Below are 57,671 nucleotides of genomic sequence, written 5' to 3'. Positions count from 1 at the left end.
ATTCGGCGGTTACACCTAATAACACTAGTAAAAATCGCCCAACAAATCCCGCAGTTAATGGGGTTCCAGCTAAAGATAAAAGCCCAACCCCCATGGCTAATGCAAGAATTGGTCTTCGCCAAAAAAGTCCTGATAGATCAATTTCATTTTCATGATCTTGAAGTTCATCAGAGTGTGAATCTAAACTGATCGCGCCTAAAATACAGATATTAGCTAAAATATATCCAATTAGATACACACCAATAGTTTCTAATGCTAATACTTGATATTGCACAGCTATTAATGCCGTTAATAAATACCCAAAATGTGCTATCGATGAATAAGCTAATAATCGCTTTAAACTACTTTGCATTAGCGCCAATAAGTTACCCCAAAAAATAGAGCAAAACGCCATAATAACTAAAATAATACGGATAGTTTCATTATTAACAATAGGTGCCAATAAAAATAGCCTTGCGATAGCGCAAAAAATCGCAACTTTTCCGACTGTCGATAATAATAAGGCAACTATTGTTGGAGCACCTTGATAAACATCTGGTAACCAAAGTTGAAATGGTACTAAAGATAATTTAAAACCAATGCCGACTAGCATTAAGCACACACCTATCAGTAATAATAGACTTGGATAAGACATTGTTGAGAGTTGATAACTTAAACCACTAAAAGTGAGTTCTCCGGTAGTTGCATAATAAAAAGCAATCCCCATTAATAAAAACACGCTGGCGATAGCAGATAAAATCATGTATTTAACTGCTGCTTCCAATGAATGAGTCTGCGTATATTGATAACCAATTAATCCAACAAATGGAATAGATAACAGTTCGATCCCAATAAAAAATGCAATTAAATGGCTTGAGTAAACAAGTGTTACACCACCTAATGCCATGAAAAGTAAAATTAAATAAAATAATCCATGATGATTCTGTTCTTGTTTAAACCAGCGATAAGCAAAACATGCAACGGAAATAGATATCATTAAAATCAAACTGGTGTAAAGTAGCCCATAACCATCACAAGTAAAAAGAGCTGTGATATGGTGTGCTTTCCACTCATCTGTTGATGAGTCATCAATATTCGAATTATTCCCAACATTAGAATTAGTATCGATATTTTTATTGTCAATGCTATTATCTTCGGTATTACTATCAATATTTATAGTTTCATCTTCATTAGATGATTGGGTCGTTTCTGTAGACACCGTATCAATTGCAATAGTTTCTTCACTCGATCGGGTTTGTTCTTTAGCTGGCTCCGAAATCGATGCTGATATTTGCATATTATCACTGCTGATATCAGTAATAACTTGAGTACTAAAAGAAATTTTATATCCAACCATCACAGAGCAAATTAAAGCACAGGTTAATCCGCATACCGTTAAAATAGCACATCCTTTAGTGCTTAATTTAAAAGCAAATAGTAAAAATAAAAAAACGATGATGGCTAGACTTAATACAAGAATGGGTGATAAAGCTATCATAGGTTATTACTCCCCTACCCGCTCTGTGGTTATGTATTGTTGTGTTTGATTCACTACAGAATAAGACATATCTAAAACCACTTGAGGATATAAACCGATAAAAATAAGTACACTTAAAATACTTGATAATAATAAAAGATCTTTCTTACTAAGCCGACATTTTGTTGCAGCTCCTTTATCAACTACACCATAAAAAATTGGCTGTATACGTACAATAAATGAAATGGACAGCAATAATAAACCAATTACTAGCAAAATTGTATAATAGGAAAAAGCATTATAACTACCAAGCAACATCATATAATTCCCAATAAAATTAGCCGTACCGGGAATGCCTAACACTGCCAATATAAAAAACAGAGTAAACGAAGATAAATAAGGCACTCTTTCTTTAAGCCCAACAAATTGATTTATGTTTCGCGTTGAATAACATTCAACTAATAATCCACTAATTATAAACATGCCGACGATTGCTAAATTGATGGCTATTATTTGAATAACCACACCTTGATAAGCAAGAACAGAACCACTATAGATTATTGCAGTTACAAATCCCATTAAAGCAATATGAATATAAGCTATTAGCTTTTTAATATCAGTTTGGTTAAAAGCAAGTAAAGCAGCATAAACAACCGTAAGTAGTGCAAATGCTAACATTAACGGCATAATAATGATTGATGCATTAGGAAATAACGGTATAACAAAACGCAATAAACCAAATGCAGCTGTGTTAAGTAATAATCCACTAATCATCATTGAGCCAGTTGTTGAAGATTCGATATGGGCTTCAATAAACCAACCATGAAATGGAACAAATGGTATGCGAACGATAAAAGCAGCTAAAAATCCTAGCATAATTAAAAATTCGGTATAACTTGAAATTGGCGTTTTGGTTAATTCTTGATAATCAAACGTCCAATGTCCTGTTAAATTCCAGTTAATCAAAGCTAATGAAACTATCGAAATTAGCATAAGTAAACTACTCACTTGAGTATAAATCAGGAATTTACTTGCACCATTAAAACGCAATTGCGAACTAGAATCTCGTCGCCCCCATAAGGAGATTAAAAAATAGATGGGAATTGCTACAGCTTCCCAAAAGAAAAACATTAAAAATAAGTCAGTGATTACAAATAACATCATAATAGCCGATGTCATAAATAATAGACATAAATAAAATAGACCAAGGTTGTTTAGGCTTTCTTTACTAGAATAGATAATAGTCAATAACACAATAAATAAGGTTGAAGTAATAACAACCATTGATAAACCATCTAAGACAAGATGAAAATGAATGCCTAATAAAGGGATCCATTCTAGATTAACTTCTTTTACCCAATTTCCCCCTTGATTTAATATATTTATAGCATCTATCCATAATAATATCGACATCAATAATGTAAGAAAAATAGTAATAAAAGCTACAATTATTGGTAATTTTGACCAACGCATTTGTACATTGACAGAAACAACGCCTCTTTGTAAACATACATGGCATAACCAACCAATAAATCCGCCTATTACAGGTAAAAAAACGAGCCATAATAACATGAATGATTACACCTTTATTAAATAAAAATCAGTAGCATTAATATGAAAATACTACCTATAACCATCGAAACCATATACCACCGAATTTGCCCATTTTCTAGATCAACGGTGAACGCGTTTACTTTTTTGATTCCCCTCATTATCCAATTATCCCAAAAAGCTAGTGGATCTTTTTTCAAAAAACGGGCTAAATAGATATAAGGTTTAACAAATAAAGTATGTAATAAATAATCATAATGCCAATCACTATTACATAAACGTAAAAGGAATTTAACCATTGGCGTATTTAGAATTTCTTGTACTTCGCTATTTGGATGAGCATATAAAATATAAGCAATCAAAAAACTCAAGCTAGTCACTGCTGCTAGCAATAGCTGAAAAGGTAACTGCCCATTAGTATCTAACTCAGCTATCGGAATAATACCTTGAGTTGGTAATGGGAAATAGATAAATAAAGCTGTAGTAAATATCAATAAGATGAAAATTGGTAAATAACTTAACCACTTGGTTTTGGTAAAATTATACTGTTTTTGTTTACGATAAAAAACCATTAAAATTAAACGCCAAATACCTAAACTAGAAAGTAAAATACCGAACAAACCAATGGTTCCTAATATCAATTTATTTTGAGTCATTAGACCCAATATGATATCCCCTTTGATATAAAATGATGATGAAACCCAAGGCATAGCACTAAGTGATAGCATGATAAACAAAAATATCGCATATAACATCGGAAACGTTTTAATTAAACCACCTAGTTTACTGATATCTCGTTCACCTTGACATTTCTTAATTAAAATAGATGAAGCTAAAATTAGCAATGTGCTTGTTACAACATAATTAATTAAGCAATTAAGAGACAAACTCCAACTTTTTGTTGAAAAAGCATAAAACAAATAGCTAATTTGCGTTAAATTGATATATGTAATAATTCGTTTAATATCATACTGCACTAATGCAATAGTGCTAGCAAATAATATAGTCAATGATGAAATCATTGCTATAATAGCAAGAACATCGCTCGACATCATAAACAAATCACTAAGTCTTAAAACTAAATACACACCAGCTAAAATTACTGTTGAAGATTGCAATAAAGCCATCGCAGGCATTGGAGCTAATGTTGTTTCAGCAAACCATGAATGCATAGGAAATAGTGCCGACTTGCCCATTGCCCCAAGGAATAACATTAGAGTAATCCAGAATATGATATCAGAATCAACAGCCAAATTATCATGTGCTTGCGTCAAAACGTCACGAATATTTAATGTTTCTAAAGTTTGATACAATAAAAATATACCAATAATTAGAAAAATATCAGTTAAATGCATAATCACAAATGCTTTAACTGCTGCATAACCATTACGAGGCTGTTTATAATAAATACCAATGAGCAAGTATGCACTTATACTCAAACCTTCCCAACCCATTAGCATAACAAACAAATTATCAACCAATATTATAGTTAATATGCTAGCAATTAATAAATTACTGTAAGCATAAAAGGTATAAATATCTTTTTTGGAAGTTAAATCACAGGCTGCAAAAAAATAAACCCAAAAACCAAAAAATGAAATCAGTGCTAAAAAAGTTAATGATAATCCATCCAAGGTTAAGGAAATAGGTACTGAAAAGTCACCTACCGAAAACCAATTCCACAATGGTCGAGTATAAACTAAGGTCATATCAGGTACTGTATTTAAACTAAAATCGATACAAGAAAATACAGTAATTAATGCTATTATCAGCATAGTAGTAATACCGATAATTATCACATTAATTGATCTAATATGTCTCCCTAAGCTCACCAATACTAAAAAAGAAAATAAGGGAACAATAATAGTTAAATAAAGTAAATTCATCCTTTCATTTCACTCAATGAGTCAATATTAAATGTTTTTCGACGGTAAAATAGTTTTATCATCAATGCAAGACCGACACAAGCTTCAGCTAAGGAAGTTATTACTGCTAATATAGCGAGTACTTGCCCATCAGATTGTTGCCAATAGCTACTTGCTGCAAACAACGCAACTATTACCCCATTATTCATAATAATAAGACTAAGTAATAAAAAATAGAAATGGCGTCGAATCATTATTCCTAACAAACCAATCACAAATAAAATAGAAGCAAGAATAAGACTATGTATGAGTGGAATCATATTATTTCTCCAACATAAGCCGATGCATAAAATGATAAGCAATCACAACTGCGCCCAATAATAAAAATAGTGCCAATTCAGCTATCAAAATGTATGCATATTTAGACATTTCATGCATTAATTCATGAGACTCTTTCAGCTCTGAATAGTCAGTACTTACTACACTATAAATTAGAGCAACTAATAATACAAACGCTAATACAAGTGGACCTAACCAAATTTTAGGGCTAATTCCCTGTTTGTGCTTTTCAACATTATCAACTTTAATTTTCAAAATTGAAGCGACAAGTAAAAAAATAGTTACCGACCCACCAATAAACAGTAAAATATATAAAATAGCTGAATAATATGTATTAAGTAGAATAAATATTAATGCTGAAGCAAAAAGTGAAATAACAAGATATAAAATTGCTTTATCAACACGTAAACTACTAATTACTTTTATACTAGCAACGACAGCAATAATCGACGCGATATAAAAAACAGCAATCATTAAATAATCCAATGTGTATTTATAATATAGCTAGTATATACCCAAATGATATCAAGATACAGTTTACCACTGTATTCATAAAAAATAATCCTGTTAAATAAGTTTTCTGATGAATATTTCAAAATCGAGTAAAGCATTTTAATGTTTAATTTTTCATGCTAGATATAATTAAAACAATTAAAAAAAATAAAAATCATAAAATTTTATTATTTAAATTCAAAAATAAATTGTAATAAAGTATAACTTAAGCACATTAATCAACATTTTTCCTATCCCATTAAATTGTTATTTTGATTCATACAGCTTAAAGGTGATTAGGCATAATAAAATCGAAGACGAGAAAATCATGAATAACCAATACTCATCAATGAGAAGTAATGTCAATATGTTAGGTACTTTACTAGGCAATGCGATCAAACGTGCTACCGGTAATGAAACATTTGATCTAGTTGAAATAATAAGACAATTATCAAAATCAGCTCAACAAGGAGATACTCAAGCTCATAATGAGTTACTTAAATTAATAGAAAACCTTAATGATGACGATTTATTACACGTTGCACGTGCATTCAATCAGTTTTTGAATTTGGTCAATACAGCTGCTGAGTATTATGGTATTTCACCCCATGGGGAAGCGTCTAGTAGCCCTAAAAAAATGACCGAATTATTTAGCACACTAAAAAACCTTAATTTTTCAAATCAAACTATTACAAAAGCAATTAATGATTTATCAATTGAATTAGTGTTAACCGCACATCCGACCGAAATTAATCGCCGAACGATGATTAATACTTATACAGCTATAAATAACTGTTTATCACAACTGGACCATGATGATTTAGCTGATTATGAAATTGAGCGAATTATGCGCCGTTTAAAGCAATTAGTTTGTCAGGCTTGGTATACTGATGAAATACGCAAAAAACGCCCTACTCCTATTGATGAAGCTAAATGGGGATTTTCAGTCATTGAAGATAGCTTATGGAATGGCGTACCGCTATTTCTACGTGAACTTAATGACCAATTAGTTGATGCGTTTGATGAACAATTATTGGTTGATCATGTTCCTATTAAATTTACCTCATGGATGGGGGGAGATCGTGATGGTAACCCAAATGTCACGGCAAAAGTAACAGAAAAAGTTATGCTACAAGCCAGATTAAAGGCAATTGAGTTATTTTTATCTGACATTCAAATACTTGTTCGTGAGCTTTCAATGACGGAATGCAGTGATTCGGTCATTGAACTGTTAGATGAAAAAAACAAAAACGTTTCAGAGCCATACCGAGCTGTAATGAAGCAGTTACGAACACGTTTAATTAAAACTCACAACTATATTGAAGCTTTATTGAATAATGAGCCTATATTAGCCCCTTGTGATATTCTGGTTAAAAATGAGCAGTTGTGGCATCCGCTTTATGTATGTTATGAATCATTAATCGATAATGGAATGTCAACAATTGCTCATGGACCATTGTTAGATACACTGCGTCGTATAAAAAGCTTTGGTTTACAATTAGTCAAATTAGATATCCGTCAAGACAGCTCATTACATACAGAAGCGCTCGATGCATTAACCAAAGAACTTAATTTAGGTAGTTATGCCCAATGGTCTGAAGAAGAAAAACAAGCTTTTTTATTAACAGAGTTACAATCAAATCGACCATTATTGCCTTACAGCTGGCAACCAGATCAAATGGTTCAAGAAGTATTAGATACTTGTCGTGTAATAAAAAAAGCGGGCAAAGAATCAATTGCTTCTTACGTAATTTCAATGGCTAAAGCCCCTTCTGATATTTTAGCGGTTTATTTATTATTAAAAATCGTTGACTGCCACAAACATATTCCCATAGTACCGTTATTTGAAACTTTAGAAGACTTAAATAATGCTAAATCTGTCATGCAAAAACTACTGGATATCCCTTGGTATTACAATAAAATTCAAGGTAAACAGATGGTGATGATAGGTTATTCTGATTCGGCTAAAGATGCAGGTACTCTTGCTGCGTCTTGGGCACAATATCGGTCACAAGAGGAATTAGTTAATTTATTTGAAAAATATAATATTAATTTGGTGTTATTTCATGGACGAGGAGGATCAATTGGTCGAGGGGGCGCACCAGCTCATGCCGCACTGCTTTCGCAACCACCAGGATCATTAAAAGGAGGACTTAGAGTTACTGAACAAGGTGAAATGATCCGCTTTAAACTCGGTCTGCCAGAGGTGGCTCTCAGCAGTCTCATGCTTTATACCTCAGCTATTTTACAAGCCAACTTATTACCACCACCTGCACCTAAACAGGAATGGCGTAATATCATGGACGAAATGTCAGAAATTTCATGCAATTGTTATCGTAGTTATGTACGAGAACGAGCTGAATTTGTTGATTATTTCAGAGCTGTAACACCAGAGGTTGAATTAGCCAGATTACCACTAGGCTCAAGACCACAAAAACGCCGAACAGGTGGAGGGATTGAAAGTTTACGTGCTATTCCTTGGATTTTTGCTTGGACACAAAATCGTTTAATGGCGCCATCTTGGCTCGGAGCAGGTAGTGCACTTAGAGCTGTTATTGGAGAGGGCAGACAAAACATTCTTAAAGAGATGTACCACAATTGGCCTTTCTTTAATGCCCGATTAGGTATGCTTGAAATGGTTTACGCAAAATCTGCGCCAAATATTCACCAATATTACGAACAACGCTTAGTCGATCCTACATTATGGCCATTAGGTGAAGAATTAAGAAATTTGCTAACCCAAGATATAAATACAGTATTAACTATTACTGATGATATTAGCCTAATGGCTGATTTACCTTGGATAGCGCAGTCGGTGGCCTTACGTAATACTTATATTGAGCCATTAAACTTGTTACAAGTAGAGTTACTGAGTCGCTCACGAAAAAACAGTGATAGTGATAGTGGAAACATCATAGTTGAACAAGGGTTAATGATCACCATCTCAGGAATCGCAGCAGGTATGAGAAACTCTGGATAAATTAAAAAAGGCATTAGCCTTTTTTAATTTTCTGGTAATAATTGTTCTAAATAAGCTTTAGCGTCTTGATCTCCTTGCTCGCTAGCTTTAGTAAACCAATAAATAGCACGCTCTTGATCTTTACCCGTGCCTTCGCCTTCTAGATATTTAACACCTAAATTATATTGAGCATCGACACTGCCCTGCTCTGCAGCTTTTAAATACCATTCAACAGCTTTTTTCTCGTCTTTAGACACACCACCACCTACGTCATACATCACACCAATATTATATTGAGCATCAGCATTACCAGCTTCAGCGGCTTTAGTGAACCAATATGCCGCTTGCGTATTGTCCGGTTTAGTTCCTGTACCTGTTACATACATAATAGCTAAATTATACATCGCTAATACATGGCCACGCTCTGCCGCTTGTGTATAAAAATAGCTAGCTGCCACATAATCTTGGGTTAAAACATCGCCATTTTCAGACATTACCCCCAAATAATATTGTGCTTCTGGAATATTATCTTTAGCTGCTTTACTAAACCAATCAGCTGCCGTCATGCGATCTTCTTTTACGCCATCACCAAAAAAATACATAATACCAAGATTTAGATAAGCGTCATAAATACCTTCATCACCAGACTGTGTAAAATAATCAATCGCAGTCGGTATGTTTTTTTCTACTCCATTGCCTTCTTTATACATTAAAGCTAAATTATATTTAGCTAATGCATAATTTTGATCTGCCGCTAATTTAAAATATTTAAACGCTTCATGTAAATCAAGTTTAGTACCTAAGCCACTTTGGTACATAAATGCTACATTATTTTGTGCTTTGGCAAGCCCTTGTTCAGCCGCTTTTTTATACCAGAAAAAAGCCCGAACATCACTCACCTCAACACCTAATCCTTGTTTATAAATATTTCCTAATGAGTACTGAGCTTCTGAGTTCCCTTTTTCTGCAGACAAAAGTAAAGAAGGGAGCAATGAATCTGACGCTTTAAGCTTTAATTGAGTATCTTCTGGTTGCGTTTTATAATTTGTAGCCATTGCACTATAAGAAATAGATAACAATAGTACTAATAATATTTGAATTTTTTTCATATTTTTTAATTATTATAGCAATTTTAATAATTATACATAAATGCAATATAAGGGAATAGTTTTTGTTTAATTCTTATTTGGGCTATTTTATTTATATAATTAATATTGATTAAAGATAATTCTATAAACCTAACTCATCCCAAATTTCATCAATATGGGCAATGACTTTTGGATCTTTTTTAATTATTTTTCCCCATTCACGATTTGTTTCACCAGGCCATTTATTGGTAGCATCTAAACCCATTTTAGATCCTAATCCTGATACAGATGAAGCAAAGTCTAAATAATCGATCGGTGTATTATCAATAAAAGTCGTATCTCTATGAGGATCCATACGCGTCGAAATAGCCCACATTACATCTTTCCAATCACGAGCATTAATATCATCATCACAGACAATTACAAATTTGGTATACATAAATTGTCGCAAATAAGACCAAATTCCCATCATAACTCGTTTAGCATGACCCGGATATTGCTTTTTAATAGTAACAATCGCAATACGGTATGAACATCCTTCTGGCGGTAAATAAAAATCAACAATTTCAGGGAACTGCTTTTGTAAAATTGGAATAAAAACTTCATTCAAAGCAAGTCCCATGACTGAGGGTTCATCTGGTGGCCTACCTGTATAAGTTGAGTGATAAATCGCATCTTTCCGGCGAGTTAAGTGCGTTACGGTAAATACGGAAAATTGCTCAACTTCATTATAATAACCCGTGTGATCACCATACGGACCTTCTGATGCTAACTCATTAGGATCAATATAACCTTCAAGAATTATCTCTGCACTAGCTGGAACCTCTAAATCATTTGATAATGATTTGACTACCTCTGTTCGGCTACCACGTAATAATCCAGAAAAAGCATATTCAGGTAGAGTATCTGGTACAGGTGTCACTGCACCTAAAATGGTTGCTGGATCAGCACCAATAGCAATACTAACTGGAAATCTTTCATTTGGATATGCTTGTTGCCATTCGGCAAAATCAAGTGCACCACCACGATGTGAAAGCCAGCGCATGATCAATTTATTTTTTCCTAAAAGTTGCAGGCGATAAATGCCCACATTTTGTCGATCTTTATAAGGACCCTTAGTAATAGTCAGTCCCCAAGATAACAGAGGTGCTACATCATCGGGCCAGCAATGCATAATAGGTAAACGAGTCAAATCCACCTCATCATCCTTAAAAATTATCTCTTGGCATGGTGCTGAAGAACGATGTTTGACTGGCATATTTAGTACTTGTTTATACTTAGGTAATACATTAAAAAATTGCCGTATGCCCTTAGGCGGTTCTGGTTCACGTAAAAATGCCAATAACTCACCAATTTCACGCAAAGCTGAAGTATCTTCACGCCCCATTCCCATTGCAACACGTTTAGCGGTACCAAACAAATTACATAAAACAGGCATATCATAACCAATCGGATTTTCAAATAATAAAGCAGGGCCTCCATTACGTAAAACACGATCAGCAATTTCAGTCATTTCGAGATAAGGATTAACAGGAAAAGTAATTTTTTTTAATTCACCTTGTTGTTCAAGATAATCTAAAAAATCTCTAAAATTTGAAAAATTCATTTATTACTACTCCCTTTTACTTAATAGTCTTAAGTTAACCAAATCCTAAAATCATTTTTAATACTTAATACTAGTGTAGCTTTGATATTAACTAGTCTGCATCAAAGTTTTCACTATATATAGGTACTTGTTTATTTTGATTACACTCAACAATTTTAGATAATAAGGCATCAAATTGTTTTTTATCGATTTCAATGAATTTATCTTGATCAGCTTGATAAAATAAAAATTGTTCAGATTGATCATCAAATAGAAACGAGGCTATCCAGTCATTTCGATCATCACTATTTTCATTAGCAAATATCTGAATAACACTATTTTCACGTTTTTCAGGTTGATCATGTAATTTATAATCGATTATCTTCTCTGATATTTTAACGTCATATTCATCGAAAATAATATAATCATTTTGATTGGGCTGGCACTTTTTTATATTTATATCGGCATTACTAGTTGGTACAAAAAAACATAAGCAGGACAACGCAACGGCATATAGGCTTAATTTCATTTTCAAACCTCTTAATTAGATTTAATCAAACTGTGAATATTACCAATAGCTTCACTGTTATTTGGAGATAAAGTAAGATTGATTGCTTCATCAATTGTTAACCACTGATAATCTAAATGCTCAGTAAGTACTGGTATTATCTCATTAATAATAGGCAGATAAAACCAATGTTCTTTATTTAGTTTAACTTCTGGTGCATATTTATGTCTAAATTTCGGGAAAATCTCAAATTCAACGGAATACTTTGCATCAATTAACTCAAGATTTTGCCCTATAATATCAATGCCTGTTTCTTCAAAAACCTCACGAATTGCTGTTTCTCGTGGTAGCTCATTATTTTCCATACTACCTGTTACTGATTGCCAAAAACAAGGGTCGTCTTGGCGCTGTAACATAAGGCAACGGTTTGTTGTCTGGCAGAAAATCACCACCAGAACAGATTCAGGTTTTTTGAATTTTCGCATCAAATATCACTATTTTTTACTTACTTCAATACCAAGTTCAGTCAATGCTGCAATATTGGCTGGGCTTGGAGCATCAGTAAGTAAACAAGTTGCTGCTGTAGTTTTAGGAAACGCTATCACATCGCGAATATTATCCGTTCCAGTTAATAACATACTTAATCGATCTAATCCAAATGCCAATCCGGCATGAGGAGGGGTGCCATATTTTAATGCATCAAGTAAAAAGCCAAATTTCTCACGTTGATCATGTTCATTAATACCTAAAATTGAAAAGACGGCTTGTTGCATTTCGCTACGGTGAATACGAACCGATCCACCACCAACCTCATAACCATTGATTACCATATCATAAGCATTTGCAACAGCATTTTCAGGATTATTCAGAAGTTCTTCTGGTGTATAATCTTTTGGTGACGTAAATGGATGATGCATAGCACTTAAACCTTCATCTGTTTCTTCAAACATCGGGAAATCAATAACCCAAAGTACCGCCCATTTACTTTCATCGGTTAAACCTAAATCTTTACCAACTTTTAAACGTAATGCCCCTAACGCATCACTCACTACTTTATAGCTATCGGCACCAAATAATAAAATATCACCATCTTTAGCATTGGCACGATTAAGCAGTGCTTCCATTTGCAATTCATTAAAGAATTTAGCAACTGGGCTTTGTATACCTTCTAACCCTTTGCAACGTTCATTAACTTTAATCCAAGCCATACCTTTTGCGCCATAAACTGAAATGAATTGCGTATATTCATCAAGTTGTTTACGTGTTAATTGTGCACCGTTTGGAACACAAAGCAATGCAACGCGTCCTTTCGGATCGTTAGCTGGTGTTGAAAACACTTTAAAATCAACATCTTTAACCAAATCAGCCACATCAATAATTTCAAGCGGATTACGCAGATCAGGCTTATCACTTCCAAAGCGACGCATCGCTTCAGCAAAAGTCATAATAGGAAACTTACCTAAATCCACATTTTTCACATGTAACCAAAGCTCACGAATCATCTTCTCCATAACATCACGCACTTGCTCTGCTGTCATAAATGAAGTTTCAACATCGATTTGCGTAAACTCAGGCTGACGATCGGCTCGTAAATCTTCATCGCGAAAACATTTTACAATTTGATAATAACGGTCGAATCCTGACATCATTAGCAATTGTTTAAATAATTGTGGCGATTGTGGCAGCGCATAAAACTCACCTTTATGGATTCGACTTGGAACCAAGTAATCTCGTGCACCCTCTGGAGTTGCTTTGGTTAACATTGGCGTCTCGATATCTAAAAAACCATGTTCGTTCATAAACGAACGAACAAATGCGGTAATTTTAGCTCGCGTTTTAAAGATCGTTGCCATTTCAGGGCGGCGCAAGTCAATATAACGATATTTTAGACGTTGCTCTTCACTGTTGTTTTGATTGAAATCAAGAGGCAATACATCGCTACGGTTAAATATTGTCAATTCAGTTGCCAAAATTTCAACCTCTCCAGTTGCCATATCTTTATTGATTTGACCCTCCGGACGAGCTCTTACTTTACCTTTAATTTGGATACAAAATTCATTACGAAGTTCACCAGCAAGTTGATATGCTTGTTGATAATCAGGATCAAAAAAAACTTGCACAATACCTTCACGATCACGCATATCGATAAAAATCATACCGCCTAAGTCTCGGCGTTTATTGACCCAACCACATAATGTTACTTCTTGATTAATATGAGTTGCCGTTAACTGACCACAATAAATCGAACGCATAAAATATCCTGTTTAAATATCAATCTATAAAAAATAAGAAATATTATAAATCAAATAGAGCCCTTATAAAGGCATTTATTTAGATTTATTCTTCAATTGCTTAATTATATCTAGTCAACAATGCCATATTGCCCACAAACAATTAATTGATAATACTCGTTTGTTGACGTAAGTAATCTAGGTTATGTATATTAACTGCACAATAATAGATTATGATTTTAGTTATCATGGCTAAGTTTTATTAACAATAATATATTTTATGAGGCCCATAAGGATGGATATTTTAAAAGACTATAAAGTGCATTTACTTGCACTAGTCGTTGTTTTGGCATGTGAGTTTATCGGTAAGCAGTCTATTTGGATTATCGCAGTGTATCCGATGTTATACGCCATGATCATTGGTGGAGTAATAAGTGTTCCCAAATTAAAAATATTAAAACTAAAAAATATGAATAATGCCAGCGCCATCATGATTGTAACTTTGATGTTACTTATTGCTAAGCTAGGCGTTTCTGTCGGTCCTAAGATTGATATGATTCTAAAAGATGCTAAGTTAGCATTAATTTTTCAAGAATTAGGTCATTTTGCTGGTACGATTTTATTAGGTTTACCATTAGCAATGATATTAGGCATGAAACGTGAAGCTGTTGGTGCAACTTATTCTGTTGCTCGCGAACCGAATATCGCCATTGTTGCAGATAAATATGGATTGGATTCCTCTGAAGGTCGAGGCGTTATGGCAATGTATGTTTGTGGCACACTTTATGGTGCTATTTGGATGAGCATACTTGCTAGTATAATGGCAAAATTAGATATCCTACACCCTTACGCATTAGCCATGGGCGCAGGGGTTGGAAGTGGCAGTATGATGGCAGCATCACTCGCACCAATCAGCGACCTTTATCCTGAAATGACGAGTGAAATCAAAGCCTATGCAACCACCGCAAACTTAATGTCAAGTATTGTTGGCATTTATATTTACACGCTATTTTCACTACCTTTTGCCTCTTTCTTATATAACCTTTTTGCTCGCTTACGACGTAATAAAAAAGGAGCGCTATAATGAAAACATTAGAAACAATATTTTTACTCATCTTAGTTGCCATCATTATGGCTGCGGGCAATACGGTAGGTTACAAAGTTGATTTTATGCTGTCATTACAAGCATTATCAATCTTAGTTGCGATATCAATCGTCGGATATTTTGTTGGCAAAGTTCCATTATTAAACAAATTTCCAGTAATTTTATGGGTATCAGTCGTAGCGGCTGTAGCTTCATCGCCAATATTTCCTTATCACGAACAAGTGGTTTCAATTACTGATCAGGTTTCATTATTGGCGGTTTGTACTCCAGTGCTAGCTTATGCAGGACTTGCAATTGGCAAAGATTTAGCACTATTTAAAAACATCTCATGGCGAATCATTCCCGTATCATTAGCCGTATTTTCAGGCACTTTTATTTTTGCCGCAATCATTGCACAAATCACCTTGCATTGGGAAGGTGTGATCTAATTCAGATTAGGATTTATTATGACAAAAGAAGAACTTAAAAAAAAGGTTTGTAATGCCATTGCAAACCGCAAAGCCGGTATCAAAGCAATTGCCGAATCAATTTGGGCAGAACCTGAACTTGGTTATAAAGAACACAAAACGGCCAAAAAAGTCGAAGAAACGTTTGAAAAGCTTGGTGTTCCATTTAAAAACAAATTAGCACTAACAGGCGTTAAAGGTCGCTTAAAAGGGGGAAAAGGCAGTAAATACAGTATTGCTGTTATTGGCGAGCTTGATGCCATTATCTGTGCCGATCACCCTGCTGCTGACGAAACATCGGGCGCTGCGCACTGTTGTGGTCACAATGCACAAATTGCCAACATGATGGCAGTAACAATGGGGCTAATTGACTCAGGAGCGATGCAATTTTTAGCGGGTGATGTTGTACCATTTGCAGTACCGGCAGAAGAATATGTCGAAATCACTTATCGTAATCGCCTAATTGAAGAAGGCAAAATCAACTATATCGGTGGCAAGCCAGAATTGATTTCGCGCGGTGAATTTGATGATGTTGATATGGCACTACAAATACATTTAACTAGCGTACCTAACGATCGCCAAAATGGATTTATTGAAATATCAACAACCAGCAATGGTTTTATCGGTAAATTAATTAAATACAAAGGCGAAGCCTCACATGCAGCTGCAGCGCCTCACGCTGGTGTCAATGCCTTAAATGCTGCGATGATGGGAATGATGGGCGTACACGCTATTCGTGAAACATTTCAAGAAAAAGACTACATTAGATTCCATCCAATTATTACCCAAGGTGGTGATTTAGTTAATGTAGTTCCAAGTGATGTCAGAATGGAAAGCTATGTGCGCGCAGGCAATGTACCAGCCATGATTGATGCCAATGAACGAATAAACCAAGCATTAAAAGCTGGAGCAATGGCTGTTGGGGCTACGTGTGAAATTAAAGATCTACCAGGTTATTTACCTTTGCAAAACAACCCAACACTTAATGACTTTTTACAAAGTAATGCACAAGATCTAATTGGTGCTGATAATGTTTGGATTGCGCCTCATATGACGGGTAGTACGGATACTGGAGATTTATCTCACATCATGCCAGTTAGCCACCCATGGATTGGTTCAGTTCGAGGTGTTTTACATGGTAAAGATTATACGGTATTTGATGAAGAAATGGCTTACATCCGTCCTGCACAAATGATGGCATGTACAATTATTGATTTACTTTATGATGATGCTAAACCTGCCCAGAAGCTGATGTCAGAATATAAACCACTAATGACCAAAGAGGAATATTTAACCTTTCTATCTGGCTTTGACAAATAATCTTAATAGCTTGGCACATTGTTGTGCCAAGTTTCTGTTATAATGCTTCTTCATAATTAACCACAATAATAATCACACAATATGCTAGAACTTACCGATCAAGAATTGTTTCGTTATGATAGACAAATCACATTGCGTGATTTCGATATTGATAAACAGCAAATATTGAAAAACAGTTCAGCACTGATCATTGGTTTAGGCGGACTTGGTTGCGCTGCATCACTCTATTTAGCGGCATCAGGTTTAGGCAAATTAACGTTAGTTGATTTTGACACCATATCAAAATCCAACTTAAATCGACAAATCTTATATACTGAAAGCTTTATCAATCAATACAAAGTCGAGGTGGCAAAAGAGGCCTTAACCAACATAAATACCAATACATTAATTGAAACAGTAAATCAGCGACTTGATGATAACAAGCTTATTTCACTTATTAAACAACATGATATTGTCATAGACTGTACGGATAACCGAGTGACACGGGAGCAAATTAACCGCTGTTGTTTTCAAGTAAAAAAAACGTTAGTTTCTGGAGCGGCAATCCGTATGGAGGGGTTGTTAAGTGTATTTACATACCAACCTAATGAACCCTGTTATCACTGTTTAAGTCGCTTATTTGGTAAAGATCAAATCACTTGTGTTGAGACAGGCGTCATGGCACCGCTTGTTGGAATGTTTGGTTCCATGCAAGCCTTAGAAGCGATAAAAGTGTTAACTCAATATGGAAAACCATTAATTGGTCGTGTATTAATGATTGATACAATGACAATGGAGTTTAGCCAAGTTAAATTTACCAAACAACCTAATTGTCCCGTTTGTGGTAATGGTAATACCAATCAGGTTTCTCAATGAAAATTAATCGAATTATTTTAGCTCCTATGGAGGGAGTACTTGATTATCAAGTCAGGCAACTTTTAACTGAAATTAACCAATTTGATTATTGTGTTACAGAATTTATCAGAGTGACCCATCACAAATTATCAAATAGGACTTTCTATCGCCTATGTCCTGAACTTTACAATAATGGAAAAACCAAATCTGGCACGCCAGTTCGTGTCCAAATTTTAGGACAGTCACCAGAGTGGATGGCTGAAAATGCCGTTAAAGCCATTGAATTAGGATCTTACGGTATCGACATCAATTTTGGTTGCCCAGCCAAAACTGTAGTTGGCAGCCACGGTGGCGCTTATTTATTACAATATCCAGAGCAGATATTTAATGTTGTCAGCCAAGTGCGACAAGCTATAGGTGCAACAAATAAATTATCAGTCAAAATTCGCTTAGGTTGGGATAATAAATCACATTGTCACGAAATAGCCAACGCAATTGAACTTGCTGGAGCCAATGAAATAGCGATTCACGGAAGGACCAAAGAAGACGGCTATAAAGCCGAAAAAATAGATTGGCAAACAATAAGCCAAATCAAACAACATTTAAAAATCCCTGTTATTGCTAATGGTGAAATTTTCTCTATAGCGGATGCAAAAAATTGCATAAGCCAAAGCCAAACTAATGACATTATGCTAGGGCGCGGTATTTTAACTATTCCAAACTTAGCTAATATGATTCGAACTGATCAATCAGCATTAAATTGGCAACAAGTAATGGAAATTTTAATTCACTATGCAACATCATCTATTGATAATGCTAAACCGCTTTATCACTCCGCTCGCATCAAACAATGGCTTGCTTACTTAAAACAGCACTATGTTCAAGCGTCAGAAATATTACAAAACATTAGAACACTCAAATCACAACAAGAAATTCGTGAATTTTTAACTAATGACAATAAAAATAATACATAAATGTCGTGGCTATTTATCCAACAGCTAAATAAGGTACGTTACATATTACTAATAAAATATAATCTATTTAGTTGATATTAAAAGATTAATTAATATTAATCAGAAAAGGTTATATGTTGTTCTACTTTTCCATAAAAAACCTTTAGGTAGATCATTGATTTTATTTAATTTTTTCTTTTAAAGAAAAATCAATCACTTATTCAATATTAGACAGAGTCTAATTAGGCATTTCACAAGTATTGATAAAAAGTATAATATATAGCACTATTTAAATTATCGAAATATCAATTCAACCATAAAGATAACATCATGCAAAAGTTTAATGTCAAAACCTTTCAGGGGTTAATTCTTACGTTACAAGATTATTGGGCTAATCAGGGATGCACTGTGATTCAGCCTTTGGATATGGAAGTCGGTGCGGGAACGTCTCACCCGATTACTTGCTTAAGAGCGCTAGGGCCAGAACCTATTAATGCGGCTTATGTTCAACCATCGCGTCGCCCAACCGATGGCCGTTATGGTGAGAACCCAAACAGACTTCAGCATTATTATCAATTTCAAGTTATCTTAAAACCTTCTCCTGATAATATTCAAGAGCTTTATTTAGGTTCGTTAAAACAATTAGGTCTTGACCCAACTGTTAATGATATCCGTTTTGTTGAAGATAATTGGGAAAACCCAACCCTTGGTGCATGGGGGCTTGGTTGGGAAGTTTGGTTAAATGGTATGGAAGTAACTCAATTTACCTACTTTCAACAAGTTGGAGGGCTTGAATGTAAGCCTGTTACTGGTGAAATCACTTATGGACTTGAACGCTTAGCAATGTATATTCAAGGTGTGGATAGTGTTTATGATTTGGTTTGGAGTGATGGTGCATTTGGTAAAACAACTTATGGCGATGTGTTTCATCAAAACGAAGTTGAGCAGTCCACTTATAATTTTGAATACGCCAATGTTGAATTTTTATTTTATTGTTTTGAACAACACGAAAAAGAAGCCAAGTTTTTGCTTGAGTTAGAAAAACCACTACCACTACCTGCTTATGAACGCATCTTAAAAGCGGCTCACTGTTTTAATTTACTTGATGCTCGTAAAGCAATTTCAGTAACTGAGCGACAACGTTATATTTTGCGCATCAGAACATTAACCAAAATGGTGGCAGAAGCCTATTACGCATCTCGCGAAGCTCTTGGCTTCCCTATGTGCCAAAATTCACAATCTAACGAAAGTGCATCAAAGTAGGAATTAGAAAATTATGCAAAAAACATTTTTAGTGGAAATTGGTACCGAAGAGTTACCACCAAAATCACTCCGCACGTTAGCAGAAAGCTTTGCGGCTAATTTTATACAGCAACTTGATAATGCCAATTTAGAACATGGCGAGGTGCTTTGGTATGCATCGCCCCGTCGTTTAGCATTAAAAGTTTTGAATTTGAATGATACGCAACCCGATAGCCAAATTGTTAAACGAGGTCCTGCGGTCAGCGCAGCCTTTGATGCCAATGGCAATGCAACTAAAGCAGCTGAAGGTTGGGCTCGTGGTTGTGGTATTACAGTTGATCAGGCTGAGCGTATACAAACCGATAAAGGTGAATGGCTTTCTTATACTCAAAATCAAAAAGGTCAGCCAGTTGTTAATTTGTTATGTGATATGGTTAAAACCGCATTAAGTAAATTACCTATCCCTAAACCAATGCGTTGGGCGGCTCGCCAAGTTGAATTTATTCGTCCATGTCATACTGTCACCATGTTGTATGGTGATGAGCTTGTGCCTGGTACGATTTTAGAGATTAAATCAGATCGCATTATTCGTGGCCATCGTTTTATGGGTGAACAAGAGTTCACTATTGATACTGCAGACCAGTATCCTGAAATTTTGGAACAACGTGGTAAAGTAATTGCTGACTACGATAAACGTAAATCTATCATTAAACAACAAGCTGCAGAAGAAGCCGCAAAATTAAATGGTAAAGCAGATTTAACAGATAATTTGCTTGAAGAAGTTTCCTCTCTAGTTGAATGGCCTGTTGTGTTAACTGCTAAATTTGAGGAGCGATTTTTAGAGGTTCCTGCTGAATCATTGGTTTATACCATGAAAGGCGATCAAAAATACTTTCCTGTTTATGATAAACAAGGCAAATTATTACCAAACTTTATTTTTGTGGCTAATATTGATTCAAAAGATCCACAAGTTGTAATTTCGGGTAATGAGAAAGTAGTTCGCCCTCGCCTTGCCGATGCTGAATTCTTTTATCAAACTGATTTAAAACAACGTTTAGAAGACCGTTTGTCTCGCCTTGAAACAGTTTTATTTCAACAACAACTGGGAACAGTTAGGGATAAAGCAATTCGCATTGAGTCGTTATCAGGCTTTATTGCCGATAAAATTGGTGCTGATGTTGAGCAAGCTAAACGAGCAGGCAAATTAACAAAATGCGATTTAGTGACCAATACCGTTTTTGAGTTCCCTGAAACACAAGGCATTATGGGCCGTTATTTAGCTCTAAAAGATGGTGAAAGTATTGAAGTTGCAACCGCCATTGAAGAACAATATAAACCTCGTTTTGCTGGTGATGAATTACCAAGCACAGCTATTTCTTGTGCAGTTTCTATCGCTGAGAAATTGGATACTTTAGCCGGTATTTTTGGTATTGGTCAACATCCTAAAGGTGATAAAGATCCTTTTGCATTGCGTCGCGCTGCTATTGGTGTGTTACGAATCATTGTTGAAGAAGCATTATCTTTAGATCTAGTTGAATTAGCCAATTATGCCGCATCATTATATGGCGATAAGCTGACCAATAAGAATGTGGTTGATGATATTGTTCATTTTATGCAAGGTCGTTTCCGCGCTTGGTACCAAGAGCAAGGTTTTGCCATTGATACAATTCAAGCTGTTTTATCGTTGAATCCAACCAAACCTGCTGATTTTGATGCACGCGTTAAAGCAGTAACTCACTTTAGAACCTTACCCGAAGCCTCGTCATTAGCCGAAGCTAATAAGCGAGTGTCAAATGTTTTATCTAAAGTTGATGTTACTATTCCTGAGCAGATCAATGTAGCCTTGCTAGAAGCAGGTGCTGAAAGCGAGTTAGCTAAAAAATTGGCGATTTTAACCGATAAACTTTCACCTTATTTTAGTGAAAGTCGTTATCAAGATGCGTTAATTGAATTATCGTCATTAAAAGAGACGGTGAATACGTTTTTTGATTCAGTCATGGTTATGGTTGACAATGAAGGTATTAGGCTTAATCGATTAGCGCTTTTGAAAAAGCTACAAAACTTATTCTTGAAAGTAGCTGATATTTCATTATTGCAAGCTTAATTTACGAATTTAATCATTCAAAAATAATAGTGGTAACTAAGCCAGTTACCACATATTAAGGAACTTATATAGAAATGCAAAAAAAAATCTCTTTTCCTTTAACTTTTACACAAACTCGCAATTTTATTCGTAATCGTATTACGCAATTTGTTCTTGTTAGTCTAACGCTAGCTTTAATTCCTGCGTTTTTTAATTCTTTCTTTGACAAACAAAATCTAGCTGAACAAATCTATTTTTCACGAAATTTAACTAACTATGTTTTATTCGTGATGTTGACATTACTAATTGGCATTATTTTAAAAGCAATTAGTATAGCAACAATTTCTAACCTTTATATCAGCGATAAACTTAATTTAAATCTATTACTGTCTAAAGCGTTATCAAATACATTAAAAATTATTCTTTTTTATCTTATCATTGGTGTCTTTATATTTTTAGTCTCATTGATGTTATCTATAGTGCTTATTAGTTTAAATTTGCTTTTACCTAAAGCACTTATTTTTATATTAATTTTTTTAGTACTACTGATTCCAATCCTAATTTTAATTATCTTTTGTAATTTCTTTTTTGCTTCGCTGGTTGAACCTGGTCAAAACAATATTCTTGACTCACTTTCATTAAGCATTCAGTTATCAAAAACCCAGTGGCGCTCAGCTATTTTGATGGTATTAATCTACCTAGCATTTGTGATAGCTTTTGCTCGATTAGCTATTGCGTTTGACAGTGACAATTTTGTCCTTGATACGCTCTTCTCTTTCTGTAGTATCTTTTTTGATATTTTTGTTACTAGCTTTTTCTATCGTCTTTATACGCTAGCAAATAGTGCCTCTAACTCAGCACCACCACCTAACAGTGATGATAAAAATCAAAAAGACCACAAATTAATTCTTTAATTGTTAATTCATTTCCTTACCAACTCTATTTTGGTAAGGATATCATTTGCCATATACTATTTTGATTTAACTAAATCTATTGGATAAAAGCTATGACTCCTGCAATTGATTTACTTAAAAAGTTAAAAATCAAATTTAATATCCACCAATATAAACACGATCTCAACCAAACTAACTATGGGAAAGAAGCTATTGATAAACTTGATCCCAGTTTGAATGTTACAGCAGCACAGGTATTTAAAACCTTAATTGTGAGTTTAAGCGGTAATAACAAAGCGCTAGCGGTTTGCATGTTGCCTGTCGATACACATTTAGATCTTAAAAAAGCAGCAAAAGCATTAAACTGCAAAAAAATAGATTTAGCTGATCCTAATTTAGCCCAAAAGATAACAGGTTATTTAGTAGGAGGAATCAGTCCTCTAGGTCAAAAACAACAATTACCTACACTCATTGATTTAAGCGCAAAGCAGCATACAACAATGTTCATATCAGGCGGACGAAGAGGATTAGAAATTGAAATCGCACCTCAAGATTTAGTTGATATATTACAAGCAAAATTGGTTGAAATAATTGCTTAAATTATTAACAGTGTAATTTCTAATTGGGATCTAATATTAATTATAAATAGGATAGAAAAACACAAAATGATCTATCTTAAAACATTGTATTTTTTATTGAAACGATTAGACCATAAGGCTATACCCTATAGTCTAATACTTCTATCAAGTTGAGAGTAAGAAAAGACAACTTATTTAATTGCTTCTTTTAAAGTTTTACCTGATACGAATGCTGGTACTTTACTTGCTGCAATTTTAATTTCTTTACCAGTTTTTGGATTACGACCAGTACGAGCTTTACGAGAATTAACTTTAAATGTACCAAAACCAACTAATTGAACTGGCTCACCTGCTTTCAATGATTCAGTAATAGCGGCTAATGTAGCTTCCAACGCCGTTTTTGCAGCTACTTTGGTAATATCAGCTTTGCTAGCAATAGCGTCAACAAGTTCTGTTTTATTCATGGGTATATCCTTACATATTATTTTATTGTTAAAGTTAACATTATAAACGAAGCTAAAACTTAATATTCTAGCGTCGTTACTGTAAACGTTGCTTAGATTACATTGCTGTTAAATGTAGTCTATATTTGTCCAATATTAAAGAAAAATTTAATAAAAATTTTATAAATTACACTTTAAACGCCTTGATAGCTCAAAAAAACACCAACATTACTAGTTCCCGCTGCCCGAATTTCACCTTTCAAACCTTTTATCAACTCATTCATTTCATTGCTTTCTTCGCGTAGTAATCGAAATAGTTCCCACTGCAAATCGAATTCATCTATAACACTAGGTAAAGTTTGTTGTTCATCTTCTGAAAGAGTAACATTTGTTTTGGTCATTTCAAATTCAGCAACTGTGGTTGCTGATATACTACTGACTTTAGCTGTATGTTCAGAGATTTCGCCACTCAAGTAAGAGTGTAAGGCTTCGCCAAGTGCATGACATGCATCAATGGCAGGATAAACCATATAAGGACTATCATCAGTTACAGTTGGAATAATGAGTTCTAATTTTTCAAGCTGTAAATCAAAATTGATTTTTACATCTTCAACTAATAGCGATTCCCAAACTAGATCCAGTATTTTTTTGTAATTCTTAGCATCATCTTCGTTTTGTTGCTGATGACAATAAAAAACAAAGTTGGGATACATTCGTTCACATAAACAGACCATAAATAGACGTTGTTTCCATTGTGGTAACTTTTCTAGCCTTAATTGAACAGGATTTTTAATCATGATGAAACCTTTTTGACTGTCGATGTACCGCTTCAATCAAATGCTGCACATTCTCTACAGGGATATCTTGGTGAATACCATGCCCTAAATTAAAAACATGACCATTGTGATAGCCATATTCATTAAGAACGGCCTCTACGTTGGATTCAATTGTTTGCTTTCCTGCATATAAAACGGAAGGATCTAAATTCCCTTGTACTGCTATTTTCCCTTTTTGAGTAATCTGGCTTAAATTTACAGTCCAATCCACTCCCACCGCATCACAACCAGTATTAATAATACGATCAAGCCATATTCCTCCCCCTTTAGTAAATAAAGTAACAGGAATGTATGAGGTTATATCTCGACTCTTTTTACCTTGTTTTAATTGCGATAAGATCTGTTGCATATAGTCAAGTGAAAATGTTTGATAGCTTTGATGACTTAATACGCCGCCCCAAGTATCAAAAATCATAATTGATTGTGCTCCCGCTTGAATTTGTGCATTCAAATATAATGCGATACTGTTTGCGAGTTTTTCAAGTAGTTGATGCAACGCTTTGGGCTCACTATAAAGCATCTTTTTAATTTTAGTGAATGCTTTGCTACTGCCTCCCTCAATCATGTAGGTGGCTAATGTCCATGGGCTTCCCGAAAAACCAATTAGTGGAACTTTACCATTGAGTTCTTTTTTTGTTAATCGAATCGCATCCATCACATATTTAAGTGATTGCTCTGGATCTGGGATAGGTAATTGTTCAATATCTGATATGCAAGATATCGATTTTTTAAATTTAGGTCCTTCACCCGATTCAAAATATAAGCCAAGCCCCATAGCATCAGGAATTGTTAAAATATCAGAAAAAATAATAGCCGCATCAAGATCAAATCGTTGTAATGGCTGTAAAGTAACTTGACAAGCTAATTCTGGCGTTTGACACATCGTCATAAAATCACCGGCTTTTGATCTTAATTGACGATACTCAGGTAAATAACGACCAGCCTGTCGCATCATCCAAATTGGTGTATAGTCTACAGGCAGACATTGTAAAGCTCGTAAATAACGATCATTTTTTAATTGGCTCATATCTTCAGCTCTTTAAATATAGACTTTATTTTGTTAAAAAGTTTCAGGTAAGTATGTGTTTCAGTATAAAAATCACTTAATTTATCTATTACTTGTGATCTAAATCCTGAGGCTGTGATAATGTTTGTTGTGCATAACGAATTAATGCTTCAGAGATATTTTGCATTACACTACTTTCAGGAGCAAAACGATGCCAATATAACATACGTCTTTGATATAACCCATCAGTTAAATTAATTAATTCACCATTTTTTAATTCTCGCTCAACTTGCAACTTTGGTAACATACAACATGCCGAGCCTTGTTTAGCTAATTGCACAAAAGCTTCAGATGAACTAGTGATATGGCAAATTACACTGCCTGGTGTAAGGTTAAAGTTTTCTTGTAAGAAAGCCTGATGCATATCATCTAAATGGTCGAATGCAACAGCAGGTGCTTTTAATAGAGATGATCGGGTCACGCCATTTGGAAAGTACTTTTTAGCAAAATCAGGAGAAGCCACAAAAATATAATCTAAAGCACCGAGTAAATCAGACAGGCAACCTGGTAAAGGGTTAGCTTGAATGCTAATCGCTCCAACTACAGTCCCTAAACGCAATAATTCTAACGTATGTTCTTCATCTTTGACTTGAATATCAAAACGTAAGATATTTTTATCTAAAACTGGTTTTAACGCAGGTAAAAACCAAGTTGCTAAAGAATCAGCATTAATCGCAATGGATAACGATAATGGTGTGGCATTTTGCTCGTTATCACCTAACCATTGCTGTTCTAATAATTCAACTTGATGTAATAAGCCAAGCAGGTGCTCCCCTTGTTTGGTTGCTCTTGGAGGAATGGTCCTAACTAGCAGTTGTTGACCAAAAAAGCTTTCTAATTGTTTGATACGTTGCGAAACCGCAGGTTGTGTGATACACAATTTATCAGCAGCTCTTTCAAATCCTCGTTCCTTTATCACCGCATCTAATGCTTGTAACGCTCTATAATCTGGACGCTTCATAATCTCTTTATTAATGATTTGATCATTGCTCAAATATTGAATCTACTTTAATATCGTAATAAGTTTTAAACATATCATAAAGTTGATTTAATTCTTAAAATCCTAATGATTTTTGTTGTCTAATTGGGTACTATGCCATATCTTCAACAATTTTGCTTTCAAAATTTTATTTTTTTAAGAAAAATTATCCTCAAAATAGGGGGGTGTTATGACACAAGACGAATTAAAAAAAGCCGTAGGCTGGTCAGCCTTAAAATTTATCAAACCTGATTCTTTTATTGGTGTAGGAACAGGCTCCACCGCATCCCATTTTATTGATGCATTAGCAACAATAAAAGATCAAATCAAAGGCACTGTATCAAGTTCAGAAGCATCGACCCAAAAATTAAAAAGCTATGGTATTCCTGTTCTCGATTGTAATGAAGTCGATTGTTTGGATGTCTATGTCGATGGTGCAGATGAAATCAATCACCAGTTGCAAATGATTAAAGGTGGTGGCGCAGCTTTAACGCGCGAAAAAATTGTTTCAGCCATTGCTAAACAATTTATTTGTATTGTTGATGAATCAAAAGTTGTTGATGTATTAGGTAAATTCCCATTACCGGTTGAAGTGATCCCAATGGCACGTTCATATGTTGCTCGTGAGTTATATAAGCTGGGCGGTAAACCAATATATCGTCAAGGCGTTATAACCGATAATGGTAATGTGATTTTAGATGTTCATGATCTTGTCATTGCTAAACCAATGGAGCTAGAAAACCGAATTAATAGCATTGCAGGTGTGGTTACTGTTGGATTATTTGCCAATAAAGGTGCTGATATTGCGCTTGTTGGATGCAGTACGGGTGTAAAAGAGCTTAGATAAAATCATTTACTACAATAAAGTTAATAATGGTATTTAATTATAAGTACCAATTTGTATGCTGAAGGAAAGAGAGGAAATAATGGTTATTCAAACTTTAACCAAAGATGAAAATAAGTTTTTATTACTTGAGGGAGTTCACCCTAGCGCAATTGAAATATTAAAATCCGCCGGCTTTACCAATATTGAATATCATAAAAGCGCATTATCACCTGAAGAACTTAAGCAAGCTCTGAAAGATGTTCGGTTTATTGGGATCCGATCAAGAACACAATTAACTAAGGATATTATCGATTCTGCACCTAAACTTGCTGGCATTGGCTGTTTTTGTATAGGTACCAACCAAGTTGATCTTGATGCAGCGACAATAAAAGGGATTCCTGTTTTTAATGCACCATTTTCAAATACGCGATCTGTAGCAGAGCTTGTATTAGCCGAAGCAATATTATTACTTCGTCGAGTACCAGATGCAAATGCTAAAGCACACCGTGGAAAATGGAATAAGATTGCGACGGGTTCACACGAAGCTCGTGGTAAAAATTTAGGTATTATTGGTTATGGGCATATTGGTAGCCAACTAAGTATTTTGGCTGAATCGTTAGGGATGAATGTTTATTTTTATGATATTGAAACAAAACTACCTTTGGGCAATGCTAAACAAGTTTCAACAATGAAAGAATTACTAGCAATAAGCGATATTGTTTCAATGCATGTACCAGAAAATCCAACAACCATCAAAATGATTAGTGATAACGAAATTGATGCAATGAAACAAGACGCAATTTTAATCAATGCTTCACGCGGTAAAGTTATCGATCTTAATGCTTTAACTAAAGCTTTAAAAACCAATAAACTTAGCGGGGCAGCTATTGATGTTTTTCCAACAGAGCCTGCTAGTAACAACGACCCTTTTGAATCTCCATTATGTCAATTTGATAATGTAATTATTACTCCGCATATCGGCGGTTCAACTAGCGAAGCACAAGAAAATATTGGGGTTGAGGTCGCAAGTAAACTAGCTAAATATTCTGATACTGGTGCGACACTTTCAGCAGTTAATTTTCCTGAAGCTTCTTTACCTATTCCGGCTAAAGGCTCTAGTCGTTTTATTAATATTCATCGTAACCAACCTGGTGTTCTAACTGCTATCAATACGTTATTCGCTGAACAAGGGCTTAATATTTCAGCACAATATTTACAAACTGATCCTCAGATTGGTTATGTTGTTATTGATATCGATAGAGTTAAACAAAGTAAGGCTGAAGAATTGTTAGCTAAACTGAAAAACGTGCCAGGAACAATTCGTGCTAGATTGTTATTTTAAGGTGATAAGTCGGTATGCTTGTTAGCCGCTCAGCTTTAGCGGGTTTTTAATTTTGAGAAAATTAAATTTGTTTTGTTAATAATTTGCATCACTCAAATAGATTCCCGCTAATGCAACATTTAAACAATGCTATTTTTTATTCTTTATCAATTACTTCTACTTTAATGACTTTAATGCCTCGTTGTATGAGTGCTTCATAATATTTGTCATCTAATTTATTGTCGGTGATGATGGTATCAACAGCATTTAAGTCACACACAACATTAGGACTACGCCTGCCAAACTTGGTTGAGTCAGCTAATAATATTAATTTTGCCGCAGCTTTACTCATGGCAACACTGCCGTGATAGCTTTCATTAAATGTTGTCACGCCCCCTACTAAATCAATCCCATCAGCCCCCATAAATAGTTTATCAAAAGTGTAAGATTCAAATATGGCCGCAGTTGATGCGCTGTTACTGTGAAAAGAGGCCGATTTACGGCGAAAAGTGCCACCTGATAAGATAATAGTATGATCATTATTATGCGCAACGAGTTCATTTACAATGTGTAAGCTGTTGGTCATAATAGTCAAATTATTGAAACTTGTCAGTATAGGAATCATCTGAGCAACAGTACTTCCAGAATCAAAAATAATTGAGTCACCTTCTTGGATCAATTTAACTGCTTCGTATGCAATTGATTTTTTAGATCCAATGTTGATGTAGGTTTTATGATCAATAGCTCTATCACCAATTTCACGGTTTAACATGGCACCGCCGTAGGTACGTAAAACTAGACCACTTTGGCTAAGTTGAGTAAGATCTTTACGAATTGTAGTTCCAGTCGTTTTGAAATGCTCAACTAATTCATCGATACTAACTTGCCCATGATTTTGCAGGTATTCTAAAATAGCTGTTTGTCGTTGCCTTACTTTCATATTATGATTCCATCATTATTAGTATATAGGAAATTTTATTTTGCAAACCATTATACTTTATAATGAAAGAAATTACTTTTCAAAATAAAAGATAATTATTAATTGTTTGCTGTTAAGGCAACAATCAACGCACTTTGTGATATTAGGTCGTTTGGAAATATTTTTTCTGGGATTATTTCTGATACAGATAAGCCATGGAGCTGGGAAATAGATTTAGGCAATGCAAATACCGTGATCCCTTTCATTATGATAGAATCAATCACAACTTTATTTTCATCTAATGAAATTGCAATTAATACTCTTGGTCTAAATCGTTTACTTTTACTGCGACCAACACCTAAGTAGCAACCTTTTTTTAAAGCTAGAAACGCTTTATTGAAACGGCGAATTTGAAACCAACTAAAAATAATTTGAATACACCAAGCAATAAGCGCTATAGCAACTAGAGTGGTCGTCATATTTAATATTTTTCCATTTTGTTTAAGCTAGAATAAAAAGTGCGATAAGTTTAAATTAACTTTCGCACTTTATTTGAACTAGAACATCACTTGTCCACCAGTAATATTGATTGATTGCCCTGTGCAATATGATGCTTTATCACTTGCATAAAATAGCAATACGTTAAGTACATCTTGATAATCACAACCTCGTTTTAAAGGAACTTTATCAATATAAACTTGTTCCACTTGGTTTTCAGGAATACCTAATTTTTTAGCATACTGTGGTATTAACGATTGGAACATAGGGGATTTTAATAAGTTACCTAACATTAATGAGTTTACAGTAATACCGCAATCAGCAAGATCTAGGGCTAGTGATTGTGTTAATCCTACACCACCAAATTTGGCTGCACTGTATCCCGAATTATGTTTGCTACCCACTTTTCCAGATTTCGAATTGATTTGGATAATACGACCAGCAGTATTATGTTTTACCATTAATTTTGCAAATTCGCGCGCACATAAGAAATAACCAGTTAAGTTGACATCAACCGATAATTGAAAATCACTTAATGCAAAACTGGTAATTGGAGCTGCACGTGCAATTCCTGCACTGTAGACTAATAAGTCAGAATGTTTAAATATAGCTTCAACGTCTTGCGCTAACTTGATGACACTAGCTTCTTTGGTTGCATCAACAACAAAGCCTTTTGCTGTGCCAGCGCCATATTTCTGATTTATTTCATCTGCAACTTTGTTTGCATTAGCGGCATTCAAGTCTGCAACGGCAACTTTGTATCCAGCATCAGCGATACCTTTACATAAGAATTCACCAAGAGTTTGTCCGCCACCTATAACAACTGCTACTTGTTTCATTTTCTATGTTCCTTAATCATTTACAATTCTAATTTCATCATCCACAAAAAGCTGACTTGGAGTTTCACCTTCTATATGAATGGTTCCTGGTAATTCGGCTTGACTATTACCATCAAATTTTAATGTGATATGACCTAATTCACGGAAATTAACGCTAGCAACATCACCCACCGCGGTAATTTTGTAACTCTGTTTACCTAGATAAATGGTCTGCCCAACTTGTAAATCTTGTTTTAAATCATCATGACTATGCACAAAACAATAATCCGCTAAATCTGCTGGTGCTCCAGTTTTAAACAGGATTAACATACCATCAGTTAATGCATCTTGAGCAAACTCACCAATTTGACTAATTTTTGATTGATAGATAATATTTGACATCATTAACCTTCTTATTTCTTGCTTTCACTTAATCCAAGTTTTTTATTTTTAACGTTAGTTTAAAATGGGATGAAACCATCCCATTTTTTAAACAATCTATTGATAGATAAATAACGATACCGCCCATGCAACTAATACTGTTGGCGCACCAGTTAAAAAGCGGCTAACTAACACCGATGGTACCCCTACTCGAACTGTATCTTGTTTAGCTTCAGCAAGTGATAAACCAACAGGAATAAAGTCGCATGCTGCTTGTGCATTAATGGCAAATAATGCTGGTAATGCTAAATGTGGTGGAATATTACCAAGTCCAATTTGAACACCAACTAATGTCCCAATAACTTGAGCAATAACCGCACCAGGACCTAAGAATGGGGAAAGTAATGGAAATGAACAAATTAAGGCTAAAATAACCAATCCAAGCGGATTGTTTGCCAGTGGTACTAGCCCATGCGCAATAAAGTTACCCAATCCAGATGCAATGATGATACCAATTAGTGCCGATACAAACGCCATAAAAGGAAGTATTGTTTTCAGTACAGTGTCAATTGTATCTCGGCCAGCTTGAAAGAAGACAGCAACACCAGACCCCATACCGATACCAATTCTTGCTAACAAACCATCGCTTTGTTCAGTAATTTTTTTGCTGCTGTCATAATCTTTAAATTCAGACGATTTATCGTTTGTTGCTGGTTCGCTTACAACATCGCCTTCTTTTTCTATTAGTTTGATATTGTGAGGTTTTACCGCAGAAACATAAATATCTTCAGCAATATATTGAGCCAGAGGGCCTGATTTACCTGTGGCATGAATATTGATAGTTGGTATACGATTTTTTGGATAAATTCCGCAACGTAATGTTCCTCCACAATCAATCACAGCAACACCAATTTCTTCTTTAGGCGGCTCGCCATCTTTAAAACCATCAATAGCTTCCCAACCTGTTAGATCAACTAAAGTGTCAACTATGGCTGGACGAGTACCTGCTGCAATATAAACAATTTTTTTACCAGCAATAACTGGAAGCTCCAAAGGTCCACCCCAACCTGCTTCGCCTTTTTCAATTTGGATAAATTTTGCCATTTTTTATATTCCTTATTTTTATTATAGATGAACTTTTCTTTCTAACTTGATGCCCATTTTTCTTTCAAAAATGGCAGTACAAAAGTCAGTAATCCACCCCCTAAAGAAGTTAGTACCTAAACCAACAAGGAAATAACTCACAGCAAGAGGGCCTAAAGGCAAATTTAAGGTAGTTAAACCGGCCGCTATTCCCAAATAAACAAAAAGTTCACCAGGGTTAACGTGTGGAAAGAGTCCATTCATTGAATGGCAACTATAAGATGAAGCTGCATAATAACTCGGTTTGTAAAACTCTGGCATAAACCGGCCTAGGCTTAATGTCATTGGATTACAAAATACGAAAGTTCCGATAAGTGGTAATAATAGATATCGAGAAACAGGATTGCCCGCACAAGCTTGCGCTAAACGTTCAATACGTTCTTGCCCAATAAATTTAATCACTGCGTTCATCACAACGAGTAATGAAATTAATAATGGTAATATACTTGTTACCATACCCACAAATACCTTGCCGCCTTCTTGGAATAAACCAATAAACCATTCGGCACCAAATGAAATAGCATCAATCATATTGTCTCCTATTGAGTTAAATTTCGCATTAATGCTATCAATTTTGAAATACAAAAACTTTTAACTAAATCACACTTTGAAACATTTTCTTTTATTTTGAAAGATATTGTTTCAAATAAATAGAAACAAGAAAAAGTAAGAGATAAAAAAAACCATAGGTTACTGAAATAGCAATGATAGTAAAAAATTAACGTTTTTTATTGGACATTCACATTAAGTTGGCGTAATTTTGTCAATACGGGTATTTATTATTCAATTTAAAGGAGAATATATCATGGCTAAAAGTACGGCTTCTGCTAAAAAACTACAACAATCAGCTATTTTGTTTCCTACTGATTTAGGACAAAAGGCATCAAAAGATATTTCTGGAGCAATGAATTCTGTTTTAGCAGATGTATTTGCTTTATATTTAAAAACTAAAAACTTTCATTGGCATGTTAGTGGCCCTCATTTCCGTGATTACCACTTAATGTTAGATGATCAAGGTGAAGAGCTATTTGCAATGACAGATCCGATTGCGGAACGCGTCCGTAAGTTAGGTGGCACAACTCTACGCTCAATTGGTCACATTGCTAAATTACAAAGTATTTCTGATAATGATGCAGATTTCGTTGAACCATCAGATATGCTTGCCGAGCTATGCCAAGATAATGTAAAACTAACAGAACGTATGCGTGTTGCACATGATATTTGTGATAAATACAATGATACCGCTACTGCCAGTTTAATTGAAGAGTGGATCGATCAAACAGAACAACGTGCGTGGTTCTTATTTGAAGCAGGCCGAAAAGTCGACTCATCAGGACATTAACAAATACTATTAATTTAAGAGGTATTAAAAATACCTCTTATAAAAAAAGTGGAGATTTAAGATGAGTAAAAAAATTGCTGTACTAGTAGGGAGTTTACGCAAAGACTCTTATAACTTAAAAGTAGCAAAAGTTTTTCAAAAAATCGCACCACCATCACTTTCATTACAAATTATTCAAATTGGCGATTTACCTTTATATAATGAAGATATTGATAATGATACCCCTCCTGCCTCTTATACTCGTTTCCGCAAAGAAGTAGCCGATTGTCAAGGTGTTATTTTTGTGACACCAGAATATAATCGTGGAGTTCCTGCTGTTATCAAAAATGCAATAGATGTTGGTTCTCGTCCTTATGGTAAGAGCATTTGGTCTAAAAAAGCCGCTGCAATTGTTTCCGTTTCACAAGGTGCAATTGGTGGGTTTGGCGCTAACCATCAACTTCGTCAATCATTAGTATTTCTTGATATGCCGACATTACAACAGCCTGAAGCTTATATTGGTAATGTAGCTTCTGCTTTTGATGAAAGTGGTAATATTACTGAAAAAAGTAAAGAATTCTTATCCCTTATTATTAATAGCTATGCAAGTTGGGTTGAAAAGTTAAGCTAATAACTCTTTATTTTAAGATTCACAGTCAATATAATTGACTGTGTTTTCTTAACAAGTAAGTTAACTATTTTTTGCCATGCCTATATTTTTTCCTAATAGTGAACAAGAATTATTGCAACGAGCTCAGTTAGCAGCAGGTTATACTTTTGGCGAGATAGCACAATACTTAAACATACCTATACCGAATAATTTAAATAAACAAAAGGGTTGGGTAGGCAATCTTATTGAAACTTTTTTAGGAGCAAATGCTGGTAGTAAAGCTGAGCAAGATTTTGCTAATCTTGGTATAGAGCTTAAAACTATTCCTGTTGATAAACACGGTAAACCACTTGAAACAACCTTTGTTAGTGTCACACCATTAATGGCTAATCATGGCGTTATTTGGGAGACAAGCCATGTCAGATATAAACTTGCAAAAGTGCTTTGGATTCCGATAGAAGGTGAAAGAACTATTCCTCTCGCAAATAGAAAAGTTGGAAAACCTATTATGTGGACACCAACTAAAGAACAAGAACAACAGCTCAAACAAGACTGGGAAGAGTTAATGGATATGATAGCACTAGGGCATGTTGAAAAAATTACCGCTCGATATGGTACTTATTTACAAATTAGACCTAAAGCAGCCAATGGACAAGCTCTTACCAAAGCAATTAGTGAAAATGGTGATATCATTTTAACTCGACCACGTGGATTTTATTTAAAAAAAGCATTTACAATGCAAATTTTAAATACTGTTGTAACATACTAATTTTAATTACTTTTTATAGCTGGCATTAATATCCCATTATTTAATACCTAATTTATAATATTAAAAATTTTAGTTGCTCCCAGATCTATTTTAAATATAGTTCAAAGAATATCAAGCATTAAAATTTTAGAATTTCTTTGATAATTATAAAGTTTTTTCTTTTTAATAGGTAAATCATCTACTTCTGCTGGATTAAAACCTTTTTCTCTAAACCAATGAATACTACGTGTAGTTAAAACAAATATTTTCTCGAGCCCTAGCTGGATTGCTTTTTCTGTTAACTTTTCAATTAAGTCATCTCCTCGAGATGAATTGCGATAATCAGGATGAATAGCTACACAGGCCATTTCTCCCATTTTTTCTTCAGGATATGGATAAAGCGCAGCACAACCAATTGTCATATTATCACGTTCAATAATAGTAAATTTATCGATCTCCATTTCTAACTGCTCACGTGAACGTTTAACCAAAATACCTTGTTCTTCAAGTGGGCGTATGAGTTCTAAAATTCCTCCAATATCGTTAATAGTTGCTAAACGCACTTGTTCAGAATGTTCCATCGCTACTTGTGTTCCAATCCCGTCACGAGAAAATAATTCTTGTAAAATTGAGCCATCAACCAAATAACTTACCAAATGGCTTCGTCTGACTCCACTACGGCATGCTTTAGATGCTGCACGTAAAAAACGTGCTTCACTAGATAAAGGTTTACCTTGCTGCTCTTTTTTGTTGACATAATTATCCGCATCAACAGGATAAAGGTCGGTAATAACACGACCGTTTTCATCAAGTACACCTTGTTCAGCGCAAAAACCAATTAATTTATCCGCTTTTAAGCGAATAGCAACTTCGGTTGCGACATCCTCAGACGCTAAATTGAAGCTTTCACCTGTAACCGAAACCCCAACTGGACCTAATAACACAATTGAGCCACGATCTAGTTGTTCTGCTATAGCCTCGTTGTTTATACGACGAATTTTACCTGTATGACAATAATCAACGCCATCATCTACCCCTAAAGGTTGTGCAATCACAAAATTACCACTTACAACACTGATGTGAGCTCCTTGTAATGGAGTATTATTTAAACTCATTGATAAACTTGCAGTAATATTGAGTTGTAATGAACCAGTAACTTGTTTAATGATGTCTAATGTTATTGCATCTGTAATACGCGTATTTTTATAATATTTAGGTGTGATATTATGATTTTTTAAAGATTCATCAATCTGATTGCGAGCACCATTAACAATAACAAGTTTAATACCTAGACTATAAAGTAAACCAATATCACTGATAATACTTGAATAATTATTACTTTTTAACACTGCGCCTGTGAGCAAAATTACAAATGTTTTACCATGATGTGCATTAATATAAGGTACTGAATGTCTTAAGCCATCAACTAACTTAGTTGTACGTTCTTTCATTTTTACAATCACTTCAAATTGAATGCTTATTCACTTTTTATGTATTTTTATTTATTTTTAGTTTTATGGCAAGCAATATTTTAAGAATCTAATAATAATCTCAAAATTTGTTATTAATAAAAGTTAATGGCTTAAGCTTAATGATTTTTGATTAAGTAATAATGGATTAACAAAATATTGAATTGTTAAATACGTAAATAAATTAAAATGCTATGGGGTGTTAATATCAAAAAAAAGCATGCCATATTGGTATGCCCTCTAACATTATTCCCCTTAAAACATATAAAATTATATTTTTGTTATATCAACGACCTTTTTAAAACGATAAAAGATAATTGAGCCAAGTATTACACTTGATATCGCAATAAAAAAGTCAATTAATATGGCATAACTTACATTGAACATAGCTAATTCTGGTACTATAAGCGGAATGATAACAAACGATAGACCGCTAAAAGTATACATACAACCTACAGCAAGACCTTTTCTTGTTGGGAACATTTGTTGCATAACAACCAAAGTTAATTGAAGTACACCACCTGCCGCAGTAAATCCCATTCCTATTGCGACGATAACACACGCTGCTGGTGAAACATTAAAATAAAAAATAATTAATATCAACGCAGATAAGGCAGGCAAAATAATGATACAAAAGATAGGTTTTAATAGATGCTTGACTACAAAAGCCGTAACAAATACTGAAATAATTGATGCAGTACTATAATAACTAATCAGTTGATTAGCATCAGGTTCACTCATATTAACAGCTCTGATAGCGATAGTTGGCAACCACTGCAAAACAATAACGAATGTTGCTGTTGTTGTAAATCCCATAATAATTAATAAAATACCTTCAAATCCAAAATTAGGTTTTCCAATAAAATAACTTTGTGAGCATTCATTACTTTTAATGGAGGTATCTATATGTGGAAACTGCTTAGGAAGTAAAAACAGTGTATTAACTATTAAATAAGCAACAAAACCGAAAAAAAACCAACCATACCATATTTGGTATTGATGGCAAAAAACAACAATAAATGGAAGAACAAGAGACCCCATTGAAATGAAAGCCTTGATCAATACGCTAGCTGTACCACATGAGTTTGGAAAACATTCTGTTAATGCAGGCATTGAACCAGTATCTAAAAAAGAATTTCCTGCCCCAATAGCAATAGCTAAACAAAAAGCAATATTTATATTAGTACAAAAAGGCATTCCTAGAAAAAAAATAGCATAACAAGCCATACCTAGACAAATAAATAGTTTGCGACCAAATTTATCTGACAATACACCACCAACAAACATTAATAATATTTTTCCAATTCCTATACCCGAAGCAATTTTACCAATGCCGATTAGATCAATATTAAGTTGTTTCGATATATCATTTGAGAATTGCATGATCACAATTAATGCAATACTTTGTATTATATAATTCGCATATATAGATCCAGCAATTCCATAAGAATTGACCTTTCGATTATCCACTTGTCATACTCCATATGTAAAACATAAAATTATAATTCTATTCAATATACAAGTATCAATATTAATCAGAAAGATAGTAAGTATAAATTTGTTACTTAGCTTTTATTTGGTTCTAAAAAACAATAAAGTTTTATTCAAAAATTAAACTTATATAGAATCTTGGTTAAATTTTAAAAATTTATTTTTTCCTATTATTAATAAAAATACCGCTTAAAAAGTGGTATTTTTATTAAAAGAAGTTAAATTAGTTTTGAAGTATTTCAAACATTTTTGCAAGAATCAAACTTTCATCTTGATCAACATTGATCACATGGTGTGCAGCATCATGATATAAAGGTAATCTTTCAGCCAATATCTTTTCCATTTCATCAGAAATAGATAGACCCGTTAGTGATGGTCGTTGAGCAATATTAGGATCTTTCATTAAACGCGCAGCTAATGTTGCCGCAGGTGCAGATAAAAAGATAACTGTACCATTTTGTTTCATAAAATTCCGGTTATGCTCAGCTAATACCATGCCACCACCAGTTGCGATGACACAATTAGGTTTAGTTGTATCAATCAACACCTGGCTCTCTCTTGCTCTAAATCCTTCCCAACCTTCTTTTTCAACAATTTCGGCTACCGTCTTTTGGGTAGTTTCGAGTAAATATCTATCGGTATCAATGAAAGAAAACGATAGCTTATTTGCTAACATCTTTCCCATCGTTGTTTTACCTGCAGCCCGTGCACCAACTAAAAAAATTGTTTTATTCATATAGGGTTTTATCTTTTCAGATTTATAGAATATATTAACCATGCTAGTGATTCGCTCTTATTTTTGCAACAAATTTTTTACATATTATATAACTATATATTTTTTATATAATTAAACAAAACCTCTATAGAATCATCCGTAATGAAATGTTTACAATAACTATAAGGAAGCTTTTAAAACCTAAAAGTCATCTTAATAAAGTTAATTAACATAACTTTTCTAAACCACGGAAATAGAGCTCTGTTGCAATCGATTGATGTAATCGCCATTGAATCACATCAAGATCTAAATTTACCTTTTTGAACTCTTTGTATGTCATAAAATAGCGGATTGTATTACTACCAATACGATCATTAATACTATTTATAATAATATTTATTTTTTCGTTTCTGATTTTTTTTAGTTCTTGCATTGCTTTTCCGACAAACTCTGGGATCGGCTTTGTACCATTTTCCCAATCATGCCATGTATTAATATCTGTTTTGCCAATATATTCACTAGCTTCTGATACTTTTAGCATAAGAAAACGACGATACGCTTGCAATTCTAAGTTAGTCATAAATGCTCCTTATTATAATGCGCTTGATCTATCCAATTAATATATTAACTTTACCTATGCCAACGTAATATAGTTGGCAATAGCAGCTAATTGTATAAACAGTAGAAAATACAACTAATTCCAATTTAACTAGATATGTTTGCCTGTTTGGTAATTAATGTTTAATTAAAGCATCAATTACAGCCTGTTTTGCTCGTTCAGAAAGATCTTTTCCGGTCCAAATTTTAAATTGAGCATTTGCTTGACCAATAAACATTTCACGCCCTGAAATAGATTCCCAGCCAGCTTTTTCTGCTTCTTGTCTAAAACAAGTATTATATGGAGTATAAACAATATCGTAAGCCACACCTTTACCTTTAAACCAAGCTTGTTTATAAGGTGTTTGATTCTCAAATTTACCCGTCATACCTAATGGTGTTGAATTAATAACAATTTGAGCTTCAACTTTGCTACGGTCTTCCCATGAAATAGTTTTAAGGTTGAATTCACTGGCTAATGCCTGAGGTAAATCATTAGCAATATCCGTTACTGTAATATCGGTATAACCAAGTTCCTGTAATCCCACTACAGCTGCACGTGCAGCACCTCCTGCACCAAGTAATAACACTTTTTTGAAATCAGCTGGCAGTTTTTTATTTTGAAGTGGCTCCATGAATCCAATAATATCTGTATTATCCCCACAAAGCTTATCCCCATCCCAATACACCAAATTCGCAGCACCTGCTTTTTTTACATGATCTGTCACTTCATCTAAATAAGGGATGATAGCCTGTTTATGTGGAATAGTGACACATAATCCACGGATATTTAGTAATCTTACTGATTTAAAAAGTGTCGGTATCTCTTCTGGCGGAGTAGGAAAAGGAACTAAAACTGCTGGGATCCCATAATCTTGAAATGACGTAGTATGAATAAGTGGACTCATACTGTGCCCTAAAGGATAACCGATAATGCCATATATACTATATGGCGTGAACTGGTTCATATAATCTCCTTATAAATTGGAAAATTAACACGATATAAATAAAAATCTTAATCAAGCTTATTAAAACATATTTATTATTAAATTAAATCATTTTTTCTAAAATGATGTTAAAGACAGTATATTGTTTTATAATGAATTGTTCGTTATAAGAAAAATTAAGTACTATTACAAAAAATTTTTTACAAAAATTTTATCTATCAGATTGATCCAAAATGGTTTTAATAATTTTTAGGAATTTTGTTTTAACTAATAAAATAAATATTATATGAGTTATACCATTGTAAACTAATTTTATGCATCGGTAAGTAAGATAACACTTGAGAATTTGCGCATAACAGCGTATACTTCGCTACCTCATTATTATGGGTGTAGTGTGAGAGGTTAAACTGCTTCTCAGATAGAACTGCAGTAAACTAAAAGCCTGACGAGGTCAATTCCATTAACATATTACGCCCAGGGCTTAAGCATAGAAATTTCGGAGAATTATTGACATGTCACGAGTATGCCAAGTAACAGGAAAAGGTCCTTTAGTAGGAAATAATCGTTCTCATGCGATGAATGCTACTAAACGTCGTTTTCTACCAAACCTTCAAACTCACCGTTTCTGGATTGAGAGCGAAAAACGTTTTGTAAAATTGCGTGTATCTGCTAAAGGTATGCGTACTATCGATAAAAAGGGTATTGATGCAGTTTTAGCTGAACTTCGTGCCCGTGGTGAAAAGTACTAATAAGGAAACCATATCATGGCTAAAGGTGTACGCGAAAAAATCAGATTAGTTTCTTCTGCTGGTACAGGTCATTTTTATACCACTAGCAAAAATAAAAGAACTATGCCTGAAAAAATGGAGATCAAAAAATACGATCCTGTAGTTCGTCAACATGTTATTTATAAAGAAGCTAAAATTAAATAGTTATCTAATAAATACTGAAAAACCCCGCAAATGCTGGGTTTTTTTATATCGATTTGTAGACAAAATTATCGCTATTTTCAATAAAACATATCTCGTTATCTTCATATTATAAGCATCTAGCATTAGTCATAAATAGTAATATTAACTTATGGGAAAATAACAAGTTGTTTATACTTCATAGCTAAATAATCTCTAAAAACTCAAGATGTTTTCCTGAAATTGCTTAAGCTTTTGTTTTCTATTTTTTGAATCGCTAAATGCTGTATCTCAATAAAAGTGCGTATCCCTATTTCGGTAAGTTTTATGAATTTGTGATTGATACGATGGTAATCGCACATTTTAACAAATAGTTAAAGCGAAGTCTTAAATAATCACCAAATGGTATAGACTCCTGAATATTTTTACAAAAATATAACCTAAAAAATAAACCATTCTGTAAATACCCCATAGTAAGTACAAAACTTATGTAGAAAATTATGTTATTTGTTTTAGTGTTTTCTATTCAATGAGCGTGATATTATTTAATGCCACATGAAACATTTTGTCAGGATAGGTTTTGTTATAACGTTTAGCTTGTCATCTTAATTTTTTTCAATTTAGAACTAAATCAATTACTAGACATAATTTCCACCAATGTAGATCATTATGGTATTGAACATATTGCTTTAGAGGTGAATGATATAGAAAAAGCGCTTAAAAAGTTTAAACAACTAGGTTATGCAATTAATGCAAGACCCAATTATGAAAAAAGAGAACATTGCAAAGTCGATTTCTTTCTGATTAGTGGTCACCAGTGGTAAAAGATTTGAATTTGACATTACTAAATATTTCTTATTTTTATCAATAATTAAATAGATATACTTTGCGTAAAACTACCTGATAAACAGGTAGTTTTTTGGGATAAATTAATCTACATAATTATTTTATCATTTCAAATATTGTTGTTCATAAGCTCTTGCTTTTTTGTCGTCAAAAGCATGTTCCCAACGCGCAATAACAATTGCTGCTAATGCATTACCAACCACATTAACTACTGTTCTACCCATATCTAAAATACGTTCTACCCCCATAATATAACCAATCCCTTCAAGAGGAATACCTACACTACCTAGGGTTGCCGATAAAACAAGAATTGAAGCGCCAGGTACACCTGCAATCCCTTTAGATGCAATCATTAAAGTGATGACAATAATAACCTGATCCAAAATAGTTAAATCTATGTGGAATAACTGTGCTAAAAAGATAACAGTAATACTTTGATAGAGTGTTGAACCGTCAAGATTAAATGAATAGCCTGTAGGAATAACAAAACTAGTTATCGATTTTGGTGCTCCATAAGCTTCCATCTTTTCAATTATTTTAGGCAATGCAGTTTCAGAACTTGCGGTTGAAAATGCAATAACTAATTCTTCTTTCAAAATTTTTAATAATGTAAAAATATTAAATTTGCAAATTTTACAAACAAGCCCTAACACCACTAACGTAAAAATAATCATTGCCGAATAGACGGTTAAAATTAATTTAAGTAGTGGAAGTAAAGATTCAAATCCATATTTAGCAACTGTTACCGTGATAAGTGCAAATACACCAATAGGTGCATAACGCATTATCATATTAGTTACTTTAAACATAGTATCTGAAATTACTTTTAAAAATAAAAGAAAAGGTTCACGTTGTTTATCTGGCAAAGACATTAGGCCTAGACCAAAAAAGACACAAAAGAAAATCACAGGTAAAACAGCACCGTCCGTCATAGCTTTAAAGATATTAGCAGGAATCATATCTAATATCATAACAATTAAACCATGAGGTTTACCGCTTAATTCTTCAGCTGCTTGGGTATACTTACTAATGTCTGTCGTTGCAAGTGTTGAGGAATCAATTCCCGAGCCAGGTGAAAAAATATTTCCCCAAGAAAGACCTAATAAAATAGCAATAGTTGTAATAATTTCAAAATAGAGAATTGTTTTAAAACCTAAGGTCCCTAACCGTTTTGAGCCACCAAGACCTGCAATGCCTAGAGTTAAAGTACTCAGTATAATTGGTAACACAATCATTTTAATTAACCGAATGAAGATATCGCCTGCAGGCTGAAATATATTTACTATTGAAAATTGATAATATGAATGCAAAGGGTGGTTTGTAGCAGAGAGCTCAAATAAATAAGCACCTACGGCAACTCCTAGAATCAAAGCAATCAAAATTTGCCATGCAAGATTTGTTAATATTTTTTTTATTAAAAATAACATCTAATACTATTCCTTTTTACGATTCTCTAAAATAAAAAAGGATTAGCAAAACTAATCCTTTTAGATTATTAAATAATTAATCCTCGGACACTTGAAGTGAATCGTGCCGTTCATTATTTTCCGATGCTTCCGATTCACTTGCGTCATCTTCTGTTTCGGCTATTCGTTGTAATCCCACCACTTTTTCGTTGTCAGCTGTTCGAATAAGCATGACACCTTGAGTGTTACGACCAACAATACTTACCTCTGAAACACGAGTACGAACAAGCGTTCCTGCATCTGTGATTAGCATGATTTGATCGGTTTCATCAACTTGAACTGCGCCAACAACAGTACCATTTCGCTCACTAACTTTGATAGAAATAACACCTTTAGTTGCCCTTGATTTGGTTGGGTATAGTTCTTGCTGAGTACGTTTACCATATCCATTTTGAGTTGCTGTTAAAATTGCGCCACTACCTCTAGGTACAATTAATGAAACCACTTTATCATCGCTATCAAGTTTTATGCCACGTACACCAGCAGCCGTTCTGCCCATACAACGAACTTTATTGGCTGGGAAACGAACAACTTTACCATTAGCAGAGAATAACATAATATCTTCAGTCGTTGAGATTTCACCAATCAGGTTATCATCTTCTGAGTCAATCTCTTCAACAATGGTATCATCATAAAGTTCTTCATCATCAACAATAGCTGAAGGATCATTGCTAGTTAAATCAACGCCAATTAATTCATCATCATCACGTAAATTAATCGCAATAATACCGCCACTTCGTGGACGACTAAATTCAATTAAAGATGTTTTCTTAACTGTACCTTGTGCTGTAGCCATAAATACACAATGTTCATCATCAAATGCTCGAACGGGTAGGATTGCAGTGATTCTTTCATTTTCTTCAAGAGGTAACAAATTAATAATTGGACGACCTCGAGAGCCTCGGCTGGCTTCGGGCAATTGGTAAACTTTCATCCAATATAATCGACCTCGGCTTGAGAAGCAAAGAATCGTATCATGAGTATTAGCAACTAATAGTTTTTCGACAAAGTCTTCTTCTTTGATTTTAGTGGCAGATTTACCTTTACCACCACGACGTTGAGCTTCATAATCTGAAAGTGGTTGATATTTTACATAACCTTGATGGGAAAGAGTAACGACTACATCTTCTTGAGCAATAAGATCTTCAATATTAATATCTGCACTGCTCGCTGTAATTTCTGTTCGTCTAGCATCTTGGAATTGGTCTCGAACACTTTCCAATTCTTCACGAATTACTTCCATCAAACGTTCTGAGCTAGCTAAAATATGCAATAACTCACCAATTTGAAGCAATAATTCTTTGTATTCATCAAGAATTTTTTCATGTTCAAGGCCGGTTAAGCGGTGTAAGCGGAGATCTAAAATCGCTTGAGCTTGCGCTTCTGATAAATAATAATGTCCATCATGAATACCAAACTCTGGAGCTAAATCTTCTGGTCTAGCTGCATCATTACCTGCTTTCTCTAGCATGGACGAAACATTTCCAAGTTGCCAAGCTTGGCTCAATAATTTAGTTTTTGCTTCACTAGGTGTTGCAGCAGCACGAATGAGCTCAATGATAGGATCAATATTGGCAAGTGCAATTGCTAAACCTTCTAATACATGAGCTCGTTCGCGTGCTTTGCGTAATTCATAAATGGTTCGACGAGTTACAACTTCTCGTCGATGAAGCACAAAAGCTTCTATCATTTCGCGTAAATTTAGGAGTTTTGGTTGACCTTTATGTAAAGCCACCATATTGATACCAAATGAAACTTGTAATTGAGTCAAAGAGAAAAGGTTATTTAATACAACTTCACCAACAGCATCGCGTTTAATTTCAATGACTATGCGCATACCGTCTTTATCTGATTCATCACGTAATGCCGAAATACCTTCTATTTTTTTATCTTTAACTAATTCTGCAATTTTTTCGATCAGTTTTTTCTTATTAACCTGATACGGTATCTCATTAACAATAATGGTCTCACGTCCACTATGATCATCAACTTCTATGGTAGCTTTAGAGCGAATATAAATAATACCACGACCTGTGCGATACGCGTTTTCGATACCTTTTCGACCATTAATTAATGCTGCTGTTGGAAAATCTGGCCCATGGATATACTCCATTAAACCATCGACTGAAATATTTTCGTCTTCAATAAAAGCCAAGCAACCATTGATAACTTCAGAGAGATTGTGTGGAGGAATGTTAGTTGCCATACCAACAGCAATCCCTGACGCGCCATTAATTAATAAGTTAGGAATTCGTGTTGGTAACACATCTGGAATCATTTCTGAACCATCGTAATTAGGTGAAAAATCAACTGTCTCTTTATCTAGATCCGTTAATAATGCTCCCGCAAACTTTTGCATACGAATTTCAGTATAACGCATCGCAGCAGCTGAATCGCCATCAACAGAACCAAAGTTACCTTGACCATCAACCAACATATAACGTAATGAGAATGGTTGAGCCATACGTACAATTGTGTCATAAACTGCTGAATCACCATGTGGATGGTATTTACCGATTACATCCCCAACAACACGAGCAGACTTCCTATAAGGTTTATTCCAATCATATCCGGCTTCATGCATAGCAAATAAAACGCGCCGGTGAACAGGCTTTAAACCGTCACGGACATCAGGTAAGGCGCGCCCAACAATGACAGACATTGCATAGTCAAGATAAGAAGATTTTAATTCATCTTCTATATTAACGGGGGTTATTTCTTTGGCTAGTTCGGTCATAACACCATGTACTCTTATTAATTTAAGTCATCAAAATAGTTCACAATTATAGCATAAAATCACTATTAATGCAGAATTAAACCGTCTTTATTTCAGCTTATTTACTGTGAATAAATAGCCTATTCTCGATTAATTGGCACAAACAATTTAGAATCATAGCGTGCATTTCGTATGCCATCACTTTTTTGTAAGACGGAATTCTAATTTCAATATCATTCTGGCCTAATAAGCCAATAACTTCACCACCATCAAAAGCAGTTAATGCAACAATTTTCATATCTTTAATTACCGCTTCTTGAACAGCACGAATGATAGATCGGCTATTCCCTTGGCAAGTTGCTATAATTAAAACATCACTTTGTTGTCCTAATGCTTGAATTTGACGAGCATAAATTTCCTCATGATTAGCTATAGCACTCAATAAAACATTGTCTGATACTAAAGCCATTGCAGGAATACTTGGCCTTTCAATATTAATACTGGTGATTAAACGTGAAGTAAAGCTTTGTACATTAGCTGCGGATGGACCATTACCACAACTCATAATTTTATTGCCATTAAGTAAACTATCGACAATAATATTTGCGGCCTTTTCAATAGAATAACCAAGTGATTCCGCCATCACGATTTGAGTTTGAATACTTTCAGTAAAATAATTTTTAATTAAATCTTGCACGCTTTTCACCTAAAAATTAAAATGCATTAATAATCCATTTTTGACTGTTACCTGTAATAGCAAAAACATCAAATCTAAACTCTGTATCTTCGATATTTAAATTTTGCGCTATCATCCATTGTTGGGCAGCCTGCCTAATTTTATTTTGTTTATTTAGTGTAACGGTCATCTCCGCATCACCAAAGTTAGCATTTTTTCGATAACGTACTTCAATAAAAACAAGACATTTATTATCAAGCATAATTAAATCAAGCTCGCCAAAGCGAAATTGGCTATTATGTGCAAGAAGTATAAGTCCTTGCTTAAGTAAATATTGGCAAGCTATATTTTCATAATGCTCGCCAATTTGTTTTTTATTCGCTTTTTGAATCAGATTTATCTTCGCCATAAATATATTGCTGCCAAGAGAGTGCACGTGTCACTTCGCATTGATCACTTGTTGATAATTTACCTGTCATACCATCTAAAAAATTAGGTTGATATGAATTAAGTTGATTAAAACGATTTGTTAGTCTCCACGCATCAATGCCCATTGCATACAGGCGAATTAATGAATAATCTTTCTGAATGTTGCTAGGTATATTTGTATTTTCCTTATCCATTTGATTTATAACCATAGGGATATCTGCATATTCAGTTTTATTCATATCATAATTAAAGTCATTAGAAGCATTAGCTACATGACTTTTAGAACTTGAATAAAGTGTAACCGCAGATGAATTTCCAATAGTTTTATTTGCACCCATATCAAGCATTGGCTTTATCAACGTCAATTCATCATACGAAGAATAAACATAAATAGCATCAAATCCATCCGATACCATTCCCTCTGATAACGTTTCATCTATCAAAATAGGATTTCCTGCAAGACTAATCCCTATGTTACGATTCATATTGGCGCTTAGTGTTTGAGTGTTACCAAAGTATTGTACGTAAGCTTGTGAACTATTTGTTGACAATTGCGACCACTGTGCAGCAAAACTTTGTGCAACACGTTTACCTAAATCAGTTTGTGGTACTAATAGTAATGGTTTTATTTTATTTTGAGAATAAATATGGTCTGCCGCATCTTTTGCTTCATCTTCAGGAGATAAAGCAAAATAACACATTTTATTTGCAGACGCAGTAGTGTTATCAACCTTATTCAAGGCTAAGACAGGAATAGCTGGCTCTAGTGATTTTAATTCAATAACTTCTTTTTTTAATAAAGGACCTACAATTAACTCAACATTTTGTTCCTGTGCTTGCTGAATTAAAGTATTCATTGGCGCACTAGTTGTATCAAGTATAACCACATTTTGTTGTGGTTCTCGTGGAAAAAACTTAATTCCATCCATGTAACCTTGACGAATTGTTTCACCAAATATACGTGAAGAGCTATTTAATGGTAACAATAATGCAACTTTTTTTGCATTAGCATCAACAGCAAGTGTTTGTTCTCCAGTTAATATCGAGATAACCTCTTTTGCAGGATGATCTGGATATTGTATAGCCCAATTGTTGATAGCTTGTTTTAATAACTGTTTTTGATTTTCGGATTTTTCGGCAATAATTTCTGGTGTATCATCATCTTGTGGAGTGGGTGCTTTACTCGCATTTTGGTAAGCATAAGCTAAATCAACCCAACCTTGTAATGTAGTTTCATTTTCATCAACTAAAATTTTGCGGATTTTACCAGATTTTAATTTACGGAAAAAATTCCATGTATTATTTAATAATTGCCTTTTTTCGATTTCTGATACATATTTTTCTAATTGGAGATAATCGTGGGCTTGAGCATTAATATCTTTACCATTTATATCCAAACCCAATTTAATAATGTAGTAACGATACAGCTGTGAATTAGACAAATTTTCAATAATGAATTGATTCAGATCAAATGATTTCCTTTTTTTTACAGCAATTTGACCCTCTGATAATAACTTTTCTTTTTGTTGCTCATCATTAAGTTTGGGTGGTAAATTTGATAATAATGTAGTTGCTTGTGAAAATTTATTTTCTTTTATTAATGCACGAATAGCTAATAATTGCCAATTAACTTTATCTGTTCCAGAACTATTATCTGCTTGTGAAAGATAATAACTAGAATTTTTGTTATCATCAAAGTTAAGAGATTTCTCTGAATTTCCTAAAGTACAACATACCAAAAATGTAAATAATGGTATTGTCAATATAGCATAAAAGTAACGTTTCAAGTTCATACCTACTCTCTTATATATAATTTTGTTATCCCCAAATTCGTTGTACATGAACCGTAATTTCTTCTCGATCATGATAAAGCTGTTTTGCTTGAATTTGTACGTTGATTTTTTTATTATTTAAGTCTTTATTTAACGAATATAGATTTTGTTTTACTTCTTCATAACGTTTTTTCATTGGTAATTTGAGGTTAAAAATAGCCTCTCTACACCAACCATTAATTAACCATGTGGCTATTAATTCTGTCACTTTAGCTGGTTTTTCAACCATATCGCAAACCAACCAATAAATGTTATGCTTTTTAGGTATAAATTTAAAGCCATCTTCCCGATAATGTTTAACTTGTCCAGTTTCCATCAATTTTTCATCCATAGGTCCATTATCAATGGCATAAACCATCATACTTCTTTTAACTAGTTGATAAGTCCAACCTCCAGGACAAGCACCCAAGTCAACAGCGTTTAAACCACCTTTTAATCGCTCCTCCCACTCATCATAAGGAATAAAAATATGGAAGGCTTCTTCTAATTTTAATGTAGAACGGCTTGGTGCATCAGAGGGAAATTTTAATCTTGGAATTCCCATATAAAAAGGTGAATTATTTTGACTCAGTGAATAACCAACATAACAACTGGTATTACTGATAAAAAATAAGTGAACAATGGGTCTTGATGGATTCTCAATTTTTAATAAAATACGTTTACTTCTTAATGCTTGACGAAGCGGCACTGTAAATTTACGACAAAAGCCAGAAAGCGCTTTACCTTCATTTGTATCAGCAACCTCAACACGTAGATCGCCAGCTTTATCAATACATCCTGATAATGCATCAATGATTGGAGAAATACGATCACCTGTAGGTAAATCAACTAATAGATCACCTGCTACAAACATTTGCCGTGCAAAAATTAGTGTTCGGAAATCTAAATTTTTTATTAATAATTGTGCATCATCATCTTGATAGCATTCAAAAACAACATAACCACTGTTTTCTTTAACTTTAGCAAAGCCATATACTTCTTTCTGAGCAGCTTTATCTGTAATTTCGTTAGCACACTCTTTTTCAAATCCACAACGGCAATAGAGAATAATTTTGTTTAGTTTTTGCATATTGTAATTTTTTACTCTTTCAACAGAAGCTATAAAAAATATTCATATTAATCAGATTGAACATTATCAGTATATAAAGGTGCATCACCTTTTGGACGAGTTTTAAATCTTCGATGTAACCACATATATTGCTCAGGTGCTTTTAGAATTTCTTGTTCAATCGCTTTGTTCATAAAAGTAGCAGCAAGTACATCATCATCAATTGGATAGCCTTCAAGCGCTGATGTTACATAAACAGTGTAACGATCATCTTTCTCACGCTTAGGAGTAAATGGTATAATAGCTGGCTGAGCTAATTTCACTAATATACGCGTGCCTACAGTTGTTGCAGCTTTTTTTACTGAAAATAGAGGCGCAAATACACTATTTTTAGGACCATAATCATGATCTGGCGCATACCAAAGTAATTCACCATTTTTTAGTGCGCGGATCATCCCCTTAGTATTATGCCGATCGAGCATATATTTATTTGATTTAAGTCGTCCTTTAAGCTGAACATAATCCATTACAGGATTATCATTTGGACGGTACACACCTACTCCTGGGTGATTCATTCCTAAGATGCGAGCACCTAGCTCTAATGTTAAAAAATGAATGCCAATGAGTAAAACACCTTGACCTGATTGTTGAACTTTTGTGATATGAAAATCGTCAACAATAGAAACTTTTTTAGCAAGCCGTTTATCAGACCAAAACCATGCCATACCGGTTTCAAAAATTGCTAAACCTGTTGAAATAAAATTCTCACGCAACATCTGATCACGTTCAGATTGTGTTTTTTCAGGAAAACAGAGTTTAAGATTTTGCCTAGCCGTTTCTTTACGTTTACCAATTAATTTCATCGAAAGCAAACCTAACCCTTTTCCCAATTGATAAATGATTGGATATGGTAATAAAACGATTAAATATAAAATACCAATACCAAACCACGTTAACCAATAACGGGGGTGTAATAAACTTTTAGTAAAAATAGGGCGAATTTCTTGATTTTGACTCATATTAAGATTAAATTATTATTAATAAGACAGTTGCTTATTATATCTTATTTTTCGGGAGCATAAAATAAACAAAGCCTAAGGACGTTATACCATTATTCTGTGACTAATTTTGTTATCAATTTATATTTAAGTAGTTCACAGTTAAAACTATTAGCTATTCTTAAAATTATCTATTTTTATACTGAAACACATAGTTACCTGAAACTTTTTAACAAAAATTAAACAGCAACAGGCGCTTTGATTGCTGGATGTGGTTCGTAACCAACAATTTCAAAATCCTCAAATTTATAATCAAAAATTGTTGGAGGTTTACGTTTAATAACTAATTTTGGCAATACTTTTGGTTCACGGCTTAATTGCAGATGAGCTTGTTCCATATGATTAGAATAAAGATGTGTATCACCACCAGTCCACACAAAATCACCTACTTGTAATTCACATTGCAGAGCAATTATGTAAACTAATAAAGAATAGCTGGCTATATTAAATGGCAATCCTAAAAATACGTCACAAGAACGTTGATAAAGTTGACAAGAAAGTTTGCCATTTGCGACATAAAATTGGAAGAAAGCATGACACGGTGCTAATGCCATTTGATCTAATTCTCCAACATTCCAAGCAGAAACAATCATACGTCTAGAGTCAGGCTCATTCTTAATTTGATCAATTAATTGTGAAATCTGATCTATCTGGCGACCATCAGCCGCTCCCCATGCTCGCCATTGTTTACCATAAACAGGACCTAAATCACCATTTTCATCAGCCCATTCATTCCAAATAGTTACCTTATTGTCTTGAAGATACTTAACATTTGTATCCCCCTTCAAAAACCAAAGCAATTCATGAATAATTGAACGTAAATGACACTTTTTAGTCGTAACAAGAGGAAAACCTTCTTGTAAATTAAACCGCATTTGATGCCCAAAAATAGATAGCGTTCCAGTGCCCGTTCGATCTGATTTTGGTGTACCTTCATCTAAAATTTTTTTCATTAACGCTAAATATTGTTTCATTGTGTTTTTGCCTTATTATTAAATCTATATGCAAATAAAAGAATAAAAATACCACCAATAATCATTGGTAGACATAATATTTGTCCCATACTGATAATATTTAAAAATAAGCCTAACTGCTCATCTGGTTGTCTAAAAAATTCTATAACAAATCTAAATAAACCATAGCAAAATAAAAATAAGCCAGATACAGAGCCAGTAGGTCTTGGTTTTCGAATAAAAATATTTAAAATAATAAACAGTACTATTCCCTCAAACACCATTTCATAAAGCTGTGAAGGATGCCTTGGTAAAATACCATTTAATTGGGAATAAAGTGAAAACCACTCTGGATGAAACTGAACAAACATAAAATCGGCATGTGATGATGTTGGAAATAACATACCAATAGATGAATCAGTTACTCTCCCCCAAAGTTCTCCATTAATAAAATTACCAAATCGTCCAAACATCAAACCAATAGGGACAAGTGGTGCAACAAAGTCACCTATTTGCATAAAAGTTTTCTTTGTCCCCTTTGCAAAAATAGCAATAACGCAAATCGCACCAATTAAACCACCATGAAAAGACATACCGCCTTCCCAGACTTTAAATAAAATTATAGGATCTTTGATAAAAGCTTCTAAATTATAAAAGAAGACATAGCCTAAACGGCCTCCAATAAAAAGACCTAAAAACCCCCAAAACAATAAATTTTCAACTTGTTGTGATGTCCATTGGCTATTTGGTTTATCAGCACGACGCTTAGCCAAATAAAGTGCACCCAGCACTCCAAATAAATACATTGCACCATACCAATGAAGTGATACCGGACCAATGGAGAAAGCTATTGGATCGAAATTAGGGAATTGTAAATATTGATTCATTTTTTATTACGCTTTTTATTTTTCCGTTTATTAGCAAAGAAATTAAATCGTTTCTTTTTAGAAATATTAGTTACTGATGTCTCTATTTCAGACTGTATATCAAACACAGGTAAAGAAAATTCCTTCATTGCCTTTCTATAGACATCTCGTTTAAATGCAATCACCTGTCGAATGGGATACCAATAACTAACCCATTTCCAATCATCAAATTCAGGAGCTGAGGATGTATTGAGATTAATGACTGATACATCAGATATTAATTCTAATAAAAACCATTTTTGTTTTTGCCCAATACAAACTGGCTGATTTTCCCAACGAATCATCCTTTTGGGTAACTTATATCGTAACCAACCATTAGTAACGGATAAAATTTTCACATCTTTTGATGATAAACCAACTTCTTCGTTTAATTCGCGAAACATTGCCTGCTCAGGCGTTTCGTTTTGTTTTATTCCGCCCTGAGGAAATTGCCAAGAATTTTGCCCATACCGACGAGCCCAAAGTACTTGACCATACCTGTTACAAATAACTATTCCTACATTCGGACGGTAGCCATCATTATCGATCACTGACTACCTCAAAAAATTTTCCTTGTATAGCTGAATTGTTTCATACATACAGCAAGAAATAAATAAAAAATAATTGCAAAGTGGCAAATACCTTCTTTTTTTGACTGTTTTTTATACTAATTAATATTTATTACTGCATTAATTAATTTTCAATAATCAAAATGATATTTAATAAATATTCCAAAAGCAAAAAGCCCAGCATTACTGCTGGGCTCTATATATAAAAGTCTGGCGGCACCCTACTCTCACATGGGTAATACCCACACTACCATCGGCACTACGGCGTTTCACTTCTGAGTTCGGCATGGGGTCAGGTGGGACCACCGCGCTATTACCGCCAGACATATTCTGTTCTCTCTTTCTTAATTGCTGTCCATTATCTCATATCAACAACAATCACTCAATTCGGAACAAACTGTTTTTTCAATCTCTATTCTCTTTTCGATGATTTTCTCATCTAGGAATAACTTCTGCGTAACCCAAAACAACTCCGAGTTGTAAGGTTAAGACTCTCGGTTCATTAGTATCAGTTAGCTCAATGTATCACTACACTTACACACCTGACCTATCTACGTCTTAGTCTCAAACGGACCTTACTGAATCTCTTCAGGGAAAACTCATCTCAAGGCTAGTTTCGTGCTTAGATGCTTTCAGCACTTATCTATTCCGCACGTAGCTACCGGGCAATGCAATTGGCATCACAACCCGAACACCAGCGGTGCGTTCACTTCGGTCCTCTCGTACTAGAAGCAAACCCTCTCAATTTTCCTACGCCCATGGCAGATAGGGACCGAACTGTCTCACGACGTTCTAAACCCAGCTCGCGTACCACTTTAAACGGCGAACAGCCGTACCCTTGGGACCTACTTCAGCCCCAGGATGTGATGAGCCGACATCGAGGTGCCAAACACCGCCGTCGATATGAACTCTTGGGCGGTATCAGCCTGTTATCCCCGGAGTACCTTTTATCCGTTGAGCGATGGCCCTTCCATTCAGAACCACCGGATCACTATGACCTACTTTCGTACCTGCTCGAGCCGTCACTCTCGCAGTCAAGCTAGCTTTTGCCATTGCACTAACCTCCTGATGTCCGACCAGGATTAGCTAACCTTCGTGCTCCTCCGTTACTCTTTGGGAGGAGACCGCCCCAGTCAAACTACCCACCAGACAGTGTCCCTTACCTCGATTCAGAAGTATAGGTTAGAACATCAAACATTAAAGGGTGGTATTTCAAGGTCGACTCCACACACACTGGCGTGCGTGCTTCTTTGCCTCCCACCTATCCTACACATTAAGGCTCAATGTTCACTGTCAAGCTATAGTAAAGGTTCACGGGGTCTTTCCGTCTTGCCACGGGTACACCGCATCTTCACGGCAATTTCAATTTCACTGAGTCTCGGGTGGAGACAGCCTGGCCATCATTACGCCATTCGTGCAGGTCGGAACTTACCCGACAAGGAATTTCGCTACCTTAGGACCGTTATAGTTACGGCCGCCGTTTACTGGGGCTTCGATCAGGAGCTTCTGCATGCGCATAACCCCATCAATTAACCTTCCAGCACCGGGCAGGCGTCACACCGTATACGTCCACTTTCGTGTTTGCACAGTGCTGTGTTTTTATTAAACAGTTGCAGCCAGCTGGTATCTTCGACTGATTTCACCTACGTCCGCACGGGATTTCAATTACATATCAGCGTGCCTTCTCCCGAAGTTACGGCACCATTTTGCCTAGTTCCTTCACCCGAGTTCTCTCAAGCGCCTGAGTATTCTCTACCTGACCACCTGTGTCGGTTTCGGGTACGATTACCTATAACCTGAAGCTTAGAGGATTTTCCTGGAAGCAGGGCATCAATTACTTCACTGCCTTAGCAGCTCGTCATCACGCCTCAGAGTTTTAGTGACCGGATTTGCCTAATCACACCCCTACACGCTTAACCCACCATCCAATAGGTGGTAAACCTAGCCTTCTTCGTCACCCCATCGCAGTTATAGCCAGTACGGGAATATTAACCCGTTTCCCATCAGATACGCCCTTCGGCCTCTCCTTAGGGGTCGACTCACCCTGCCCCGATTAACGTTGGACAGGAACCCTTGGTCTTCCGGCGAGCGGGCTTTTCACCCGCTTTATCGTTACTTATGTCAGCATTCGCACTTCTGATACCTCCAGCATGCCTCACAACACACCTTCTACGGCTTACAGAACGCTCCCCTACCCAATACACTTGCGTGCACTGCCGCAGCTTCGGTGCATAGTTTTAGCCCCGTTACATCTTCCGCGCAGGCCGACTCGACTAGTGAGCTATTACGCTTTCTTTAAATGATGGCTGCTTCTAAGCCAACATCCTAGCTGTCTAAGCCTTCCCACTTCGTTTCCCACTTAACTATGACTTTGGGACCTTAGCTGGCGGTCTGGGTTGTTTCCCTCTTCACGACGAACGTTAGCACCCGCCGTGTGTCTCCCATGATTCAACTTGTCAGTATTCGGAGTTTGCATCGGGTTGGTAAGCCGGGATGGCCCCCTAGCCGAAACAGTGCTCTACCCCCAACAGTCACTCATGAGGCGCTACCTAAATAGCTTTCGGGGAGAACCAGCTATCTCCCGGTTTGATTGGCCTTTCACCCCCAGCCACAGGTCATCCGCTAATTTTTCAACATTAGTCGGTTCGGTCCTCCAGTTAGTGTTAACCAACCTTCAACCTGCCCATGGCTAGATCACCGGGTTTCGGGTCTATACCCTGCAACTTAACGCACAGTTAATACTCGGTTTCCCTTCGGCTCCCCTATTCGGTTAACCTTGCTACAGAATATAAGTCGCTGACCCATTATACAAAAGGTACGCAGTCACTATTACCCAACGGTAACAGCTCCCACTGATTGTACGTACACGGTTTCAGGGTCTATTTCACTCCCCTCCCGGGGTTCTTTTCGCCTTTCCCTCACGGTACTGGTTCACTATCGGTCAATCAGGAGTATTTAGCCTTGGAGGATGGTCCCCCCTTCTTCAGACAGGATATCACGTGTCCCGCCCTACTCTATAAGCTTCCACATAACGTACCTTCGTGTACGGGACTTTCACCCTCTATCGTGCGACTTTCCAAACGCTTCCACTAATACTTTATGCTACCCGCTTGGGCTGCTCCCCTTTCGCTCGCCGCTACTCAGGGAATCTCGGTTGATTTCTTTTCCTCGGGGTACTTAGATGTTTCAGTTCTCCCGGTTCGCCTCATCTAACTATGAATTCATTAGATGATAGTGTGGTTACCCACACTGGGTTTCCCCATTCGGACATCGACGGCTATTACGCTTTTTATCAGCTTACCGTCGCTTTTCGCAGATTAACACGTCCTTCTTCGCCTCTGATTGCCTAGGCATCCACCGTGTACGCTTAATTTCTTAACCTTACAACTCACAGTTGTCTTAGTTTAAATTACGCTTTCTTCTCTTTCTTACTTATTCTCTTTTTGTTTAGATTATTCAATTGAAGTTCAACAAACCTCAACTCAATCTATAATAAAAAGCTTTTCATAAAAACGAGAACTCGTTTCTTTCAGCTTGTTCCTAATTGTTAAAGAGCTTTATCTTTCTATTCACTTAAACCACTAAATCAAGTAAATACAAACATAATTT

General features: G+C 34.9%; 52 protein-coding genes and 2 rRNA genes (1 of these 54 running past the window's edge). 17 read left to right on the top strand and 37 right to left on the bottom strand.

The window, feature by feature from the left end; translation table 11 throughout:
* From A9G25_RS08905 to A9G25_RS08885, 5 genes are all read right to left on the bottom strand, one after another.
* Positions 1 to 1,477, bottom strand: partial view of an NADH-quinone oxidoreductase subunit N gene (locus A9G25_RS08905; protein WP_065626630.1) — the 5' portion only. The gene continues 260 nt to the left of window position 1, outside the view; the window shows 1,477 of its 1,737 coding nt (coding positions 1–1,477); the start codon lies at positions 1,475 to 1,477; its stop codon lies beyond the left edge, outside the window.
* A gap of 6 nt (positions 1,478 to 1,483) precedes the next feature.
* Positions 1,484 to 3,028 carry a complex I subunit 4 family protein gene (locus A9G25_RS08900; protein ID WP_065626629.1) on the bottom strand — a complete coding sequence of 515 codons (1,545 nt, stop codon included), beginning with the start codon at positions 3,026 to 3,028 and terminating at the stop codon, positions 1,484 to 1,486.
* Between the two features lie 17 nt (positions 3,029 to 3,045).
* A complete protein-coding gene (locus A9G25_RS08895; RefSeq protein ID WP_176701106.1) occupies positions 3,046 to 4,782 on the bottom strand; it encodes an NADH-quinone oxidoreductase subunit 5 family protein in 1,737 nt (578 codons plus the stop codon).
* A 107-nt stretch (positions 4,783 to 4,889) separates the two neighbouring features.
* Positions 4,890 to 5,192: an NADH-quinone oxidoreductase subunit NuoK gene (gene nuoK, locus A9G25_RS08890; RefSeq protein ID WP_065626627.1), complete on the bottom strand. Its 303-nt coding sequence runs from the start codon at positions 5,190 to 5,192 to the stop codon at positions 4,890 to 4,892.
* Between the two features lies 1 nt (position 5,193).
* A complete protein-coding gene (locus A9G25_RS08885) occupies positions 5,194 to 5,685 on the bottom strand; it encodes an NADH-quinone oxidoreductase subunit J family protein (protein WP_065626626.1) in 492 nt (163 codons plus the stop codon).
* 346 nt (positions 5,686 to 6,031) lie between these two features.
* Here A9G25_RS08885 and ppc point away from each other — a divergent pair, with 346 nt between their 5' ends.
* Entirely contained in the window at positions 6,032 to 8,683 is a 2,652-nt protein-coding gene (ppc, locus tag A9G25_RS08880; protein ID WP_065626625.1) for a phosphoenolpyruvate carboxylase, read from the top strand.
* Between the two features lie 23 nt (positions 8,684 to 8,706).
* Here the strand turns inward: ppc and A9G25_RS08875 are convergent, their stop codons facing one another.
* The 5 genes from A9G25_RS08875 to aspS all read right to left on the bottom strand — a co-directional run bounded on the left by A9G25_RS08875 (position 8,707) and on the right by aspS (position 14,095).
* Positions 8,707 to 9,771 carry an SEL1-like repeat protein gene (locus tag A9G25_RS08875; RefSeq protein ID WP_065626624.1) on the bottom strand — a complete coding sequence of 355 codons (1,065 nt, stop codon included), beginning with the start codon at positions 9,769 to 9,771 and terminating at the stop codon, positions 8,707 to 8,709.
* A 121-nt stretch (positions 9,772 to 9,892) separates the two neighbouring features.
* Positions 9,893 to 11,356 carry a 4-hydroxy-3-polyprenylbenzoate decarboxylase gene (gene ubiD / locus A9G25_RS08870; RefSeq protein WP_065626623.1) on the bottom strand — a complete coding sequence of 488 codons (1,464 nt, stop codon included), beginning with the start codon at positions 11,354 to 11,356 and terminating at the stop codon, positions 9,893 to 9,895.
* A 91-nt stretch (positions 11,357 to 11,447) separates the two neighbouring features.
* Entirely contained in the window at positions 11,448 to 11,864 is a 417-nt protein-coding gene (locus tag A9G25_RS08865) for a hypothetical protein (protein ID WP_065626622.1), read from the bottom strand.
* Positions 11,865 to 11,875: 11 nt separating this feature from the next.
* The gene (gene nudB, locus A9G25_RS08860; protein ID WP_065626621.1) at positions 11,876 to 12,328 is read right to left on the bottom strand and encodes a dihydroneopterin triphosphate diphosphatase; all 453 of its coding nucleotides are present in this window, start codon (positions 12,326 to 12,328) and stop codon (positions 11,876 to 11,878) included.
* Between the two features lie 9 nt (positions 12,329 to 12,337).
* Positions 12,338 to 14,095 carry an aspartate--tRNA ligase gene (aspS, locus tag A9G25_RS08855; protein WP_065626620.1) on the bottom strand — a complete coding sequence of 586 codons (1,758 nt, stop codon included), beginning with the start codon at positions 14,093 to 14,095 and terminating at the stop codon, positions 12,338 to 12,340.
* Positions 14,096 to 14,369: 274 nt separating this feature from the next.
* Here aspS and A9G25_RS08850 point away from each other — a divergent pair, with 274 nt between their 5' ends.
* From A9G25_RS08850 to ybaK, 9 genes are all read left to right on the top strand, one after another.
* Entirely contained in the window at positions 14,370 to 15,158 is a 789-nt protein-coding gene (locus tag A9G25_RS08850; RefSeq protein ID WP_065626619.1) for a DUF3100 domain-containing protein, read from the top strand.
* On the top strand, positions 15,158 to 15,607 hold the full coding sequence (locus tag A9G25_RS08845) for a hypothetical protein (RefSeq protein ID WP_065626618.1): 450 nt from the start codon (positions 15,158 to 15,160) through the stop codon (positions 15,605 to 15,607). Before A9G25_RS08850 ends, A9G25_RS08845 begins: the two co-directional genes overlap by 1 nt.
* 18 nt (positions 15,608 to 15,625) lie before the next feature.
* Positions 15,626 to 16,945, top strand: a complete 1,320-nt coding sequence (locus A9G25_RS08840) for an amidohydrolase (protein WP_065626617.1) — start codon at positions 15,626 to 15,628, stop codon at positions 16,943 to 16,945.
* An 81-nt stretch (positions 16,946 to 17,026) separates the two neighbouring features.
* Positions 17,027 to 17,800: a molybdopterin-synthase adenylyltransferase MoeB gene (locus A9G25_RS08835; protein WP_065626616.1), complete on the top strand. Its 774-nt coding sequence runs from the start codon at positions 17,027 to 17,029 to the stop codon at positions 17,798 to 17,800.
* The gene (dusC, locus tag A9G25_RS08830) at positions 17,797 to 18,753 is read left to right on the top strand and encodes a tRNA dihydrouridine(16) synthase DusC (protein ID WP_065626615.1); all 957 of its coding nucleotides are present in this window, start codon (positions 17,797 to 17,799) and stop codon (positions 18,751 to 18,753) included. The genes A9G25_RS08835 and dusC overlap by 4 nt, the downstream gene beginning before the upstream one ends.
* A gap of 309 nt (positions 18,754 to 19,062) precedes the next feature.
* Positions 19,063 to 19,995 carry a glycine--tRNA ligase subunit alpha gene (gene glyQ, locus A9G25_RS08825; RefSeq protein ID WP_065626614.1) on the top strand — a complete coding sequence of 311 codons (933 nt, stop codon included), beginning with the start codon at positions 19,063 to 19,065 and terminating at the stop codon, positions 19,993 to 19,995.
* A gap of 10 nt (positions 19,996 to 20,005) precedes the next feature.
* Positions 20,006 to 22,078 (top strand): glycine--tRNA ligase subunit beta, encoded by a 2,073-nt coding sequence (gene glyS / locus A9G25_RS08820; RefSeq protein WP_065626613.1) that lies wholly within the window; start codon positions 20,006 to 20,008, stop codon positions 22,076 to 22,078.
* Between the two features lie 74 nt (positions 22,079 to 22,152).
* Positions 22,153 to 22,971 carry a hypothetical protein gene (locus A9G25_RS08815; RefSeq protein WP_065626612.1) on the top strand — a complete coding sequence of 273 codons (819 nt, stop codon included), beginning with the start codon at positions 22,153 to 22,155 and terminating at the stop codon, positions 22,969 to 22,971.
* 92 nt (positions 22,972 to 23,063) lie between these two features.
* Complete coding sequence (ybaK, locus tag A9G25_RS08810; RefSeq protein ID WP_065626611.1) at positions 23,064 to 23,549, top strand: Cys-tRNA(Pro) deacylase; 486 nt, start codon at positions 23,064 to 23,066, stop codon at positions 23,547 to 23,549.
* Between the two features lie 170 nt (positions 23,550 to 23,719).
* Here ybaK and A9G25_RS08805 read toward each other — a convergent pair whose 3' ends face one another.
* The 4 genes from A9G25_RS08805 to A9G25_RS08790 all read right to left on the bottom strand — a co-directional run bounded on the left by A9G25_RS08805 (position 23,720) and on the right by A9G25_RS08790 (position 26,834).
* Positions 23,720 to 23,992, bottom strand: a complete 273-nt coding sequence (locus A9G25_RS08805; protein ID WP_034912351.1) for an HU family DNA-binding protein — start codon at positions 23,990 to 23,992, stop codon at positions 23,720 to 23,722.
* A gap of 173 nt (positions 23,993 to 24,165) precedes the next feature.
* Positions 24,166 to 24,768, bottom strand: coding sequence for a YjaG family protein (locus tag A9G25_RS08800; RefSeq protein ID WP_065626610.1), 603 nt, complete (start codon positions 24,766 to 24,768; stop codon positions 24,166 to 24,168).
* Positions 24,761 to 25,834, bottom strand: a complete 1,074-nt coding sequence (hemE, locus tag A9G25_RS08795; protein WP_065626609.1) for a uroporphyrinogen decarboxylase — start codon at positions 25,832 to 25,834, stop codon at positions 24,761 to 24,763. The genes A9G25_RS08800 and hemE overlap by 8 nt, the downstream gene beginning before the upstream one ends.
* 88 nt (positions 25,835 to 25,922) lie before the next feature.
* Positions 25,923 to 26,834: a LysR family transcriptional regulator ArgP gene (locus tag A9G25_RS08790; protein ID WP_065626608.1), complete on the bottom strand. Its 912-nt coding sequence runs from the start codon at positions 26,832 to 26,834 to the stop codon at positions 25,923 to 25,925.
* Between the two features lie 208 nt (positions 26,835 to 27,042).
* Here A9G25_RS08790 and rpiA point away from each other — a divergent pair, with 208 nt between their 5' ends.
* Both rpiA and serA read left to right on the top strand, forming a co-directional pair.
* Positions 27,043 to 27,699: a ribose-5-phosphate isomerase RpiA gene (rpiA, locus tag A9G25_RS08785; protein WP_065626607.1), complete on the top strand. Its 657-nt coding sequence runs from the start codon at positions 27,043 to 27,045 to the stop codon at positions 27,697 to 27,699.
* A gap of 79 nt (positions 27,700 to 27,778) precedes the next feature.
* A complete protein-coding gene (gene serA / locus A9G25_RS08780; protein WP_065626606.1) occupies positions 27,779 to 29,020 on the top strand; it encodes a phosphoglycerate dehydrogenase in 1,242 nt (413 codons plus the stop codon).
* 136 nt (positions 29,021 to 29,156) lie between these two features.
* On the opposite strand, the gene srlR is transcribed toward serA, so the two are convergent.
* From srlR to srlA, 6 genes are all read right to left on the bottom strand, one after another.
* Entirely contained in the window at positions 29,157 to 29,939 is a 783-nt protein-coding gene (srlR, locus tag A9G25_RS08775; RefSeq protein ID WP_034913476.1) for a glucitol operon DNA-binding transcriptional repressor SrlR, read from the bottom strand.
* Positions 29,940 to 30,037: 98 nt separating this feature from the next.
* Positions 30,038 to 30,397 (bottom strand): transcriptional regulator GutM, encoded by a 360-nt coding sequence (locus tag A9G25_RS08770; RefSeq protein ID WP_065626605.1) that lies wholly within the window; start codon positions 30,395 to 30,397, stop codon positions 30,038 to 30,040.
* A 78-nt stretch (positions 30,398 to 30,475) separates the two neighbouring features.
* Positions 30,476 to 31,255 carry a sorbitol-6-phosphate dehydrogenase gene (gene srlD, locus A9G25_RS08765; protein WP_065626604.1) on the bottom strand — a complete coding sequence of 260 codons (780 nt, stop codon included), beginning with the start codon at positions 31,253 to 31,255 and terminating at the stop codon, positions 30,476 to 30,478.
* A gap of 12 nt (positions 31,256 to 31,267) precedes the next feature.
* Positions 31,268 to 31,636 (bottom strand): PTS glucitol/sorbitol transporter subunit IIA, encoded by a 369-nt coding sequence (gene srlB / locus A9G25_RS08760; RefSeq protein WP_034913463.1) that lies wholly within the window; start codon positions 31,634 to 31,636, stop codon positions 31,268 to 31,270.
* 96 nt (positions 31,637 to 31,732) lie between these two features.
* Positions 31,733 to 32,719 carry a PTS glucitol/sorbitol transporter subunit IIB gene (srlE, locus tag A9G25_RS08755; protein ID WP_034913459.1) on the bottom strand — a complete coding sequence of 329 codons (987 nt, stop codon included), beginning with the start codon at positions 32,717 to 32,719 and terminating at the stop codon, positions 31,733 to 31,735.
* 21 nt (positions 32,720 to 32,740) lie between these two features.
* Positions 32,741 to 33,289, bottom strand: a complete 549-nt coding sequence (srlA, locus tag A9G25_RS08750; RefSeq protein WP_034913455.1) for a PTS glucitol/sorbitol transporter subunit IIC — start codon at positions 33,287 to 33,289, stop codon at positions 32,741 to 32,743.
* A gap of 274 nt (positions 33,290 to 33,563) precedes the next feature.
* On the opposite strand from srlA, the gene A9G25_RS08745 reads away from it, so the two are divergent.
* From A9G25_RS08745 to mutH, 3 genes are all read left to right on the top strand, one after another.
* Positions 33,564 to 34,100, top strand: coding sequence for a Dps family protein (locus tag A9G25_RS08745; RefSeq protein WP_034913453.1), 537 nt, complete (start codon positions 33,564 to 33,566; stop codon positions 34,098 to 34,100).
* A 61-nt stretch (positions 34,101 to 34,161) separates the two neighbouring features.
* Positions 34,162 to 34,710 (top strand): NADPH-dependent FMN reductase, encoded by a 549-nt coding sequence (locus A9G25_RS08740; protein ID WP_034913448.1) that lies wholly within the window; start codon positions 34,162 to 34,164, stop codon positions 34,708 to 34,710.
* Between the two features lie 76 nt (positions 34,711 to 34,786).
* Entirely contained in the window at positions 34,787 to 35,458 is a 672-nt protein-coding gene (gene mutH, locus A9G25_RS08735; protein WP_065626603.1) for a DNA mismatch repair endonuclease MutH, read from the top strand.
* A 101-nt stretch (positions 35,459 to 35,559) separates the two neighbouring features.
* Here mutH and argA read toward each other — a convergent pair whose 3' ends face one another.
* The 5 genes from argA to aroE all read right to left on the bottom strand — a co-directional run bounded on the left by argA (position 35,560) and on the right by aroE (position 40,677).
* Positions 35,560 to 36,888, bottom strand: a complete 1,329-nt coding sequence (gene argA / locus A9G25_RS08730) for an amino-acid N-acetyltransferase (RefSeq protein WP_065626602.1) — start codon at positions 36,886 to 36,888, stop codon at positions 35,560 to 35,562.
* A 288-nt stretch (positions 36,889 to 37,176) separates the two neighbouring features.
* Positions 37,177 to 38,376, bottom strand: a complete 1,200-nt coding sequence (locus A9G25_RS08725) for an MFS transporter (RefSeq protein ID WP_065626601.1) — start codon at positions 38,374 to 38,376, stop codon at positions 37,177 to 37,179.
* Positions 38,377 to 38,620: 244 nt separating this feature from the next.
* On the bottom strand, positions 38,621 to 39,133 hold the full coding sequence (aroL, locus tag A9G25_RS08720; RefSeq protein ID WP_065626600.1) for a shikimate kinase AroL: 513 nt from the start codon (positions 39,131 to 39,133) through the stop codon (positions 38,621 to 38,623).
* A 205-nt stretch (positions 39,134 to 39,338) separates the two neighbouring features.
* Positions 39,339 to 39,692 carry an Aca2/YdiL-like domain-containing protein gene (locus tag A9G25_RS08715; RefSeq protein ID WP_065626599.1) on the bottom strand — a complete coding sequence of 118 codons (354 nt, stop codon included), beginning with the start codon at positions 39,690 to 39,692 and terminating at the stop codon, positions 39,339 to 39,341.
* 154 nt (positions 39,693 to 39,846) lie between these two features.
* The gene (gene aroE / locus A9G25_RS08710) at positions 39,847 to 40,677 is read right to left on the bottom strand and encodes a shikimate dehydrogenase (protein WP_065626598.1); all 831 of its coding nucleotides are present in this window, start codon (positions 40,675 to 40,677) and stop codon (positions 39,847 to 39,849) included.
* 491 nt (positions 40,678 to 41,168) lie between these two features.
* Between aroE and rpmB the strand changes: the two genes are divergently transcribed.
* Both rpmB and rpmG read left to right on the top strand, forming a co-directional pair.
* The gene (rpmB, locus tag A9G25_RS08705; RefSeq protein ID WP_034884345.1) at positions 41,169 to 41,405 is read left to right on the top strand and encodes a 50S ribosomal protein L28; all 237 of its coding nucleotides are present in this window, start codon (positions 41,169 to 41,171) and stop codon (positions 41,403 to 41,405) included.
* Between the two features lie 15 nt (positions 41,406 to 41,420).
* Positions 41,421 to 41,588, top strand: a complete 168-nt coding sequence (gene rpmG, locus A9G25_RS08700) for a 50S ribosomal protein L33 (RefSeq protein ID WP_025314526.1) — start codon at positions 41,421 to 41,423, stop codon at positions 41,586 to 41,588.
* Positions 41,589 to 42,514: 926 nt separating this feature from the next.
* Here rpmG and gltP read toward each other — a convergent pair.
* From gltP to A9G25_RS08640, 12 genes are all read right to left on the bottom strand, one after another.
* On the bottom strand, positions 42,515 to 43,825 hold the full coding sequence (gltP, locus tag A9G25_RS08695; protein WP_065626707.1) for a glutamate/aspartate:proton symporter GltP: 1,311 nt from the start codon (positions 43,823 to 43,825) through the stop codon (positions 42,515 to 42,517).
* An 88-nt stretch (positions 43,826 to 43,913) separates the two neighbouring features.
* The gene (gene gyrA / locus A9G25_RS08690; RefSeq protein ID WP_065626597.1) at positions 43,914 to 46,613 is read right to left on the bottom strand and encodes a DNA topoisomerase (ATP-hydrolyzing) subunit A; all 2,700 of its coding nucleotides are present in this window, start codon (positions 46,611 to 46,613) and stop codon (positions 43,914 to 43,916) included.
* 97 nt (positions 46,614 to 46,710) lie between these two features.
* Positions 46,711 to 47,289: an SIS domain-containing protein gene (locus A9G25_RS08685; RefSeq protein ID WP_034913416.1), complete on the bottom strand. Its 579-nt coding sequence runs from the start codon at positions 47,287 to 47,289 to the stop codon at positions 46,711 to 46,713.
* 16 nt (positions 47,290 to 47,305) lie between these two features.
* A complete protein-coding gene (locus A9G25_RS08680) occupies positions 47,306 to 47,677 on the bottom strand; it encodes a YraN family protein (RefSeq protein ID WP_065626596.1) in 372 nt (123 codons plus the stop codon).
* Positions 47,643 to 49,490: a penicillin-binding protein activator gene (locus tag A9G25_RS08675; RefSeq protein WP_065626595.1), complete on the bottom strand. Its 1,848-nt coding sequence runs from the start codon at positions 49,488 to 49,490 to the stop codon at positions 47,643 to 47,645. Before A9G25_RS08675 ends, A9G25_RS08680 begins: the two co-directional genes overlap by 35 nt.
* A 25-nt stretch (positions 49,491 to 49,515) precedes the next feature.
* Positions 49,516 to 50,598: a 23S rRNA (cytidine(2498)-2'-O)-methyltransferase RlmM gene (gene rlmM, locus A9G25_RS08670; protein ID WP_065626594.1), complete on the bottom strand. Its 1,083-nt coding sequence runs from the start codon at positions 50,596 to 50,598 to the stop codon at positions 49,516 to 49,518.
* 47 nt (positions 50,599 to 50,645) lie between these two features.
* Positions 50,646 to 51,596, bottom strand: coding sequence for an LpxL/LpxP family Kdo(2)-lipid IV(A) lauroyl/palmitoleoyl acyltransferase (lpxL, locus tag A9G25_RS08665; RefSeq protein WP_065626593.1), 951 nt, complete (start codon positions 51,594 to 51,596; stop codon positions 50,646 to 50,648).
* Positions 51,597 to 51,814: 218 nt separating this feature from the next.
* Positions 51,815 to 52,609 (bottom strand): thymidylate synthase, encoded by a 795-nt coding sequence (thyA, locus tag A9G25_RS08660; RefSeq protein ID WP_065626592.1) that lies wholly within the window; start codon positions 52,607 to 52,609, stop codon positions 51,815 to 51,817.
* Positions 52,606 to 53,475, bottom strand: coding sequence for a prolipoprotein diacylglyceryl transferase (lgt, locus tag A9G25_RS08655; protein WP_065626591.1), 870 nt, complete (start codon positions 53,473 to 53,475; stop codon positions 52,606 to 52,608). The genes thyA and lgt overlap by 4 nt, the downstream gene beginning before the upstream one ends.
* On the bottom strand, positions 53,472 to 54,044 hold the full coding sequence (rppH, locus tag A9G25_RS08650; protein ID WP_065626590.1) for an RNA pyrophosphohydrolase: 573 nt from the start codon (positions 54,042 to 54,044) through the stop codon (positions 53,472 to 53,474). Before rppH ends, lgt begins: the two co-directional genes overlap by 4 nt.
* Positions 54,045 to 54,270: 226 nt before the next feature.
* Positions 54,271 to 54,386 (bottom strand): 5S ribosomal RNA (gene rrf, locus A9G25_RS08645).
* A gap of 157 nt (positions 54,387 to 54,543) precedes the next feature.
* Positions 54,544 to 57,443, bottom strand: a 23S ribosomal RNA gene (locus tag A9G25_RS08640).
* Positions 57,444 to 57,671 lie beyond the last annotated feature (228 nt).

The organism is Gilliamella sp. Bif1-4, from assembly GCF_001690535.1.
GTDB lineage: Bacteria > Pseudomonadota > Gammaproteobacteria > Enterobacterales > Orbaceae > Gilliamella > Gilliamella bombi.
The sequence above is the reverse complement of the archived record's forward strand: the minus strand, read 5'-3'. Positions and strand labels throughout refer to the sequence as shown.

Excerpts from the sequence above, each read along its gene's own strand:
- A9G25_RS08740 (WP_034913448.1), top strand. The coding sequence starts at position 34,162 with ATGAGTAAAAAAATTGCTGTACTAGTAGGGAGTTTACGCAAAGACTCT.
- aspS (WP_065626620.1), bottom strand. The coding sequence starts at position 14,095 with ATGCGTTCGATTTATTGTGGTCAGTTAACGGCAACTCATATTAATCAA.
- A9G25_RS08895 (WP_176701106.1), bottom strand. The coding sequence starts at position 4,782 with ATGCTGATAATAGCATTAATTACTGTATTTTCTTGTATCGATTTTAGT.
- A9G25_RS08790 (WP_065626608.1), bottom strand. The coding sequence starts at position 26,834 with ATGAAGCGTCCAGATTATAGAGCGTTACAAGCATTAGATGCGGTGATA.
- thyA (WP_065626592.1), bottom strand. The coding sequence starts at position 52,609 with ATGAAACAATATTTAGCGTTAATGAAAAAAATTTTAGATGAAGGTACA.
- A9G25_RS08675 (WP_065626595.1), bottom strand. The coding sequence starts at position 49,490 with ATGAACTTGAAACGTTACTTTTATGCTATATTGACAATACCATTATTT.
- A9G25_RS08815 (WP_065626612.1), top strand. The coding sequence starts at position 22,153 with ATGCAAAAAAAAATCTCTTTTCCTTTAACTTTTACACAAACTCGCAAT.
- A9G25_RS08835 (WP_065626616.1), top strand. The coding sequence starts at position 17,027 with ATGCTAGAACTTACCGATCAAGAATTGTTTCGTTATGATAGACAAATC.
- glyQ (WP_065626614.1), top strand. The coding sequence starts at position 19,063 with ATGCAAAAGTTTAATGTCAAAACCTTTCAGGGGTTAATTCTTACGTTA.
- A9G25_RS08715 (WP_065626599.1), bottom strand. The coding sequence starts at position 39,692 with ATGACTAACTTAGAATTGCAAGCGTATCGTCGTTTTCTTATGCTAAAA.
- ubiD (WP_065626623.1), bottom strand. The coding sequence starts at position 11,356 with ATGAATTTTTCAAATTTTAGAGATTTTTTAGATTATCTTGAACAACAA.
- A9G25_RS08850 (WP_065626619.1), top strand. The coding sequence starts at position 14,370 with ATGGATATTTTAAAAGACTATAAAGTGCATTTACTTGCACTAGTCGTT.
- srlB (WP_034913463.1), bottom strand. The coding sequence starts at position 31,636 with ATGTCAAATATTATCTATCAATCAAAAATTAGTCAAATTGGTGAGTTT.
- A9G25_RS08680 (WP_065626596.1), bottom strand. The coding sequence starts at position 47,677 with ATGGCGAAGATAAATCTGATTCAAAAAGCGAATAAAAAACAAATTGGC.
- A9G25_RS08900 (WP_065626629.1), bottom strand. The coding sequence starts at position 3,028 with ATGTTATTATGGCTCGTTTTTTTACCTGTAATAGGCGGATTTATTGGT.
- srlA (WP_034913455.1), bottom strand. The coding sequence starts at position 33,289 with ATGATTGATGCTATTTCATTTGGTGCCGAATGGTTTATTGGTTTATTC.
- A9G25_RS08875 (WP_065626624.1), bottom strand. The coding sequence starts at position 9,771 with ATGAAAAAAATTCAAATATTATTAGTACTATTGTTATCTATTTCTTAT.
- A9G25_RS08865 (WP_065626622.1), bottom strand. The coding sequence starts at position 11,864 with ATGAAATTAAGCCTATATGCCGTTGCGTTGTCCTGCTTATGTTTTTTT.
- A9G25_RS08770 (WP_065626605.1), bottom strand. The coding sequence starts at position 30,397 with ATGACGACCACTCTAGTTGCTATAGCGCTTATTGCTTGGTGTATTCAA.
- mutH (WP_065626603.1), top strand. The coding sequence starts at position 34,787 with ATGCCTATATTTTTTCCTAATAGTGAACAAGAATTATTGCAACGAGCT.
- dusC (WP_065626615.1), top strand. The coding sequence starts at position 17,797 with ATGAAAATTAATCGAATTATTTTAGCTCCTATGGAGGGAGTACTTGAT.
- argA (WP_065626602.1), bottom strand. The coding sequence starts at position 36,888 with ATGAAAGAACGTACAACTAAGTTAGTTGATGGCTTAAGACATTCAGTA.
- srlD (WP_065626604.1), bottom strand. The coding sequence starts at position 31,255 with ATGAAACAAGTAGCAGTTGTTATAGGTGGCGGACAAACTCTTGGTGAA.
- A9G25_RS08805 (WP_034912351.1), bottom strand. The coding sequence starts at position 23,992 with ATGAATAAAACAGAACTTGTTGACGCTATTGCTAGCAAAGCTGATATT.
- lgt (WP_065626591.1), bottom strand. The coding sequence starts at position 53,475 with ATGAATCAATATTTACAATTCCCTAATTTCGATCCAATAGCTTTCTCC.
- rpmB (WP_034884345.1), top strand. The coding sequence starts at position 41,169 with ATGTCACGAGTATGCCAAGTAACAGGAAAAGGTCCTTTAGTAGGAAAT.
- A9G25_RS08845 (WP_065626618.1), top strand. The coding sequence starts at position 15,158 with ATGAAAACATTAGAAACAATATTTTTACTCATCTTAGTTGCCATCATT.
- rlmM (WP_065626594.1), bottom strand. The coding sequence starts at position 50,598 with ATGCAAAAACTAAACAAAATTATTCTCTATTGCCGTTGTGGATTTGAA.
- A9G25_RS08745 (WP_034913453.1), top strand. The coding sequence starts at position 33,564 with ATGGCTAAAAGTACGGCTTCTGCTAAAAAACTACAACAATCAGCTATT.
- aroL (WP_065626600.1), bottom strand. The coding sequence starts at position 39,133 with ATGAATAAAACAATTTTTTTAGTTGGTGCACGGGCTGCAGGTAAAACA.
- srlE (WP_034913459.1), bottom strand. The coding sequence starts at position 32,719 with ATGGCAAAATTTATCCAAATTGAAAAAGGCGAAGCAGGTTGGGGTGGA.
- gyrA (WP_065626597.1), bottom strand. The coding sequence starts at position 46,613 with ATGACCGAACTAGCCAAAGAAATAACCCCCGTTAATATAGAAGATGAA.
- lpxL (WP_065626593.1), bottom strand. The coding sequence starts at position 51,596 with ATGAGTCAAAATCAAGAAATTCGCCCTATTTTTACTAAAAGTTTATTA.
- A9G25_RS08885 (WP_065626626.1), bottom strand. The coding sequence starts at position 5,685 with ATGATTGCTGTTTTTTATATCGCGTCGATTATTGCTGTCGTTGCTAGT.
- aroE (WP_065626598.1), bottom strand. The coding sequence starts at position 40,677 with ATGAACCAGTTCACGCCATATAGTATATATGGCATTATCGGTTATCCT.
- nuoK (WP_065626627.1), bottom strand. The coding sequence starts at position 5,192 with ATGATTCCACTCATACATAGTCTTATTCTTGCTTCTATTTTATTTGTG.
- rpmG (WP_025314526.1), top strand. The coding sequence starts at position 41,421 with ATGGCTAAAGGTGTACGCGAAAAAATCAGATTAGTTTCTTCTGCTGGT.
- A9G25_RS08800 (WP_065626610.1), bottom strand. The coding sequence starts at position 24,768 with ATGATTAAAAATCCTGTTCAATTAAGGCTAGAAAAGTTACCACAATGG.
- hemE (WP_065626609.1), bottom strand. The coding sequence starts at position 25,834 with ATGAGCCAATTAAAAAATGATCGTTATTTACGAGCTTTACAATGTCTG.
- rpiA (WP_065626607.1), top strand. The coding sequence starts at position 27,043 with ATGACACAAGACGAATTAAAAAAAGCCGTAGGCTGGTCAGCCTTAAAA.
- ybaK (WP_065626611.1), top strand. The coding sequence starts at position 23,064 with ATGACTCCTGCAATTGATTTACTTAAAAAGTTAAAAATCAAATTTAAT.
- nudB (WP_065626621.1), bottom strand. The coding sequence starts at position 12,328 with ATGCGAAAATTCAAAAAACCTGAATCTGTTCTGGTGGTGATTTTCTGC.
- ppc (WP_065626625.1), top strand. The coding sequence starts at position 6,032 with ATGAATAACCAATACTCATCAATGAGAAGTAATGTCAATATGTTAGGT.
- serA (WP_065626606.1), top strand. The coding sequence starts at position 27,779 with ATGGTTATTCAAACTTTAACCAAAGATGAAAATAAGTTTTTATTACTT.
- A9G25_RS08840 (WP_065626617.1), top strand. The coding sequence starts at position 15,626 with ATGACAAAAGAAGAACTTAAAAAAAAGGTTTGTAATGCCATTGCAAAC.
- srlR (WP_034913476.1), bottom strand. The coding sequence starts at position 29,939 with ATGAAAGTAAGGCAACGACAAACAGCTATTTTAGAATACCTGCAAAAT.